Annotated in this window: 40 protein-coding genes and 1 tRNA gene; 19 read left to right on the top strand and 22 right to left on the bottom strand. The window is 50.2% G+C overall.

What is annotated here, in order from left to right:
- Positions 1-105: 105 nt before the first annotated feature.
- Both rlmD and cysM read right to left on the bottom strand, forming a co-directional pair.
- Positions 106-1443 (bottom strand): 23S rRNA (uracil(1939)-C(5))-methyltransferase RlmD, encoded by a 1338-nt coding sequence (gene rlmD, locus ACO6UY_RS07110; protein ID WP_422489477.1) that lies wholly within the window; start codon positions 1441-1443, stop codon positions 106-108.
- Between the two features lie 135 nt (positions 1444-1578).
- On the bottom strand, positions 1579-2469 hold the full coding sequence (gene cysM / locus ACO6UY_RS07105) for a cysteine synthase CysM (RefSeq protein WP_422489475.1): 891 nt from the start codon (positions 2467-2469) through the stop codon (positions 1579-1581).
- A 68-nt stretch (positions 2470-2537) separates the two neighbouring features.
- Here cysM and ACO6UY_RS07100 point away from each other — a divergent pair, with 68 nt between their 5' ends.
- Positions 2538-5336 (top strand): response regulator, encoded by a 2799-nt coding sequence (locus tag ACO6UY_RS07100; RefSeq protein WP_422489473.1) that lies wholly within the window; start codon positions 2538-2540, stop codon positions 5334-5336.
- Positions 5337-5403: 67 nt separating this feature from the next.
- Here ACO6UY_RS07100 and acpS read toward each other — a convergent pair whose 3' ends face one another.
- From acpS to rpoE, 13 genes are all read right to left on the bottom strand, one after another.
- A complete protein-coding gene (gene acpS / locus ACO6UY_RS07095; protein WP_422448348.1) occupies positions 5404-5778 on the bottom strand; it encodes a holo-ACP synthase in 375 nt (124 codons plus the stop codon).
- Positions 5779-6528 carry a pyridoxine 5'-phosphate synthase gene (pdxJ, locus tag ACO6UY_RS07090; RefSeq protein WP_422489471.1) on the bottom strand — a complete coding sequence of 250 codons (750 nt, stop codon included), beginning with the start codon at positions 6526-6528 and terminating at the stop codon, positions 5779-5781. It lies immediately after the preceding gene.
- 246 nt (positions 6529-6774) lie between these two features.
- A complete protein-coding gene (gene recO / locus ACO6UY_RS07085) occupies positions 6775-7530 on the bottom strand; it encodes a DNA repair protein RecO (RefSeq protein ID WP_422448352.1) in 756 nt (251 codons plus the stop codon).
- Positions 7527-8498, bottom strand: a complete 972-nt coding sequence (gene era / locus ACO6UY_RS07080; RefSeq protein ID WP_422489469.1) for a GTPase Era — start codon at positions 8496-8498, stop codon at positions 7527-7529. Before era ends, recO begins: the two co-directional genes overlap by 4 nt.
- A 15-nt stretch (positions 8499-8513) precedes the next feature.
- Positions 8514-9200 carry a ribonuclease III gene (gene rnc, locus ACO6UY_RS07075; RefSeq protein ID WP_269673921.1) on the bottom strand — a complete coding sequence of 229 codons (687 nt, stop codon included), beginning with the start codon at positions 9198-9200 and terminating at the stop codon, positions 8514-8516.
- Positions 9197-9571 (bottom strand): DUF4845 domain-containing protein, encoded by a 375-nt coding sequence (locus ACO6UY_RS07070; protein WP_422448358.1) that lies wholly within the window; start codon positions 9569-9571, stop codon positions 9197-9199. The genes rnc and ACO6UY_RS07070 overlap by 4 nt, the downstream gene beginning before the upstream one ends.
- A 21-nt stretch (positions 9572-9592) precedes the next feature.
- Positions 9593-10402: a signal peptidase I gene (gene lepB, locus ACO6UY_RS07065; RefSeq protein ID WP_422489467.1), complete on the bottom strand. Its 810-nt coding sequence runs from the start codon at positions 10400-10402 to the stop codon at positions 9593-9595.
- Positions 10403-10434: 32 nt separating this feature from the next.
- Positions 10435-12234 carry a translation elongation factor 4 gene (lepA, locus tag ACO6UY_RS07060; protein WP_422448362.1) on the bottom strand — a complete coding sequence of 600 codons (1800 nt, stop codon included), beginning with the start codon at positions 12232-12234 and terminating at the stop codon, positions 10435-10437.
- Between the two features lie 252 nt (positions 12235-12486).
- Positions 12487-13929, bottom strand: a complete 1443-nt coding sequence (locus ACO6UY_RS07055) for a DegQ family serine endoprotease (RefSeq protein WP_422489465.1) — start codon at positions 13927-13929, stop codon at positions 12487-12489.
- Positions 13930-14052: 123 nt separating this feature from the next.
- Entirely contained in the window at positions 14053-14541 is a 489-nt protein-coding gene (locus ACO6UY_RS07050; RefSeq protein ID WP_422465586.1) for a SoxR reducing system RseC family protein, read from the bottom strand.
- A gap of 86 nt (positions 14542-14627) precedes the next feature.
- Positions 14628-15629 carry a MucB/RseB C-terminal domain-containing protein gene (locus ACO6UY_RS07045; protein ID WP_422489463.1) on the bottom strand — a complete coding sequence of 334 codons (1002 nt, stop codon included), beginning with the start codon at positions 15627-15629 and terminating at the stop codon, positions 14628-14630.
- 4 nt (positions 15630-15633) lie between these two features.
- Positions 15634-16338, bottom strand: coding sequence for a sigma-E factor negative regulatory protein (locus ACO6UY_RS07040; RefSeq protein ID WP_422489461.1), 705 nt, complete (start codon positions 16336-16338; stop codon positions 15634-15636).
- Positions 16339-16397: 59 nt separating this feature from the next.
- Entirely contained in the window at positions 16398-16985 is a 588-nt protein-coding gene (rpoE, locus tag ACO6UY_RS07035) for an RNA polymerase sigma factor RpoE (protein ID WP_101746214.1), read from the bottom strand.
- Positions 16986-17566: 581 nt separating this feature from the next.
- Here rpoE and nadB point away from each other — a divergent pair.
- A complete protein-coding gene (nadB, locus tag ACO6UY_RS07030; protein WP_422465584.1) occupies positions 17567-19192 on the top strand; it encodes an L-aspartate oxidase in 1626 nt (541 codons plus the stop codon).
- A gap of 122 nt (positions 19193-19314) precedes the next feature.
- On the opposite strand, the gene ACO6UY_RS07025 is transcribed toward nadB, so the two are convergent.
- Together ACO6UY_RS07025 and ACO6UY_RS07020 are read right to left on the bottom strand one after the other, a co-directional pair.
- Positions 19315-19716, bottom strand: a complete 402-nt coding sequence (locus ACO6UY_RS07025; protein WP_422489459.1) for a hypothetical protein — start codon at positions 19714-19716, stop codon at positions 19315-19317.
- A 37-nt stretch (positions 19717-19753) separates the two neighbouring features.
- Entirely contained in the window at positions 19754-20020 is a 267-nt protein-coding gene (locus ACO6UY_RS07020) for a succinate dehydrogenase assembly factor 2 (protein WP_163370676.1), read from the bottom strand.
- 122 nt (positions 20021-20142) lie between these two features.
- Between ACO6UY_RS07020 and ACO6UY_RS07015 the strand changes: the two genes are divergently transcribed.
- Positions 20143-21189 (top strand): YgfZ/GcvT domain-containing protein, encoded by a 1047-nt coding sequence (locus ACO6UY_RS07015; protein WP_422460829.1) that lies wholly within the window; start codon positions 20143-20145, stop codon positions 21187-21189.
- A gap of 56 nt (positions 21190-21245) precedes the next feature.
- Here the strand turns inward: ACO6UY_RS07015 and ACO6UY_RS07010 are convergent, their stop codons facing one another.
- A complete protein-coding gene (locus ACO6UY_RS07010) occupies positions 21246-27053 on the bottom strand; it encodes a response regulator (RefSeq protein WP_422489458.1) in 5808 nt (1935 codons plus the stop codon).
- A 133-nt stretch (positions 27054-27186) separates the two neighbouring features.
- Here ACO6UY_RS07010 and ACO6UY_RS07005 point away from each other — a divergent pair, with 133 nt between their 5' ends.
- From ACO6UY_RS07005 to recD, 4 genes are all read left to right on the top strand, one after another.
- The gene (locus ACO6UY_RS07005) at positions 27187-27474 is read left to right on the top strand and encodes a hypothetical protein (RefSeq protein WP_422448382.1); all 288 of its coding nucleotides are present in this window, start codon (positions 27187-27189) and stop codon (positions 27472-27474) included.
- Between the two features lie 79 nt (positions 27475-27553).
- Positions 27554-30865, top strand: coding sequence for an exodeoxyribonuclease V subunit gamma (gene recC / locus ACO6UY_RS07000; RefSeq protein ID WP_422448384.1), 3312 nt, complete (start codon positions 27554-27556; stop codon positions 30863-30865).
- A complete protein-coding gene (gene recB / locus ACO6UY_RS06995) occupies positions 30862-34572 on the top strand; it encodes an exodeoxyribonuclease V subunit beta (RefSeq protein ID WP_422489456.1) in 3711 nt (1236 codons plus the stop codon). Before recC ends, recB begins: the two co-directional genes overlap by 4 nt.
- Positions 34566-36569, top strand: a complete 2004-nt coding sequence (gene recD, locus ACO6UY_RS06990; RefSeq protein ID WP_422448388.1) for an exodeoxyribonuclease V subunit alpha — start codon at positions 34566-34568, stop codon at positions 36567-36569. The genes recB and recD overlap by 7 nt, the downstream gene beginning before the upstream one ends.
- An 82-nt stretch (positions 36570-36651) precedes the next feature.
- Here recD and ACO6UY_RS06985 read toward each other — a convergent pair whose 3' ends face one another.
- Positions 36652-37881 carry a cation:dicarboxylate symporter family transporter gene (locus tag ACO6UY_RS06985; protein WP_422489454.1) on the bottom strand — a complete coding sequence of 410 codons (1230 nt, stop codon included), beginning with the start codon at positions 37879-37881 and terminating at the stop codon, positions 36652-36654.
- A gap of 281 nt (positions 37882-38162) precedes the next feature.
- On the opposite strand from ACO6UY_RS06985, the gene nhaC reads away from it, so the two are divergent.
- From nhaC to ACO6UY_RS06945, 8 genes are all read left to right on the top strand, one after another.
- On the top strand, positions 38163-39593 hold the full coding sequence (nhaC, locus tag ACO6UY_RS06980) for a Na+/H+ antiporter NhaC (protein WP_422448392.1): 1431 nt from the start codon (positions 38163-38165) through the stop codon (positions 39591-39593).
- 165 nt (positions 39594-39758) lie between these two features.
- Positions 39759-40772, top strand: a complete 1014-nt coding sequence (ansA, locus tag ACO6UY_RS06975; RefSeq protein WP_422448394.1) for an asparaginase — start codon at positions 39759-39761, stop codon at positions 40770-40772.
- A gap of 642 nt (positions 40773-41414) precedes the next feature.
- Complete coding sequence (locus tag ACO6UY_RS06970) at positions 41415-41585, top strand: hypothetical protein (RefSeq protein ID WP_422448396.1); 171 nt, start codon at positions 41415-41417, stop codon at positions 41583-41585.
- A 408-nt stretch (positions 41586-41993) separates the two neighbouring features.
- The gene (locus ACO6UY_RS06965) at positions 41994-42251 is read left to right on the top strand and encodes a hypothetical protein (RefSeq protein WP_422448398.1); all 258 of its coding nucleotides are present in this window, start codon (positions 41994-41996) and stop codon (positions 42249-42251) included.
- A gap of 91 nt (positions 42252-42342) precedes the next feature.
- Positions 42343-43647: a homoserine dehydrogenase gene (locus ACO6UY_RS06960; protein WP_422489452.1), complete on the top strand. Its 1305-nt coding sequence runs from the start codon at positions 42343-42345 to the stop codon at positions 43645-43647.
- A gap of 77 nt (positions 43648-43724) precedes the next feature.
- A complete protein-coding gene (thrC, locus tag ACO6UY_RS06955) occupies positions 43725-45113 on the top strand; it encodes a threonine synthase (RefSeq protein ID WP_422448402.1) in 1389 nt (462 codons plus the stop codon).
- A gap of 381 nt (positions 45114-45494) precedes the next feature.
- Positions 45495-47231, top strand: coding sequence for a single-stranded-DNA-specific exonuclease RecJ (gene recJ / locus ACO6UY_RS06950; protein WP_422448404.1), 1737 nt, complete (start codon positions 45495-45497; stop codon positions 47229-47231).
- A 130-nt stretch (positions 47232-47361) separates the two neighbouring features.
- Complete coding sequence (locus tag ACO6UY_RS06945) at positions 47362-47952, top strand: paraquat-inducible protein A (RefSeq protein ID WP_422489450.1); 591 nt, start codon at positions 47362-47364, stop codon at positions 47950-47952.
- Here ACO6UY_RS06945 and dinB read toward each other — a convergent pair.
- On the bottom strand, positions 47936-49063 hold the full coding sequence (gene dinB / locus ACO6UY_RS06940) for a DNA polymerase IV (protein ID WP_422448408.1): 1128 nt from the start codon (positions 49061-49063) through the stop codon (positions 47936-47938). The two genes, ACO6UY_RS06945 and dinB, sit on opposite strands and share 17 nt — an antisense overlap.
- Before the next feature lie 194 nt (positions 49064-49257).
- Between dinB and ACO6UY_RS06935 the strand changes: the two genes are divergently transcribed.
- Positions 49258-49905 carry a lysophospholipid acyltransferase family protein gene (locus tag ACO6UY_RS06935; RefSeq protein ID WP_422448410.1) on the top strand — a complete coding sequence of 216 codons (648 nt, stop codon included), beginning with the start codon at positions 49258-49260 and terminating at the stop codon, positions 49903-49905.
- A 103-nt stretch (positions 49906-50008) separates the two neighbouring features.
- Here the strand turns inward: ACO6UY_RS06935 and ACO6UY_RS06930 are convergent, their stop codons facing one another.
- On the bottom strand, positions 50009-50737 hold the full coding sequence (locus ACO6UY_RS06930) for a hypothetical protein (protein WP_422448412.1): 729 nt from the start codon (positions 50735-50737) through the stop codon (positions 50009-50011).
- A gap of 168 nt (positions 50738-50905) precedes the next feature.
- Between ACO6UY_RS06930 and ACO6UY_RS06925 the strand changes: the two genes are divergently transcribed.
- Complete coding sequence (locus tag ACO6UY_RS06925; protein WP_422489448.1) at positions 50906-51574, top strand: response regulator; 669 nt, start codon at positions 50906-50908, stop codon at positions 51572-51574.
- Here the strand turns inward: ACO6UY_RS06925 and ACO6UY_RS06920 are convergent.
- On the bottom strand, positions 51571-55074 hold the full coding sequence (locus ACO6UY_RS06920) for a PAS domain-containing hybrid sensor histidine kinase/response regulator (protein WP_422448416.1): 3504 nt from the start codon (positions 55072-55074) through the stop codon (positions 51571-51573). The genes ACO6UY_RS06925 and ACO6UY_RS06920 overlap by 4 nt on opposite strands.
- A gap of 334 nt (positions 55075-55408) precedes the next feature.
- On the opposite strand from ACO6UY_RS06920, the gene acs reads away from it, so the two are divergent.
- Complete coding sequence (gene acs, locus ACO6UY_RS06915; protein WP_422448418.1) at positions 55409-57358, top strand: acetate--CoA ligase; 1950 nt, start codon at positions 55409-55411, stop codon at positions 57356-57358.
- Between the two features lie 124 nt (positions 57359-57482).
- Positions 57483-57559, top strand: a tRNA-Met gene (locus ACO6UY_RS06910).
- Positions 57560-57671 lie beyond the last annotated feature (112 nt).

The raw sequence follows: 57671 nt of genomic DNA, 5'->3' as shown, positions 1-57671 counted from the left end.
ATCTCTTTATTTAAAAATGATGCCCTGTCAGGCGTCGGACAGGCTCCAAGACTACTACCCCAAAGCAGCCATTAACAGGCTACTTTCCAATAAATTACTTTTTGACTATGACCTGACAAAAAGCGCCATGGACTCAACATGAGAAGTTTGCGGAAACATATCCATTACACACAAACGCTCAAGCCTGAAACCATGGGAGACCAGACTGCCGGCATCCCTGGCAAGGGTCGCCGGATTGCAGGAAATATACAACAGTCGGTCAGGCAATAAGCAGGCCAGTTGCTCAATCATAAAATCCGCACCGGCCCTGGGGGGGTCGAGAACCACTATATCGTAATGCTCTTTTGCCCAGGGCTCAGTGGTGAAATCACTGGACAGGTCTGCGCAGTGAAAACTTACATTATTCAAACCATTCAGACCGGCATTTCTTGTCGCCTGGGCAACCGAACCCGGTGAACCCTCAACCCCCGTGACATGGCCTGACTTTTTCGCCAGTGGCAGAGAGAAATTACCCAGGCCACAGAACAGGTCAAGCACTTTATCGGATGCCTGCGGACCAAGCCACTGGATAGCCTGCCCAACCATCGCCTGATTAATCACCCGGTTGACCTGGGTAAAGTCCTGTGGCCGGAAGTACAGCTGCACCCCCGATTCAGGCAGCGAGTAATGTAATGCGACGGCGGCATCGTCGTCAGATCTGGCAGGATATAAAAGCCGGATGCTCTCTGGACTACCCTGCAGGTACAGCAACAGCTGATGGGCAGAAGCAAACGCTGTCAACAGGGTTTGGTCTTCTTGCGACAGAGGACGAATATGACGCAGCAGTAACCCGCGCCCCTGCTCTGCCAGAAAACACTCCACGTGGGAAATGGCTTCCCGGCCGGTTAACGTTGGCAAAAATGACTTCATCAGTACGGGCATCTCCTGCAAAGGCTCTGCCAGTATGGGGCATTCATTAATGTCACAGATGGCATTACTGCCCTTTTCCCGAAAACCAAGGCTCAGTCTGCCTTTATGCCAACGGATGGCAAAACGGCAACGATGACGATAGCCATATGGGGGAGAAACCAGTGGTTCTTCAATGTGCTCAGGCACAACCTGGGCAAATCGCCTTAACTGATCGAGAACGATGTGCTGCTTGCTGTCAAGCTGCCCTTCATGGGACCAGTACTGCAGGCTGCAGCCTCCGCACTGACGAAAATGGGCGCAGGCAGGCTCACGGCGCTCGGGTGATGCCGACAGCACTTCTGATACACGGGCATTGATAAAACGACGTTTGTCTTCCAGAATCCGGACACGAACGGTTTCGCCCGGCAGTGCACCGTCAATAAAGAGGGTCTTCCCATGGTAGCGGGCAATCCCGCGACCATCATGGGAAAGCCCGTCAATACGCACATCCTCATGAATAATAACAGGGGTTGAGGCAGCACGTTTAAAGCGCATAGAGTACTTCCAACATTCTCTTGAAACCATGGCCCATGGCCGTTTAAAAGCGTAATGTTACCTTGGATATTGAGTACAACAAACCCGGATTCATACCTGCATACATGGAAATTCAATCATGGGTGAACGGTTTTCCTATGGCAGAAATACGCCCGTGGAAAGATACCGATCACCACGGTCACAGATAATCGCCACAATGGTGGCCTGCTCTACGCTTTTTGACAGTCTCAGGGCAGCTGCAACGGCTCCCCCTGAAGAAACGCCGCAGAATATGCCTTCTTCCCGGGCCAGCCGCCTCATGCATTCTTCAGCTTCTGTCTGGCCAATATCCATCACCTCATCAACGGCGGAACGGTGAAAAATCGCAGGCAGGTATTCGGGACTCCAACGACGGATGCCTGGTATCTGAGCTCCCTGTTCCGGTTGCAGGCCAACGATCTGAATGGCAGGATTCTTCGCTTTCAGATAACGGGAGGTCCCCATTATCGTCCCGGTAGTACCCATGGAACTGATAAAATGTGTGACCGTACCCTGAGTCTGCTGCCAGATTTCAGGCCCGGTGGTCCCGTAATGCGCCAGGGGATTATCCGGATTGGCAAACTGGTTAAGTACCTTGCCCAGGCCCTGTTGCTGCATTTCCAGCGCTTTATCCCGGGCACCTTCCATGCCATTACTGACCAGAATCAGTTCTGCTCCATAAGCACTCATTGCTGCACGACGCTCGGCGCTCATATTGTCCGGCATAATAAGGATCATTCGATAACCGCGAACGGCTGCTGCCATGGCGAGCGCTATACCGGTATTGCCACTGGTGGCTTCAATTAATGTGTCCCCCGGGCTGATGGCATTGCGGCGTTCCGCCTCGGCGATCATGGACAGGGCTGGTCGATCTTTCACGGAACCGGCCGGATTTTGTCCTTCCAGTTTCAGTAGTATGGTATTTGAACTCTTCCCCTGCATGCGCTGCAGACGAACCAGCGGGGTGTTGCCAATAATCGACTCTATTGTCGGATATTCCATGGACATATAACTTACGTAGACTTTATTATTCCGGAATAATACAGAACAAAAGCCAAACAGGGAAAGGCAGTACCATGAAACAGCACCTTACGGCATTCCGCCAACGGATTCTTCTGCTCGCTTTTCTTCCCGGCATTATTGTTTCCCTGCTGATGGGCGCTGTCTATCTGGTTAAGCGGTATCAGGAACTGGACAACCAGCTCATGGCCAAGGCATTGACTCAGTCTGGACAGCAGGCAGCCGTTGCCTCACTGCTGCTGGATAACACCCGGCATAAAGAACTGCAAGCCCTGATCAGCATGCTGCTGGATGACAGGGATATTCGTGCGGTAAGCCTGGTCGATGAGCAAGGCCGGGAGACTCTTCATGCAGGCCCAAAGCTCACGGCCACCGGAAATTTAGCCTCACTGTTAGAACCTGGCCAGAGCTGGTTCCGGAACGACCAGGTCATCCAGGTTGCCGATCCAATCATCAGCCCGGATACGGCCAAAATTACTGGCTGGCTGATTACCGATTACGCCTATGCAGAAACGCATCTGACCCAATTTCGCTCTCTGTCGTTCAGCATTATTGTGGTCACTATGGGGTTATTGGTGGCATTGATCATTAGCCTGAAGCTGGGCCGCGGTGTTACCCGCCCCCTGGACCGTATGGCAAGGGTCATTGATCGCATCAAGGATGGCTTCTTCGATACCCGACTGCCGGACAACCGAAGCAGCCTGATGTATGAACTGGAATCGTCTATCAACGTTATGCTCAATGGCCTGCAGAGCAAACATCAGAAAATGACCAGTCATATTGCCCAGTACAATGATGAACTGCGGGAAACACTGGAAACCATTGAAATTCAAAATGTCGAGCTGGATCTCGCCAGAAAGGAAGCACTTGAAGCAAGCAGAAGCAAGAGCGAATTTCTGGCCAATATGAGCCACGAAATCAGAACACCGCTGAATGGCATTATTGGCTTTTCCAACCTGATGCTGAGTTCAAGGCTCACACCGCAACAATACGACTATGTCAGTACCATTGAGAAATCCTCTCAGGGATTGCTGACGATGTTGAATGACATTCTTGATTTTTCCCGTATGGAAGCCGGTAAGCTGGTGCTGGATCCCCAACCCGTCTGCCTGCGGGAGATCGTTGAGGGTGTTATGACGTTTATGGCACCTGCCGCTTATGGTAAATCGTTGGAAATTGTCCACTTTATCTACGACGATGTTCCTGAACATATCATCATTGATGGACTGCGGTTGAAGCAGATCCTCACCAACCTGATCAGCAACGCCATTAAATTCACCAGTTATGGTTCCGTTGCTGTGCGAGTGATGCTGGATCAGGAAGGCAAACCTGATCAGCAAGAAAGTAATGAACCCCTGACCCTGAGAGTTTCAGTGGCGGATACCGGCATTGGCCTTACCCGGGAGCAACATCACAAACTGTTCCAGGCTTTTGCCCAGGCAGACTCCGGCAGAACACGCAAGGCGGAGGGAACTGGGCTTGGCCTGTCGATTTGCAAAAATCTGGTTGAGCAAATGGGTGGAGAAATTGGCCTTGATTCCGATCTGGGTCAGGGGGCAACCTTCTGGTTTACCTTTAAAACAACCCTGAATAACAAAAATGGTGAACCGGCTGTTGCTGATGGTTGTGAGCAGCAAGAACTGGTACCGACACCGCTGCACGGCCAGAAAGTACTCCTTATCGAACCCCATGAGCTGACCCGGCTATCGATTTTTCACTTACTGGATAAACTGGGTGCAAATATCACCGCAGCAGCCAGCATCCAGCAGGGAATGTCAGCAAACAAGACAAATGTCTCCTACGACTATATTTTCATCAACCCTGATAATATCGAACCGGTTCAGGGAATCACGCAGTTAACAGCCTCTTACAGCAACGCCAGCATTATTGTACTCAGTTCATCAGGAATAACAGGGGCTATGGATCCTGTGCTTCCTGACGGTACTGATACGCTTCTGAAGCCCGTTGGACTGAACAGGCTGAAAGCACTGCTGACCCGTATAAACGGGAATCATGAAGGCAAAAAAATTCAACAACAGATCAACAAATCCCTGAGTATTCTGGTCGTTGATGACAACCCGGTTAACCTGAAATTGCTGAAAACCATTCTTGGCAACCTGGGGCAAGATTTGCAAACCGCAGAAAATGGTTTTGATGCCATTGAACTGTGCAGGCAGTTCACTTTCGACATTATTTTCATGGATGTTCAGATGCCGGTCATTGATGGACTCGAAGCCACAGGGCGAATTCGCAGTGAAATCCCGAACCACCAGCGCACCCCAATTATTGCAGTGACTGCCCATGCGCTGCCCGAGGAGAAAAAGACGCTGCTGCAAAGTGGCTTTGATGACTACCTGAGTAAACCGGTCAGTGAGAAACACGTCATCAGCATGATCAATCAGTGGGCAAAGATGCCTACCGAGACATTAGAGCATAGAGAATATTTTCCACCATCAAAGCCCGGCATCTCTTTACATCCGGCAATGGATCAATCGGAAAGTCCTGTAGATATCAACCTGGCGACGCAACTGGCTGCCGGAAACCGGGAACTGGCTCAGGAGATGCTGGTGATGATGAAAGAGGGACTTGATGACGATCTTGTAACTCTCAAAGATGGCTGGGCTGCCAATAATTATTCGGCTGTACTGGAACGGGTACACCGATTACACGGTGCCTGTCGTTATTGTGGAGTGCCGGAACTGGAGCGTATTTGCAACCGGCTGGAAACACGACTGAAGAAATACAACACCCTGGACCATAATCAAGTCACCGAAGACTTTCAATTATTGCTTCAGTCCATCACCCGTCTCAATCAGTGGGAAATGGAGAGTCTGGAAACGGCTGAGGAAGCATGATATCACGTTCAAAGCCGTTTATGTGGGTAGTGAATCGGGCGCTATTGTGATGAGAAAAAGAGCTGATTCAGCTCTCCAGTACTACAAAGGCAATCGCATTATCCTGCTCATCAGAAAGACTGAGGTGAAGCCGCTTAACCCCTCTTTGCTGCTGCAATTCAAGACCATAATCCGATAAAAACAACTCAGGAGCACCTGAGGCATTATTTCTTACCTCTATGTGCCGGAATGACAGTTTTCCGATTCCTGTACCAAACGCTTTGGCAACGGCCTCTTTCGCCGCAAAGCGCTTGGCCAGCCAGGCCGGTGAGGATGAACGCTGCTGCCATTGCAACAGCTCATGGTCCGTGAGAATCCTCCTGGCAAACGCCTCACCCAGCCGACTGAGTGAGCGCTCAATCCGATCAATACGGACAATATCTGTCCCTATTCCAACAATCACTTAAAACGCATTCCGTGCAGCTGCCAACATAAGGGCTTTCATCTCACGCACCGCTGGATTCAATCCCGTAAACAGGGCACGGGCAATGATCGAGTGCCCAATATTCAGTTCATTGATACCGGCGATCAACGCAACAGGCTCAACATTCTGATAATTAAGGCCATGGCCGGCATTGACGACCAGCCCCTGTTCCAGACCAAACACCACCGCATGTCTAAGACGGTCAAGCTCATCCTGCATGGCTTCAGCCGTCGAAGCTTCAGCGTAAGCACCGGTATGCAATTCAATGGCTGGCGCTCCGGCCCTGACAGCGGCCTCAATCTGCTCCAGGTCAGGATCAATAAACAGCGAGACTTCAATCCCCTGTTTTCCCAGGCGCTCACAGGCGGGAGCCACACTGTCAAACAGGCCTTTCACATCCAGTCCGCCTTCAGTGGTGACTTCTTCCCGCTTCTCCGGAACCAGGCAGACATGTTCAGGTTTGAGCTTTTCCGCAATGCCAACCATTTCATCGGTCACTGCCATCTCCAGATTCATTCTGGTCTGCAGAACGTCACGAATCCGGAATACATCATGGTCCTGAATATGTCGGCGGTCTTCACGCAGGTGCAATGTGATGCCATCTGCCCCGGCCTCTTCAGCTTCAATTGCCGCCTGAACAGGATCAGGATAACGAATCCCCCTGGCCTGCCGGATGGTTGCAATATGATCAATGTTGACACCCAGCAAAATACGCTGATGAGGAATCATAAATACACCTGTTGTAGAAAATGTAGAAAATGGCGCAGTGAATTGTGCGACCGTTATCGGGATTTGGAGAGTGCACCATTTTCTACTAATGGCCTCTCCGGTGGCGATTGAGATTTTCTGCTGGGAGGCTGACCGAGAATAGCGCCCGTCTAGGCGACCCCGTAGCGAGGATGGCAGAAAATTGAGGATAAAAAGTCGGAAATTTTTAGCGAATAGTGGTTCTATTTGCTAAAAATTTCCGGCTTTTTAGACCAATTTGCTGCCACCGCAGTAGGGCAGTCTATTCTCGGTCAGCCTCCTGGTAAACAGCATGCGGCTCTGCATCGGCCTGTCTCCGATAAGCGGTTTCATGGCCTGCCTGGTAAAACGCTTGAAACCAGGATAGAAATCAGCATTGGTGAAATCCCTGGCCGAGAGTGCTTGCAGCAACTCTGCGGTGTAGCAAAACGGTCTCTCATGGTAGCTGACTTGTCCATGGGTCGGTACCAGCCCATGCTCAGGTTCAAAGCGGTAAACCATGCCTTGTTTTAAAGGCGCGCCGCTGACCACGTCCCAGTCAAGCGGTGGAGCATAGCCGCAGAGTTCCAGCAAATCCAGTTCAAAGGAACGGAGCAATGGCTCAAGAGGCACGTTCTGATGAAGATGGGCCAATAGGTCCCGGTATAATTCCGTCACGCCATCCACCAGCTGCCCCGGAATCATTGATCGCATCAGCAACTCATTGGCATAGAACCCGCAATAAAGCCGTTCACCAGTCAGAAAGGTAAAGCGATCAAGCTCCAGATCAACCAGTGTTTTCAGCTCACTTCGCCCTTTCCAGCGCACCAGTACCTGATGAAAAGGCTGTAACAGCGAAGCCAGCCGGGACTTTGACTGCCTGACTCCCCGAACCACCATGGCCACACGGCCATGACCTTCCACTAAGAACTCAGCAATCACTGAGCGCTCTTTATAAGAGCGCCGATGCAGTAACCAGGCTTTATGGAATTCATTACCAATCACAGGTTGTGATCATACCCCAGACTTTTCAGGGCACGCTCATCGTCAGACCAGCCTGCCTTGACCTTAACCCAAAGGTTCAGCATGACTTTTGAGTCGAACATGTGCTCCATATCTTTGCGGGCCTCCTGTCCGATTTTTTTCAGTCGTGCTCCCCGGTCACCAATAACAATGGCTTTCTGGCCCGCTCTCTCCACAAGAATCAAGGCACTGATGGTCAACAGTGGACCTTTCGGCCGCAACTCATGCTTGAACTCTTCAATCTCCACCGTCACGTCATAAGGCAGCTCATCACCCAGCTGACGCATGACCTTCTCCCGCACCAGCTCAGCGGCAAGAAAACGGGAACTGCGGTCCGTCAGCTGATCTTCAGGAAAATGATGGACGCCTGCCGGAATCAGCCGGGTAATCATTTCATCCAGCTGTTTCAGATTATGGCCGTGCTGCGCAGAGATGGGCACCACCCCATGAAAATCCATTTTTGTTGACAGAGACTCAAGGTGCGGGATCAATTGCCCCTTATCCGTGATCTTGTCCACTTTATTAATCGCAAGAATAACCGGACAGCGGGCACCCTGTACCTTTTCAAGGACCATCTGATCCTCTTCATTCCAGGTCAGGCGGTCAACCACAAAAACAATGGCATCAATACCCGCCAGGGCACTGCTGGCCGCTTTATTCATATAGCGGTTGATCGCTTTTTTCTGCACCTTGTGCATGCCCGGCGTATCAACATAGACCGTTTGAACCCCCTGCTCCGTCTTGATACCCAGAACCTGATGGCGGGTAGTCTGGGGGCGGCGGGAGGTAATGGAAAGCTTCTGGCCGAGAAGGTGATTCAACAGGGTTGATTTGCCAACATTGGGTCTGCCAACAATGGCGACGTAGCCACAGCGGCTGTGTTCCGAAACGGTATCGGAAAGGCTAAGTTCATGAGCAGCTGGCTCTTCTCGATTTACATCAGATGTCATCTGTTTTCTGCGCTCTTAATGATCAACGCCAAGCAACTTCAATGCATTGCGAGCCGCCTGCTGTTCAGCACCACGACGACTCGACCCTTCCCCCTTCGACGGCTCATCCAGACATTCCAGTTCACAAATCACTGAAAAGTGCTGGTCATGAGCTTCCCCCTGAATATCTGTCACTTGATATTTTGGCAGTGACTGCTGCCGCGCCTGCAGATATTCCTGCAAGCGGGTCTTCGGATCTTTATTCTGCTCATCCGTCGTGGTCAGTTGATCCAGACGAGTGGTAAACCAGGTGCGAATTCGCTGGTGACAAACGGCCATACCGGCATCCAGGTAAATCGCACCAATAATGGCCTCAACCGCATCCGCAAGAATGGACTCCCGCCTGAAGCCACCACTTTTCAACTCACCGGAGCCAAGACGAAGAAAGTCGCCCAGTTCAAACTCCCGGCCAAGCTCGGCCAGGGTTACACCGCGCACCATTCGAGCCCGCAGGCGGCTCAACTGCCCTTCTTTGGCATCGGGAAAGCGCTCATAGAGGGCTTCAGCAATAACAAAGTTGACAATCGAGTCGCCAAGGAACTCCAATCGCTCATTGTTACGACTGCCAAAGCTGCGATGGGTGAGCGCCAGCGCCAACAGGCTCTGATTGGAAAATTCATGCCCTAACTTTTTCTGCAGTCGGGCAAGTTCAAGCGTTTTCACTGAGTTCCAGCTTTCCAGTTATGTTCAAACGTTAATACCAGATCAACGTTATGGAAAAAATGAATCCGTCGCTCGTAGTCAATATCGACAACGACAACACCGTTTTCGCGGGTGACCTTAACCTCATTGCGATCAAGCTTGATCAGGTTTAGCTGCAACCCTTTATTTATCCAGGTTCTCACCTGGGTAACGGATGCAGTGGCAGAGCCTGGCCGGTCAGTTAATGAAGATACCACCTGCTTCACAGAGTGATCATCCATATAAAAGGGCACAACCTTAACCGCAAAAGACAACAATAGTCCACCAATTAACAGGTAAAACAGCCAACTGACTGCACTACTGCCTCGTTGTCGGCTCTTCATACCATACATAAGATTCTCTCCTTGGACAGCTTACTCAATCACCCCGTTGTTCTTAAAGCCGGGAAGTTGAGTCCAGCTCGGCCAGTGCATCCAGATGTAAACCGCCTTACCAACAATATTCTGTTCAGGAACATAGCCCCAATACCGACTGTCATTGCTGCGGTCACGGTTATCCCCCATGACGAAGTACATGCCGTCAGGCACAACCCACTCACCTTCAGCCCGGAAATCATGACTGGTCAGCTCTTTACGAACCTGGTAGCGCTTACCTTCATCACCTTCGTTATAGAGACGATAAATGGATCGGGCATCACTGAGTTGTGCCACAAACTCTTCAGGAACCGCCTGGCCGTTCACCGTCAGCCGCTTGTCCATATATTGCACAACGTCGCCAGGCAAACCGATCACACGCTTGATAAAGTTGATATTTTCTTTCCCTGGCTGTTTAAACACCATCACATCACCACGATCAGGCTCACCGATGGCAAGCACCTTGGTACCTGACACGGGCAAACGCAAACCGTAACTGTATTTATTAACCAGAATAAAATCACCCACTTCCAGGGTCGGAATCATGGAGCCAGACGGAATTTGAAAAGGTTCGAACAAAAAGGATCGAATCACCAGAACAAACAGCAAAACCGGGAAGATAGACTTGGAGGTCTCAACCACGGCCGGCTCCCTGGCCAGCTTCTCAAGGGCGTCATCGTCTCCGCCCTCGGCACCGAGCCTGGCAACAGCAGCCTTTCGCCTTGGTAACAAAAAAAGTCGGTCAATCAGTGCGATGATACCTGTAACAACAACCGACAGTACCAATAGCAGTGGAAAGTTAAAATCCATGGCTGTTTTTCTCTTATGTAATCAATGGTGAATTATTTGTCGACCTTTAGAACTGCCAGGAAAGCCTCCTGAGGAATTTCCACACGCCCAACCTGCTTCATCCGTTTCTTACCAGCCTTCTGTTTTTCCAGCAGTTTACGCTTACGACTCACGTCACCACCATAGCATTTCGCAGTGACGTTCTTTCTGAGCGCTTTTACCGTGGTCCGGGCAATAATCTGCCCACCAATGGCCGCCTGAATGGCAACATCAAACATCTGGCGGTGAATGATCTCTTTCATTTTTTCCGTCAGAACCCGTCCGCGGGAAACGGCGTGATCCTTATGCACAATAACCGCCAGTGCATCGACTTTTTCACCATTGATCAGAATATCCACCCGAACCATTTTAGCGGTTTCAAAACGATCAAAAGAGTAGTCCAGGGAGGCAAAGCCCCTGCTCACCGATTTCAGTCGGTCAAAGAAATCCAGCACCACCTCGTTCATCGGAATATCGTAGGTCAGTGAGACCTGACCACCCGTGAACTGCATATCTTTCTGTACGCCGCGCTTTTCAACGCAGAGAGAAATCACATTACCGAGATATTCCTGGGGTACCAGAATATTGGCCCGGGAAATGGGTTCACGAATTTCGTCAATACCAGCAGGGTCAGGCAGTCTGGAAGGGTTATCAACTTCCACCACACTGCCGTTTTTCATATGACACTGATAGATTACCGTGGGAGCCGTGGTAATCAGATCCAGGTCATACTCCCGCTCAAGTCGCTCCTGGATGATCTCCATATGCAGCATGCCCAGGAAGCCACAACGGAAACCAAAGCCCAGCGCGTCACTGCTCTCCGGCTCGTAAAACAGGGAGGCATCATTGAGACTCAGTTTTTCCAGCGCATCACGAAAATCTTCAAAGTCATCCGCACTGACCGGGAACAAGCCGGCATAGACCTGCGGCTTAACATGTTTAAAGCCTGGCAGCGCTGCAACATCCTGGGTTTTCAGGTGAGTCAGGGTGTCACCAACGGGAGCACCTTGAATATCTTTGATACCGGCAACCACATAACCAACCTCACCGGCTTTAAGAACTCCGGTGGGCGTCCGCTTGGGCGTAAAGATACCGACATTATCCACAACATGAGACTGCTTGGTGGATTTAACGACGATCTTTTCTCCCTTGCGCAACGTACCGTTTTTCACCCGCACAAGAGACACGACACCCAGATAGTTATCGAACCAGGAATCGATGATCAGTGCCTGCAATGGCCCATTGATGTCACCTTCAGGGGCAGGAATAGTGGACACCAGTCGCTCAAGAACATCCTCAATGCCCAAACCACTCTTGGCAGAGCAGCGGACAGCATCGGTTGCGTCAATACCGATAATCTCTTCAATTTCCTGGGAGACCCGGTCTGGTTCTGCCTGGGGCAGATCCATTTTATTCAGCACGGGCATAACTTCCAGCCCCTGCTCTATGGCGGTGTAGCAGTTAGCAACGGATTGCGCCTCAACCCCCTGGGCCGCATCCACCACCAGAAGCGCACCTTCACAGGCCGCCAGGGAGCGTGAAACTTCATAGGAAAAGTCAACGTGCCCTGGTGTATCGATAAAATTCAGCTGATAGGTATTACCATCTTTGGCATGATAATCCAGCGTCACACTCTGGGCCTTGATGGTGATGCCACGCTCGCGCTCAAGCTCCATGGAATCAAGCACCTGGGCCTGCATTTCACGATCACTGAGCCCACCACAGGTTTGGATAAAACGGTCAGCCAGGGTTGATTTCCCATGATCAATATGGGCAATGATGGAAAAGTTCCTGATTAAGCTTAGGTCGCTCACGATAGTATCTACTGTAAAAACGTCACAAAAAGCGATCCCCGCAATCGCGGGGACCGTCTTGAATTAGGGAATTGGCCTGCGGATCAAACTGACTTACCGGCTGTTAAACAGCATGAATTGATTTTATTCATGCCTGTGGCTAAAGCTCCGGCAGCAATTAACACGTGTCTGACCTGCATAAATGATTCCATAATATTCTATAACATGTCAGCACACTACTCCATGGTCATATACCGTGCTATCCACATTTGATCACTCCTGTAACCGGAAGGTGATGTAGCCGGGATTCCCACCGCGAATAACCCGCATTGAAATTGAGCGGTTCCTGGGCAGTTTGGCGACCACTTTTTTGAATTCCGCTACCGTTGTCACACTGCTATTGTTCAGGTCCGTGATAACATCGCCCTGACGCAACCCAATGGAACGGCCAGCACCCCGGTTAACTCCAATCACCACCAGCCCCTGAACATCCTCATCCAGGCGCAGCTTACTGCGATAATTCTCATCAAGCTCAGCTACCTGAACACCCAGAGGGTTTTTATCAGAAGGCGTCTTATCTCCCCTATGTTCAGGGGCACCACTGTTTTCATCCGGCAGCTCACCCACTACAACATCCACAGTCTTGCGCTTGCCATTGCGGATATATTCAAGCCTGGCTTTTTCGCCGGGTTTTATCACTCCCACCGACATTGGCAATACGCCTGAGCTGCTGATGACTCTTTCATTAAATCTGACAATAATGTCGCCGGGATGAAGCCTTGCCTTATCAGCCGGACCACCGGGAACCACCTGACTGATCAGCGCCCCCATGGGTTTTTCCAGACCAAACGATTCGGCAAGATCCCGATCCACATCCTGAATGGCGACCCCCAGCCATCCCCGGGTGACATAACCCTTCTCTTTCAGTTGATCAACCGCCCACATAACATGATCAACCGGTATGGCGAATGCCAGCCCCATAAAACCGCCAGAGCGGGTAAAAATCTGGGAGTTAATTCCGATGACTTCGCCATTCATATTAAACAGCGGACCACCCGAGTTACCCGGATTGATAGGGACATCGGTTTGAATAAACGGGACATAGGAGTCGCTGGGCAGGCTTCTATTCAGAGCGCTGATAATGCCTTTGGTAATCGAGTATTCAAAATTAAACGGAGACCCAATTGCTGCTACCCATTGACCAGATTTAACACTCTCGGAATCACCAAGTTTAACGACGGGCAGACTGCGGTCATTGTTAATTTTTAACAGCGCCAGATCCGAACGCTTATCGGCACCGATAAGTTCTGCAGAACGCTCACTCCTGTCACTGAGTCTGACAATAATCTGATCAGCACCTTCGATAACATGGTTATTAGTCAGAATGTAACCGTCTGACGAGATAATAAAGCCAGAACCGAGTGACATCGGTTGAGAACGTCCGGAAGGGTTTTCATCAGGCAGCGGGATACCAAAGTAACGGCGGAAAATTTCAGGAATCTCCTCCCCGCCCGGCCCATATATTGACGGTCTCGCTTTTGGCGTGGCCAGAGTACTGATATTCACTACCGCTGGTGATGCCTGTTCAAACAATGCCGCAAAATCTGGCAGCCCGGAACCCCTGACTGAAGCATTTGCCAGTGTTGCGTAAAACAAAAGCAGGGAAAACCCAACGTTATAAAGTGACTTTTTGCAGAGAAAAAACACCCTACTCATATTATGTTTTCTCCAGTATTCGACTATTGAAAAAACTCACCGGAGCCATACGCTCCTGCGATATTATTTATAATTACGTGATAACAAGGCGACCCGGCAGCATCAGAAATAAAACAAGAAAACTCATTCCTGCCTGGAAGAAAGCGTTCGCCCAGAGGAGCTGCCTGATAACGACAAATTGTCAGAGGGTAATACCCTTACCACATCAACACGGCACATATCAGCTGACCTATTCCCAAATAACCTTACTGCACAAAAGCCACATGCCAGGAGCAAACCAGCTGAGACAAGCAGCAGCCAATCTGCTGCCCCCATTACAGAGGACAACCAGATGCCAGCCATCATAAGCAGAAGCGGGAAGAGATAAATCAGAAAAGAAGCCTTTAGCAAGGAGCCTTCCGGAATACCGACCACAACCATGTCACCCTCTTTCACTACCCAGGGACAAACCGCTTTGATATATGAAAAGGATGAGCCGACCCTGTACTTTTCAAAGAGATGCTGCCCACAACCATTTCGGGCACTACAGCTTGAACAACCGGACTGTCTGATTGTTTCAACCCAGACAAAATCACGCTCTACAGCCACAACTCGTCCCTGCTCTTCTATCATATTCCTGAAAACCTGATATAGATCGGTAACGAAATAATACAAAAAAAACCAGTCTTCAAGTCCAGCAAACTTACTTGATCATTACATCAAGGCTTTATTTTTACCGGACGAACAGATACAGCCACCCTCTCTGCCGTCCCCAGAGGAATATCACCAACAACCGTCACATGGAAGTACTGATTACCCTCTCTGTAAATCTTTGAAACCGCCGAAAGAGCACCGATTTGTTCAGAAGCCTGACTTAGCACCCTAGTATCATCCTGCTCAACAAAGACAGAGAAACTGGCAATTCCATCAGAAAAAATCAAAGCATCTACATCGTGCTTGCTGACCGGAGAAGGACGGACGGTGCTGTTTTCCAGCACAAAGCCATCAGGCAGCCAGCCCGTTTCCCATTCCGGGGGCACATCAGGTTTCTCTGAGTGTTCCGGGTTGCTTTTTAACTGAATAGTTTCATCGACACCGGAGGGCTTGCGGTCCAGAAGTGCCAGAACATCATCTGACAGCTGACCAATATTCAGGGAAGTGAACTGCAGTCGCTCAATTATTTTACCCTGATCATCAACCAGCACTGATTTCAACAACAGTGAGGATACTCGGTCAAGCCATAGCTGATAGCCATAACGGAAACGATCTTTCGGCAGCACAAGCAACAGCACGGCTTCTCGACCAGCAACGCGGTCAATACCTACAATTTTCAAGTCATAGAAACGCTCAGATACACCAGACTGGAACTTGCTTACTACCGGCATCAATGAACCATGCTGAAACCTGGTCACCCCTTCGTTATAACTGGAAAAGAAAAGTTCATTTCCGGAGCGTATAACTTCCCGGGGAGCACCATCCAGATAGAGAATGCGTTCTTTTTCCGATATATTCTCAGCTTCAGCCTGATGAACAACACTTAATGTCTGCAACTGTGCTCCCTGCTGATAAACAAACTCTCCCTGAAAGCTCAGACTTTTGGCGGAAGCAGCCATTCTTTCAAGCAGGTAACCTGCATCGGGTGATGTTTCCGCAGACACAAAGCCACTGACAAAAAAACATAGAACCAGTAACTTTCCGGTAATCCATTGCATCTGTTTCATAAATTTATTGGTTGTCAAAACTGGTCAATCTGGCAAATGACAAAATACTCTGGCCACTTCCCATTGCAGAAAGCTCTGCATGCTGAAGTGCATAGGCATGAAAACGCTCCCTGGTTGCCCTGTCAGCAAGACTCTGGGCATAAGCAAGTTGTTCAGGGGTAATACCGTCATGCTGCCTTGAGTTGTACCCGGCACGAATACCCAATGCACCGTAATCGTTATGACCCGATTGCGCCAGCTGCACTGGCTGAGTCAGGGTAACCGGTTCATTTTCAGCCAGAACCTGCAAATCAGGAGACGGATTACTGTTTCTGACCCCGACAACAATGGCAAAAGCCACCGAGGCTGCAACCGCAACCTTACCCAAAGAAGCCCATACATCCTCAAAAAAGCGACCGGGTACGGGACTGATCGCGGAAGAACCTTTTGTTTCAGAGACATTCTGCGCACCGGTAGTACCGGCCTCTTCCTGCTCTATGGCATTCATCACGCCCCTGGAAATATCGACATTGGCAAATTTGCTGCTATTACCACGGAGTGTCTCACCAATCAGCTGATAACGACCCGCAAGCGCCCGGAGGTCATCGTCCTTGCCGATGCTATCAATCACTCGACGCAATTCCAGCTCACTGGCCTGCCCATCCAGAGAAACCGATAAAGATTCTTTCAAATGTTCTCTGGCACTGTTTTGAGAACTCTTTTCACTCATAGACAAACCTCTGGTATTCATGCCGACCTTCACTCTGTCGCACATGAGTTAAACCCTGTTTAACCACTTTGCCCTAATAACGGTCTGATCTCACGATCAATGGCTTCACGAGCCCTGAAAATTCTGGACCGTACAGTACCTACCGGGCAATCCATAACATCGGCAATTTCTTCATAGCTGAGGCCATCAAACTCCCTCAACATTACTGCTGTTCTCAGTTCATCGGGTAAACGCTGAATGACATCATGGATAACCTGCTCGATTTCATTACAGTACAGGTTGCGCTCAGGGGTATCAACGACCCTCAAGGTAGTCGCTGTTTCCAGGAAGTCTGCATCATGAACATCGATATCAGACTCTGGCAATCTTCGCCCCTTGGATACCAGATGATTTTTGGCTGTATTGACAGCAATACGGTACAACCAGGTATAAAAAGAGCTGTCACCACGAAACTTATCCAGTGCACGGTACGCTTTTATAAAAGCCTCTTGCGTAACATCCTGAACTTCCTGAAAGTCACTGAGATAACCACCAACCAGCCCAAGAATACGGTGTTGATATTTAATAACCAACACATCATAAGCTCTCTTGTCACCCTGCTTTACACGATCAACCAACTGCTGATCAGTATCCGGACTATCAACCATTCAGGCATCTCCACCCATGCATGGCAGGAACACCATAAAAGGCACCATCGTGCAATAAAGGGTTTAGCTCAGCAGCAAGTATATAGACCATCAAAATGAAGAAAAGTTCCTGATATTTTCAATTTTTTACTTCAAAAGGTATCTGTCCACCACAACCCGGTTTATCCGGGTGTTGTAATTATATTGGAAAACCGACAGGTTATTTTTAGCACGTCAACGACACTACAGTAACTTCCAGACATTCTATATAATGCCCTGACAATGAACATTCCAGGTACCCGGCTGGCCCGGTGGAGAAAATACACAGGTCAGACAAGTTTACTCGGGCCTCTTGATTCAGGTCAGCAGCAATTTTAACATCGACCCGTAAAATAGCCTCTTTAGCCCGATGCACATAACCAGTAACTGTCATTAATCATACCGATAAATAGCTAAGCCACTCAATAAAGAACTCATCATGTTACTTATCCAGACATGTACAGTTCCACAGGCTAGCACATTAAAACCACACTGCATGCATTTTCCTGTGGATTATAGGAAGGATAAAAGATGTCGGAGTGACTTGATGACCGGGGAGCCTTATGCAACAGCCCTATAATTACGATGTAATCATCATTGGCTCTGGCGCAGCCGGACTGACCACGGCACTGCAGCTGCCTGATGATGCCAGAATAGCCATTTTCAGCAAAGACTCATTAAGCGCTGGCTCAACCTATTGGGCGCAGGGAGGCGTGGCGGCGGTATTGGACCAGACCGGTGACAATATCGACCAGCATGTGAAAGACACCCTGACCGCAGGCGCAGGCCTGTGTAACGAGTCGGCTGTTCGACATATCGTGGAGAATGGCAGAGAGAGTATTGAGTGGCTGATCAGCCAGGGCGTACCATTCACACCGGATCATACCGTTGACCGGCCCTTCGACTACCACCTGACACGGGAAGGTGGACACAGCTCCCGCAGAATCATTCACTCCGCAGATGCCACTGGCCGGGCTATTTCAGATACCTTACTGGAACAGGCAAGGTTAAAGCCGAACATAGACCTTTACGACCATCACCTGGCTGTAGACCTGATCACCACCAGCAAACTGGAACCTCAGATTCACCAGCATGAACCGCGCTGCGTTGGTGTCTATATACTCGACCTTCTATCAGACCAGGTGCATGCCTTCAAGAGCCGCTGTACCGTGCTTGCCTCCGGAGGTGCCAGTAAAACCTACCTTTATACCAGTAACACCGATGGTGCGTCCGGAGATGGCATTGCCATGGCCTGGCGGGCAGGCTGCCGGGTTGCCAATATGGAGTTTAATCAATTTCACCCGACCTGCCTCTACCACCCAAATGCCAAGTCGTTTCTGATTTCAGAAGCCGTTCGGGGCGAAGGCGGCCTGCTCAAACGAGCCGATGGCAGCCGGTTCATGCCAGACTACGACCACAGGGAAGAGCTGGCTCCCAGGGATATTGTGGCACGGGCCATTGACCATGAAATGAAGCGTTTGGGGTCAGACTGCCTTTACCTGGATATCAGCCATAAGCCGGCGGAGTTTATTCGCTCTCATTTTCCAACCATTTACGAGCGTTGCCTCAGCTACGATATCGACATCACCAAAGACCCAATCCCTATTGTTCCTGCTGCCCATTACACCTGTGGTGGAATACTGGTTGATAAAAACGGTCAAACCGACGTACAAGGCCTTTTTGCCGTTGGTGAGTGCAGTTTTACCGGCCTGCATGGTGCTAATCGGCTGGCCAGTAATTCACTGCTGGAGTGCTTTGTCACTGCCAAAAGCTGCGCCCGGATGATACGCGATACCATTGATCAATACCCACAACCACCCTCTCTGCCGAACTGGGATGAAAGCCAGGTAACAGATTCCGATGAAAATGTGGTTATCTCTCACAATTGGGATGAACTTCGCCGCTTTATGTGGGATTACGTGGGTATTGTCCGCACCACAAAACGTCTGCAAAGAGCAATGAATCGCGTTGAGCTGCTCCAATCGGAAATTCATGAGTTCTACAGCAATTTCAAAGTCAGCAATGACCTGATAGAGCTGCGCAACCTTGCCCAGGTATCTGAGCTGATTATTCGATGCGCCATGGCCAGAAAAGAGTCCCGCGGTTTACACTACACGCTGGATTACCTTCATACGAATCCTGTTCCTGAAGACACGATTCTGGTTCCAGAGAACTTCAGGGGCTGTTGACGTTTTGTGGATGTTCACCGAATCCGATCCTGAAGAATAACTTCAGGGATTACAGAGGCCTTAGTTGATAGAGACAGCAATGTCACAATGAAAACATTCAGGCCGAACACGATGGGCATGAACTATACGTGCCCCTCGCCCTTGCCACCAAACAGAGAGTGAGACTCAAGCATCAGCCTCAGCCTGAAACCATGCAGCTCAACCGGGTCAGCACTGTCTGGAAACAGAATCAGGCAGGAAGGGTGCCGCTTACCCTCAACTCTCAACTTAAAGCAAATCAATATTGAGGTGACAACAATTTCACCCTCAGGCCAGGCGCGATACCAGGCACCGCCAAGATTCACTCGCCACTGATCTTCCAGCAAACGAATTACAGAAATACTGGTCGGAAGACTCTGAGCAATAAATTGAAGGTAGCGTCGATAGAAATGCAAGGCGAGAACCATGGCCAGGGCAAATTTGACAACAGGCCAGACTGAACAAAGCCACAGTGCAACACAAGCTGCACCGTGGCTGATAAGCATCAAAACAAGGTGGTAACGGGAACTTCTTACATTAACTTCACAAAGACTCGCCTTTGTAGCGCCCACGCTCCAATACTCTGTCAACCATGCGGCTAAGAGCCTGATCTTCAGGCCTTGTACCACTCATAAACCAACTGAAGAGATCCGGATCTTCACACTCCAACAGGCGAACATAGGTTAGCTGATCAGCTTCACTGAGCTCAGACAGCGCCTCCCTGGTAAAAGGTTCCAAAAGCACGTCAAGCTCAAGCATCCCACGACGACTTCGCCACTGCAGGCATTTCAGCTCATTTTCACCCAGCATCTTAGAATAACTCCTATTATGGATTTTGCCGGTTATTATACCTTTAAATTCGCAGCAATAATCTTCTATTATGCCAGCAAGTATTAAATGCAATTGCGGCAACCAGATAACAAGGTAATCAGATGGCCACCGACTGGAAGACCTACTTAACAACTCAGGGCGCTGTTTATAAAGAAGAGCGGTTGACAGGCTTTGCCAAAACACCACAGGCACTGGATGAAAATTCTGTCTCAGTACTCTCTGGCCACAGCATTATCAAAATCGATGGCACCGATCGCCAGAAGTTTTTGCAGGGACAGATTTCAACACATATGCTTCAGCTGGCTGCTCATCAATACAGCACCGGGGTGGCATGCTCCCCTAAAGGACGGATGTATACCAGTTTCAAAATCATGGACAATGGTGAAGACTACCTGTTGACCATGAACTCAGGTCTGACTGAAACCACTCTCGACACTCTGAAAAAGTACGCGGTTTTCTTTAAGGTTAATCTCACCAGTCAACCTGAGCACGTGGTTCTCGGCCTGTCCGGAGCCAATATCGACACCCTGCTGAGCAAAATGTTCCCCGACTCATCACTTCCAGAGCAAAACGAAGTTATCAAAGTCTCCGGCAATGGCTACCTTATAAAAGCCGCTGGTGTCAGGACTCGCTATGAGCTTTGGCTTCATCAGGATGACCTTCCTCTTTTATGGCCAGAACTGACCAAAGAGCTTACACCTGCAACGGAAGATTTCTGGTCGTTACTGAATATTGAGTCAGTCATTCCAGAGCTTTGTCAGGAAACCATCGATAAATACATTCCCCAACACCTCAATCAACCCTCCCTTGGCGGGGTCAGCTTCAGAAAAGGGTGCTATACCGGGCAGGAAATTGTGACCCGAATGCAAAACCTTGGTCAGCAGAAAAGCCGGTGTTACTGGTTGAGTCTGGAAAGCGCCGAACAACCTGACATTAACACCCGACTTTACAGCAGTAATGGTAAACCGGTTGGTGAAGTCATCCAGCGTGCCTGCAATGTCGAAAACGGCAACATTGAATTACTGGCGGTTATTCGGATTGAAGCGGCTGAAGCCAACGATGTCTTTCTGGATACAGAAAAAAGCCATCAGCTGCAGGTTCATGAAATACCCTATGCAATAGATCCAAAGGCCGAACTGCAAAAATAGTCGCCCCAGCCAATGCCACTCACCCAGAGTCATGACTCTGGGTGAGTGGCAAGCTATCAGCTGATTTTCTTTTTGATTTCCACCAGCACCCCATAGGCTTCGTCAAAGTCGTAACTGATAACCGCATCCTGAAATAACGTCAGCTCTTTGTGGTCAATCTGATCATTCAGTCCATGAATAAGCGTTGGCAGCAGAGAAACCACATCCACATCGCCTTCACTGAGCTTTTGCTCCATCTCATCAAGCAGTTCATTCAGCTCACCAACGGCAATAGCCCCCTCCCCGGCGGGTTCCAAACCTTCTTTTACCGGAGGCAAATGTTCAAGGCCTTCCATCACCTGTTCAAAGGCCAGCACAAACGAGTCCATCAAGCTGTTGTCAGGCATTTCAAATTGTCTGCGTAAACTATGCTCAAGTTGAGCAGCCTGATCATGCAGGCTGCTTGCCCCTAAGTTACCGGCAACCCCTTTCAATGCATGCACCAACTGGCAAGCCTCATGCCATTTGCCGGTTTCCAGAAGCCCTTCTAATTGGATCAGATCTTCCCGCTGGCCATGATAGAAGTCTGTCAAAAGCTTTTCATAAAGCGCCCGGTTGCCCTGAAGCCTCTGCAAACCATCGTCTACATCTATTCCCGGCAGTTTCAGGCAGGACGTATTCTCTGATGCCTGAGGCAAAGCAACAGTCTGATGCACATCGGTTTCTCCTGCCTGCAACCAGTGACGCACCATCTGCTTGAGAGCAGCAGGACTTAATGGCTTGGAAATATGATCATTCATTCCAGCCTGCAAACAGCGCTCCCGATCACCGGTCATGGCGTGTGCAGTCATGGCAATAATTACCAGCTTATCCTTGCCAAGCTTTCGCCTGATCTTCCGTGTTGCCTGATACCCATCCATTTCAGGCATCTGAATGTCCATAAAGACCAGGTCAAAGTCTTCGTGCTTCACCCGCTCTACCGCTTCGGCACCGTTCGTGACCATGACGACCTCAAGCCCCATGCCCTGTAACAGCTCACGGGCAACCTGCCGGTTGATTTCATTATCCTCAGCCAGCAGTATGCGGCCTTTAGGCATAATCTCACAAAATCGAGCTTCTTCGATGATTTCAGTTTTCGGATTATTCTGACACTGCAACAGGCGCAAAATAGTCTCTATCAAAACGCTGTGATTGACCGGTTTAATCAGAAAAGCATCCACTGTACCTGAGGCTTTTGCCATCAGCTCTTCCCGGCCATAGGCCGAAACCATCATCAGTTTGGGTTCCGGGGCAAGATTGAGTTTATGAATGCGTTCTGCCAGTTCAATGCCATCCATATCCGGCATTCTCCAGTCAAGCAGCACCAGAGAAACGGCCTTATCAGCACCGGAATTCTTCTCTTTCAGCAACGCCAGCGCTTCGTCACCATGGTTACTTTCCAGGGTTTCGCACCCGGATGTTTGCAAATGACTGATCAGAAGTGCTCTTGCTGTCGGGTTATCATCCACCACAAGCACACGAACCCCGGCAAGTGACCGCTCCAGAACCTGAGTCTGATGGGCAACACCCAGTTCAACGGTAAAGCAAAAAGTACTGCCCTTGCCGGGCTCTGAGGCAACAGAGATATCCCCATTCATCATGTACACAAGGTTTTTACAGATAGCCAGCCCCAGCCCGGTACCACCAAACTTCCGGGTTGTTGACCCATCAACCTGAGAAAATGACTGAAACAACTTATTCTGCTGCTGTTTACTGATACCAATGCCCGTATCGGCCACCGAGAACTGAAGTCTGACCACATCCTGCCTGCTGCTGACCAGTCTGACAGACACATTGACTTCGCCTTCACTGGTAAACTTGAGGGCATTATGGGTCAGGTTGATCAGTATCTGCCCAAGCCGGAGCGGATCACCCCGCAGATGTCTGGGCACATCCGACTGAATATCGTAAGTCAGTGTCAGGCCCTTTTCCCTGGCCTTGATACTGCTGAGGTTATAGACGTTGTCAAAAACGCCCCCAAGGTCAAATTCAATATTTTCCATATTGAGTTTGCCTGCCTCAATTCTTGAGAAGTCAAGAATGTCGTTGATGATACCCAGAAGGTCATGGGCAGATGACTGAATTTTACTGATGTAATCCCGCTGCTGATAAGAAAGCCTGGTTTCCTGGACCAGATGACTCAAGCCAATAATGGCATTCATCGGCGTGCGGATCTCATGGCTCATATTGGCCAGAAAGTTACTTTTCGCCTGATTGGCCTGGTCAGCAACTTCTTTCGCCTTGCGCAACGCTTCTTCAGTCTGTTTTCGATCGGTGATATTGCGCCCGGAAGCAAAGAGGTACCCTTCTCCCTCATACTCCATATAGTTCGCAGTAATCTCCACTGGAAAAACAGTGCCATCGGATGTTTTTCGCAGCGTTTCATAGGTCATACCTTTTCTCAGCTCCAGCTGCTCCCAGAGCTTTTTCCAGGAACTCCGGGTAACCGCCGGGTTAATGTCCATGATGGACAGTTTCATCAACTCTTCCTGGGAAAATCCCAGGGCTTTACAGGCAGACTCATTGACATACTTGTGGTAACCATCCCTTCTGAACCAGTGAATATGATCACCGGCACTATCGAGGGAGAAACGGGCCATCGACAGCTCACGTTCCCGTTCAATCTGGCGAGTAATATCCACGGTTGTACCAATGACCCGAAGGGGTTTCCCCAGCTCATCCCTGAACACCACCTTCCCTTTGCTGCGAACATTACAATAACTGCCGTCTTTCCTGCGGATACGGTAAACAAACTGAAACGAGTTATCGGAAGTCTCCAGCTGTTGTTCAAAAAAATGAATGGTGGAAATTTTATCCTCTGGATGAAGCTGCTGTCGCCAGGTCCTGATATTGCCCAACAGTTCCCCGGGCTGGTAACCCAGCATGGTTTGATATCGGGGGCTTAAATACATGTTATCCCTGAGGACATCCCAGTCCCAGAGACCATCGGAAGCCGCATCCATTGCCAGCTGGTAACGTTCCTCACTGACTCTTAAGGCATCTTCCGCATGTTGACGATCACGGGCAACCGCCACCAGCTCACCCATTCGATGCAGCAAATCCATTTCATGGATATAGACCTGATATTTTTCCGGCGTATTGATCAATCCAATACCACCCACCACACGACCAAACAGCAACATAGGGGCATAGACCGCGATGGAAACCCCCAAATCATCCAGAATGGCAGCACCTTCAAGGTCCCCCTTCTGCAATATTTCATCACGAATAAGAATGTTGCCCTGATGTTTTTTCACCTCGCCATAAACACCGGAAAAGTCATGGTCAAACAGTGGCTCAAAAGCTGCGGGATCAGGATCAGGTCGGCATGACCAGTAATGCTCAATACGGGCCTTGGGCTCCCAGGAGAAGATGCAGACGGCTTCAGCGTTGAGATAGCGCCCAAGCCGACTCAGAAAATAGTCATTGGCCCGATGCACCGGCTGGTCCATGAAATGCCTGGAAATATCACTCAGCAGGCGGTCCAGTTCGGAACGAACCCGCAGCCCTTCTTCTGCTTTTTCACGGTCAGCAATCTCGATGGTTAAACGACGATTCCAGTAAACAATGAGAATCAATGTCACCAGAATCAATACCAGACCAATAAACAACTCTTTATTAGGCCGCCACATGCCTCCCTGAATCGACAGCCAGCTGCTTTCAAGAGCCTCCCGGTCTTCCGGAGTAATGGTATCCACCGCTTTTTCCAGGATAGAGGCCAGTTCAGGAGAGTTGTTTCTCGATGCCATACTGAAGTCATAGTTAAAACCCGCTTCAGCAACCACCTGCAAGTTGGTTATTTTCATGCGCTCTATTTCATAACTTGCAGAAGCCAGGTTGACCACTATGGCATCAAGAACTCCACTGGCAACCTGATTCAAGCCTGTGGCAATATCCGGCATCTTGACAAAATTGATACCCGGGTAGTTCTGTTGAAAGATTTCATAAGTGACATAACCTGGCGTAAAACCAACCCTTTTCCCATTTAAATGGCCCGGAGAACGGATGCTTTTATCGGAATCACGGGCGAGGATCACGGCCGGCACACTGACAAATGGTTTGGTAAAATTCAGATAACGGCTGCGCTCTTCCGTTTTCTGTAACATCGCAACGGCATCAACATCATGGCGATAAGCCTGAATCAAGGCATTGGTCCATACGGGGTCCTGATGAAGCTGAAAGGTGATGCCCAGCCTGTCTTCCAACAGCTTGAGATAAGCTATGGTCATTCCCTGCCATTGCCCTCTTCTATCAATATAAGAAAATGGCGGTTTATTATTATCAACCAGAACACTGATCACCGGATTTTCAGCTAACCAGCGGCGCTCGGAATCACTCAGTTCAACCACTGAGCCGCTGTGGCGAAAATAGCGATCTCGACTACTGATAATCCAACGGTTTTCAATGGCACGGTACTCATCCGGTGTGATGGCCCGAAATCCATTATTCAACTCCGGCAATAAGTCTGCCGACCTGTTCAGCAAAAGGCCGGCCCCAACCGCCTCATTCAGATTAAAGTACTCGCTGGAGTTCACCTCCCCCACCAGACCATGGCGATTCAGGGCAGACCGGACAATCACCGGTTCGCCAAGAAATGCATCTATTTCTCCGGAGAACAGGCTCTCAATCATCTGGGAGACAGTACCATGTTCAATGGGATAAGCATCCGGCAACCAGCGCCGGACGAATTCCTCAGGGCTTGAAGAACCGATCACACCCAGCTTTTTACCATTTAAATCCGCCCCGGGATCACCCAGGTTGCTGTCAGGGCGAAAGTAAATTCGGGTATTCAATCCATAGTAAGGATTTGACAGCGCCATCCACTGGCTTCGTTCCATCGTCGGAGACACGGCAGCAATAACGTCGACCTTACCTTTTTGCAAAGCAGCTATGTTTTCACCAATAAGACCCATTCTGAATTTAATCGGTGTTCCTGTTTTTTCTGACCATAAGTTCCAGATATCAACAAACAGGCCTGAGGGTTTACCCAGTGCATTGATAAAAGACAGCGGGGAAAGGTCGGTCTCCAGGGCAACGACCAGACTTTCAGGATGACAATGAGTAAACCTGAACAGCTCTTCAATAAGATCTGCTTTGTCCTGATCAGAAATTTTCGCCACCCCATGCTCAATAACACGCACAAGATCCGTTCGACCCGGGGCAACAATGGCCTTGACTTCAACGGGTGGCAAAGGCGTTGGCACCACCTGAAATTCATCTTTAACACCCAGATTATGCAAGTAGTAGCTCAAGCTTGAACGACCGCCAAGTATCGCGTCGATCTCACGTTTGGATACTGCTGTGGCCATAGATGAGCCTGAAGTGAAGGGCACGACAACAGCTTCTGCATTAAAGCTTTTGAGGCAGGGCTGACAGTTATAACCTTTGATGTAGCCAACCCGGAGTTTCGCAATTACCTCCTCAAAGCTGCTTATCTGACTGCTTTTTCTGACAAAGAGAACAGGAACAAACGAGTGAATCGGTACACTCTCCAGACCATTCTTGCGCAACTGATCCTGCATGCCCGGTGGCAGGTAAGCCAGAACATCAACTTCAGAACCCTTAAGCTCGGCCTCAATTTTTTCCGGAGAAGACACCACAAACTGGATATCAACGTTGCTTTTTTCCGACCACAGTTCCCAGAGGTCATGAAACACACCGTCGGCCTCTCCCTCGCTGTTGGTAAACATCCAGGGCGCATCATCGGTAAAATAAGCAATTCTGATCGGCTTTTTATTACCCTCTGCATAAAGCCCCGTGCTAATGGGCAATATCAGGAAAAACAGCAGGAGTGATATCAAAGTCCGGGAAATCGTTCGGGAATAACGGCTCAGTGCGAAGGGCATAGTAATTCGGGATAAGTCAGGGAACCGGAAAGCGGGCTTATCTTACCCTGTATCCAGACAATCAACTATCAAAGAAAAGGTAAATTCGGTTATTTGCTAAAATAAGCGTGAGAATAACTATCAGGTAAATACCATGGCAACCGAACAATTTTCCACCGAACAACTTGATGCCAGTAAAAAAGCCATTGCCCGGGCTAAATCATTGATGGATTCAATGAAAATGCTGAAGAAAAAACTGCACCTCAGTGAAGGCTGCGGGCAACGCTTCCTGCAAAAGACCAATCCTGACCTCGCGCTGTTACAAAAAGCCGAACAGGAAATTAATCAATCCTACAGCGGCAAACCGGGGAATAGTCGGCCGACCAGCTCAAAAAATAAAACGGGGTTGTTAAACAATATTCTCCGCAGGGGACAGGCCTGAGTTTCCACCAATCCGGTTGACAGCACGGTGGATAGCGCCGACAGTAGCCTTATCTATCGGTTAATGACGACGTTTCCCTGTGCTGACCATATACCATTCCAATCATCTGGATGTGCTTAAAGACCTTCTGGTCGAGCTTTTTCGCCAAACCCCTCCGAGCAACCCCCTGGAAGATGAACAGATTCTGGTACAAAGCCCCGGAATGGCCCAGTGGCTCAGACTGGAACTGGCGAAAGGGCTGGGTATAGCTGCCGGTGTCAATTTTCCTCTGCCGGCCAGTTTCCTCTGGCAAATGTATACCCGCATCCTGCCGGACGTTCCACGCCGATCCGCGTTCAATAAGGAGTCAATGACCTGGAAGCTGATGGATCTCCTTGACTCCCTGAAACACGACCCGGACTTCTATTCATTAACCCAATACCTGGCGAGTGATGATGACGACATTCGGAAATTTCAGTTGTCCGGAAAAATTGCTGATATTTTTGACCAATATCTTGTCTATCGCCCTGACTGGATTCTGGACTGGGAACAGGGGAATGACACCAGCACAATCACCTCTGACCAGCCCTGGCAGCCCAAACTATGGCGTGCCCTGGTCTCAAGAACAGCTGAACTGGAACAATCCCCCTGGCACAGGGCCAATATGCACCACCGCTTTCTTGAGGCTATGGCCAATAATGATTGCAGCTCACAGCTGCCACTGCGGTTGTTTGTCTTTGGTATTTCTGCCCTGCCCCCGCATTTTGTCGAATCCATCGAGGCAATGTCCAGCCAGTGCGATGTGCATTTAATGGTCGCTAACCCCTGCCAGCACTACTGGGGAGATGAACGGGACCCAAAATATCTGCGCAAGCTGGCAGCCCGTAAACTGCTGGATCAAAAGAAGCAGCAGGATAAAGGCTGGTTCAGTAAAGAGGGATTGTCTCTGGACAACCTGGACGCCATTGGCAATCCGCTGCTGGGCTCAATGGGCAAGCTTGGCAGAGACTACTTCCACCAGCTCCACGGCCTGGATGCGTTTGATATCGATGTCTTTGTCAGCGATCACAAGGATACCCTGCTGGGCAATCTGCAAAAGGACATCTTCGAGCTGCACGACCGGACAGCCCAGGGCCAGAAAACGGCGATGCCAAACGATCAGTCCCTGCAATTCCATAGCTGTCATAGTCCACTCAGAGAGGTGGAAATACTGTATGACCATCTGCTTGATATGTTTGAACAGAACCCGGAACTGACCCCCAAAGACATTGTCATCATGCTACCGGACATCGACAGCTATACCCCGTGGATTCAAGCCATATTTGGCAGCATGGATGACCAGCGTCGTATCCCATGGGCCATTTCAGATGTCAGTGCAAAAAACGAGCACCCTGTCCTGTCAGCACTCCTTAAACTGCTGGAGCTGGACAAAAGCCGCTGCTCCGCCCCGGAGCTTATGGAGCTGTTGGAAGTGCCCGCCATTCAATACCGTTTCAACCTGACCACCGGTGACCTGGACATTCTGAGACAATGGACCCATGAGTCAGGTATACGCTGGGGTTTAACCCCTGCCCACCAAACCCGGTTTGACCTGCCAGAGCTGCAGGCTAACTCCTGGTCATTCGGGCTCAGAAGGATGCTGCTGGGCTATGCCATGCCGGAAAATACCGGCGTCTATGATGATATTTTGCCGATGGATGCGGTTCAGGGCATGTCTGCAGTGCTGGCAGGCTATCTGGCCAGTTTTATTGATAGCAGTGAGCAATTACTCAATGAACTGGATAACACACGAACCATTGAACAATGGATCCAGTTCACTCATCAGCTGCTGGATCGCTTTTTCCTTACCCGCTCGGAAGAGGACGAAGCAGCGCTCACACTGGTCAGGAATACCCTGTCTCACCTCTATGAACAGCTGCAGGAGGCAGGGTACCAGCAAACATTATCACGCAGAGTCTTTATCAGTTATCTGACCGAACGTTTGACTCAGGAGCGCAGCAGTCAGCGCTTCCTCGCTGGCCAGGTCAATTTCTGCACATTAATGCCCATGCGCTCCATCCCGTTCAGGGTTGTCTGCCTGCTGGGTATGAATGACGGTGCCTATCCCCGCAGTATTGCCCCCGCCGGATTTGACCTGATCGCCCGCCATGGCAGGCGTGGTGACCGCTCACGTCGGGTAGACGACCGTTACCTGTTCCTGGAGGCTCTGCTGTCTGCCCAGGATACCTTATACATCAGCTATGTTGGCCGACGGATACAGGATAACAGTGAGCGCATACCTTCCGTACTGGTCACCGAACTGCTCAACTACTGCGAACAGGGTTTTGACCTGAAATCAGAGCAGCTGGTTATCGAACACCCTCTGCAGCCGTTCAGCCACAGAAACTTCTTGAATCAGCCTGAGTCAGGCCAGCGAGGGCACACTTTTCACAGTTACATTAAAGAGTGGTTACCGGCAGCCAGTCGCACTGAAGAAAGGCCAGGCCAGTTTATTCAGACGCGCCTGCCGGATGAAGAGGGAGTTAACCTCAATGACGTTGAGCTTGCCGAGCTGTTGAGATTTTACAGCAACCCCAGTCGCTACTTTTTTAATCGCCGCCTGAAAGTCTATTTCTCCGTTCAGGACCAAGCCCTGGAGGAGACCGAAACATTCGCCATGGAGCCGCTGGAGAATTACCAGCTGAAAGCCGGGATTCTTGACAGTCTGATTAACGAAGAAGCCCCTGAACGTCTTCTCAGCCGACTGCACTCTTCCGGCAAGCTGCCACACTCCGCTTTTGGCCAGATTCTGCTGGATGAGCAGATAAAAGACCTTACCCCAATGGCTGACCGATTAAGCCTACAGTTGGAAGATAGTGCTGACGACCGGGAAGTGAACCTGCAGCTCCCCCACCTCGAACGCCAGCACCCTCCGGTGCATCTGACCGGCTGGCTGAAAGGCTTCTCTGCGTCCGGTATGCTTCGCTACCGCCCCGCCAGTTTTAAAGGTAAAGATCTGATCAGAAGCTGGATTGAGCACCTGTGTCAGTGCACGACCGAAAATCCAACCGTGACCCGGATTCATGACCCGGAGAAGGAGCGCCTGTTGCCGGTCATCCCAAAACAGGAAGCAGAACAACACCTGTCCACACTGATCCATTACTTCCAGATGGGTCAGAACCTGCCGCTGCCCTGGTTCCCGGAAACGGCCTATAGCTGGTTAAAGGCCGATCCGGATGATAACCCGGACAAGGCAGAAAAAGCCGCCGAAAAAGCCTTTGCCGGGGATGATTTCCATGTGCGGGGAGAGTGCAGTGATGACTATATACAGCGGGTCTACCCTGAGCTGACGCCGGTATTTACTGAAATGACCAGCCTTACCAGAGAGATTATGGCTCCTGCGTTTGACTGTTTGCAGGAGGAACAGCCATGAGCCAGTCAACAGCCACTGACCAGAACCACCTGGTTCCGGAAACACTAAACCCACACGCCCTGCCACTGCACGGCGTCCGCCTGATCGAAGCCAGTGCCGGCACGGGCAAAACCTATACCATTGCCAATCTCTATCTGCGCATACTGCTGGGCCATGGCAGCGATAAAACACAACATGAAACCCCGTTAACCGTTGATCAGATACTGGTGGTTACCTTTACCGAAGCGGCCACCGGCGAATTGCGGGATCGTATCCGGGCCAGAATTCACCAGACCCGCGATGACTTTATTGCGGGAACATCCAGCGACCCGTTTATTCAGCAGCTGATTGAGGATATGGATCAGCCAGAACAGTGTCAGGCACTGCTGCTGGCGGCAGAACAACAGATGGATGAGGCGGCGATTTTCACCATCCACGGCTTCTGTCAGCGCATGTTGAAACAGCATGCGTTTGAAAGTGGCACACTGTTCTCCAGTGAGCTGATTACGAATACCGAGCCCATGTTGCAGCTGAGTGCTGCGGACTACTGGCGCCGGCATTTCTATCCCCTGGAAAAACCGCTGGTGAAACTGATCCGCAACCTCTGGAAAACACCCAACGACCTGCTGAGTCATTTGCGCAGCTGGCTGCCCCTGTCAGATCTGAAACTGGCCGGAGACCAGGTGCCGGAATCCATGGAGGAGTTCAACAGGGTCTATCTGTCATCCGCCAGTGAGTTGAAGACACTCTGGCAAAACGATCAGGACACCATCGCCGACCTGTTGCGTAACTGTGGCCTGCGCAAAGACCGCAAACCGCTGAAGCGTCTTGGCCAAATGAACAGTTTTCTTGCCTCTGACGATCTGATTCCCAATCTGGAAAAAGACAGTTGGGAGATCTACGGCACCGAAGTGTTACAAAAGAGCCTGTTAAAAACCGGCAAGCTGCCCGAGCACCCGATTTTCCGGAAAATTGATGAATTCCTGGATTTGCCACTCTCTCTCAAGGAGGCGCTTCAGGGCCTGATTACCCGGGATGCACTGCAACATATCAAACACCAGCTGACACAATTGAAAGCCAGCCGCTATCAACTCTCCTTTGATGACCTGCTGACCAACCTGGCCAATGCGCTGTTTCCTGAAGGCAATCTTGAAGGCAATTGCGAAGAGAAGGCCGGTGACGGCGAACTGCTGGCCCAGGCGATTCGCAGCCAGTATCGCATTGCCATGATTGATGAGTTTCAGGATACCGACCCTCTCCAGTATCGCATTTTCAACAAGATCTACATGGAAGGCGGTGACCCCGGCGTCGGCCTGTTTATGATCGGCGATCCCAAACAGGCCATCTATGCCTTCCGTGGTGCCGATATCTTCACCTATATGCAGGCCAGGGAACAGGTACACAGCCATTACACGCTGGCTACCAACTGGCGTTCAAGCGATGCCATGGTGTCTGCGGTGAATACGGTATTCCAGCATTCACCGTCCCCCTTTATCTACAACGACAGCATCCCTTTTGAACCCGTTCACCCATCACCGGGTGCCGCACAGAAGCGCCTTTATCATGAGGGAGAAGCACTACCGGCAATGACCCTGTGGCTGCAGCAGCCCGTTGATGGCCCCACCATCAATGCCGAGCGCTATCTGGATACCATGAGCCAGGCAACCGCCACCGAGATCAACCGCCTGCTCACCGCCGCAGACCGGGGAAACTGCCAGATTCACAACGGCGACCGGCAAACACCTCTTCAGCCCGGTGATATTGCCGTACTGGTTCGCAGTGGCCGCCATGGCCAGAAGATTCGTGAGGCCATGGCCGCACAGAATATCGCCAGTATCTACCTGAGCAACCAGGACTCAGTATTTGCTGCACGGGAAGCGTCTGACCTGGAAAAAGTCCTTCAGGCCTGCCTGCAACCCACCAGCGAACGGGTGTTGAAAGCGGCGCTGGCCACCACGCTTTTCCATCTTGATGCCCGGGCCATGGATGCACTTAATGTGGATGAACAAGCCTGGGAAAGCGCGGTGGAAGAGTTCACTCACTATGGCGAACTCTGGCAGAAAAAAGGCATCCTGCCCATGTTACGCCAGCTTGTCTTCCAACGGAAAATCGCCGAACGACTGCTCTCATTCCAGGATGGGGAACGGCGTTTGACCGACCTGCTGCACCTTGGCGAGTTGCTGGCGGCCGCCAGCCTGGAACAGCAGGGATCATCCGCCCTGGCTCGCTGGTTTTCCGAACAGGTCATCAGACCTGATCAAAACGCCGATGATCAGCAGCTGCATCTGGAGAGCGAGCGGAACCTGGTCAAGATCATTACCATTCATAAATCCAAAGGGCTGGAATACAAGGTGGTCTTTATCCCCTTTCCATGCCATCTGCGTAAAGCGGAATCCCCCCTGTACCATGACCCGCAAACCAGTGAAACCTGGCTGGCATTAACCCCCTCGGAACAAGCCTCAGCCCTGTCAGAAAAAGAGCGTTTGGCGGAAGACCTGCGCCTGCTCTATGTTGCCCTGACCCGCTCGGTGTACTGCTGTTACCTGGGCATGGCACCCTACAAATCGGGAAAAGCCGGTAAAGAGGGTAAAACTGACCTGCATCAGAGCGCGATTGGTTATTTGCTCAACCAGGGCTCAGAGATCATCAGTCAGGATCTGAACCTGTCGCTGGAGCAAGTGGCCGGGCAATGTGATCATCAACAGATCATGGTTTCTGCACCACCAGCCGACACTCTCCCACCCTATGCTCCAGTGAATACACAAGAAGCGTCGTTAAGCGCACGGAATTTCACAGGAAATATTGAAAGAAACTGGTGGACCACCAGCTACTCGGCACTTTCACGGCATGCATCACATCGCGCTGAGACACCGGCCGTTGCCAGTAATGAATCGCCAGGGTTTGATACTGATGCCATCAATGAACAACATACGGCCCCGGATAACCCGCAGTCTGAAGCCAACCCTTTAAGCCTGTTCAACTTTCCTAAAGGGGCTCAACCGGGAACGTTTATGCACAGCCTGTTTGAAGAGCTGGATATGAACGCATTGCGCTGTGCAGACAATGACGCCTATCTCGACAGCTTTCTGGTCGATAGCCACGCCCGGGCCGGTTATGGCGAAGAGTGGCTGCCCGCTACCAAAGGTATGTTGTTAACTTGCCTCAACGCGCCGCTGGATAAAGACAATCTTCGCCTTATAAATCTGCCAGATTCCGCTCGACGGGTTGAAATGGAGTTTTACCTCCCCATCGAACAGCTTAATCCCCAGAGCCTTAACCAGCTGATTGCTCAACACGATTCACTGAGCGCCAGGGCCGGAGAGCTGCAGTTCCACCGTATGAAAGGCATGCTGAAAGGCTTTATTGACCTGACCTTTGAATATCAGGGGCGCTGGTATGTGCTCGATTACAAATCAAACTGGCTGGGAAATAACATCAGTGATTATTCCAGGGAAGCCATGGAGAAAGTCATGATAGAGCATCGTTACGATCTGCAATACCAGCTGTACTCTCTGGCATTGCACCGACTGCTCAAACAACGTGTACCGGATTATGACTATGACCGGCATTTCGGTGGCGTTATCTATCTGTTTCTGCGCGGCGTGCAGATGAATGATCCTGAGCAACACGGCATATTCAGCCACAAGCCCTCCTTCCAACTCATTAATGGTCTGGATCAGCTGTTCCGTGGTAAAGATAATCAAAAAGAGGAGCTGATAAGATGTTAAATCAGCTGCAGATACTGGAACAACAGGGGATTATTCGAGCCCTGGATTACCAGTTCGCCAAACTGATCCACTCCTTGAATCCCGATCCATTGCTGACTCTGGCCGCCGCCAATGTCAGCTTTGAACTGGGCCAGGGCAATGTCTGCATGTCTCTGGCATCGGACTTCAGCCTTTTTGGTCTGGATGGGCAGGAATGTTCCGAACTGATGGATACCGTTGCCATTCCAAAAGACCAGTGGCTAACCCGCCTCAAACGGACTCAGGTTGTGGGTGAAGGCAGTGAACCAACACCCCTGGTTCTGGATGATGGGCGTCTCTACCTTTATCGGTACTGGCAATACGAACGCAGTGTCGCCGGTTTTCTCAACAGCAGAAGCACCGAAACACTGGATACCGATGAAGCCCTGTCGATTTTGCAGAGACTCTTTAACAGGGATTACCACTTTGTTCTCCAACAGTGTAAAGGGAAGTCCGAAGCCGCTCAGAAAGCTGAGCTTATCAAGTGGCTGGATATTGAGTCCGTTGATACGCTTGACTGGCAAGCCATTCTAAACTCGGTTAATCATTGCGCTGATACCGATACCCTTGATTCATTGATTCCCGAGTCGGCGTGCCTGAACTGGCAGAAAATTGCTGCGGCACTGGCCGCCAGTCGCTCGTTTTCCGTGATCAGTGGAGGCCCGGGAACCGGCAAAACCACAACCGTTACCCGACTGCTTGCCTTGCTTACAGAGCTGGGCCTGAAACGCCAATCCCCTCCGGACATCAAACTGGTTGCCCCAACGGGTAAGGCAGCAGCTCGTTTAACCGAGTCCATTGGCGGCGCACTGGCAAAAATAAACTGCAGTGACACGGTAAGAGAAAAGATCCCGACTCAAGCCGGAACACTGCACCGTTTACTGGGCGTCATTCCCGGAAAAACCGGTTTCATCCACAATAGAAACAATCGGTTGCACCTGGATATTCTGGTAGTAGATGAAGCTTCCATGATTGACCTGCCACTGATGAGCCACCTGCTGGAAGCACTGCCAGATCATGCCCGGTTAATTCTGTTAGGTGACCGTGATCAGCTTTCGTCAGTGGAAGCTGGCAGTGTCCTCGGTGATATCTGTGCAGCCGCCAGCTTTGGTTACTCAAATGAACAACGCAATCTGCTGGAAAAGTTAACCGGACATGATCTTGCTAAAATGGAGCCTGCACAAACCAGGACAAATCTTGCCGTTTCCGACAGCCTTTGCCTGCTGCGCAAAAGCTACCGCTTTGATGCCCATTCCGGTATAGGGAGTCTGGCCAAAGCCGTAAACAACAATGACCTGCGATCTCTGAAGTCGGTATTTACCTCAGGCTTTGACGATATTGAGCGCTTTTCCATCGCCGGGGACTCTGATTATCAGCAATTGATACAGCAGTCCGTTGAATCCTACCGACACTACCTGGAACTCATTCAACTGACATCAGCACCTCACCATATTCTTGATGCCTTTAACCGGTTTCAGGTGTTATGTGCCTTGCGGGAAGGCCCCTACGGTATTTCAGGGCTGAACGAAGCAATACAAAAAGCCCTGCAAGAAAAAGGCCTGATCGACGTGACTGGACAATGGTATGAAGGCCGCCCCGTTTTGATCACCCGCAATGATCACGGGCTTGGCCTGTACAATGGTGATATCGGGATTACCATCAGAGGCCCTGATGGCCAGCTCCGGATCGCTTTTCAGTTGCCCGATAAACAGGTCCGGCAGTTTCTACCCAGCCGACTTCCTGAGCATGAAACCGTGTTCGCCATGACCATTCACAAAAGCCAGGGTTCTGAGTTTGCGGATGTTGTCATGGTGTTACCGGATAAAGACAGCCCGATCATCACCCGTGAGCTTGTCTATACGGGGATTACCCGGGCCAAATCCAGACTTACGCTCTTCGCCGAAATGGATATCCTGATCAAAGCTGCAAAGTCGCCCACCAAGAGGCAGTCGGGCCTTTATCAGCGGCTGGTTCAATAACAACCAAAACCACAGAGATCACAAAACCCGAAAAGCAAGAGACAAGCTTTTCACAATGTGCTTCATGATCTCTGCGGCTCCATCAAGCCACACTACTTTCAGGCTCCTGCTTACCATCCTCATTGCCATCATCACCGTTAAGGCCAAGCCTCTGGCACAGCCTTGAAAATATAATGGCGAAAGCTCCATTTCCACTGACATTCATGGCAGTACCAAAGGGATCAAATATCATATAGACAGCGGTAATTAACCCCAGCATTTCATCTGAAAAGCCCATCAAACTCTGTAAGATTGGCCCTACCACAAGAATGACGCCCCCGGGCACAGCCGCTACCGAAAATTTGGCCAATGCATAATAAAAACCAAAGATGGCAAAACCCGCCAGATCGGGCATTGGCATATGGAATGTATTCAGGGTCACCAGCGCCAGAATGGTCAAACCGATCGCACTGCCAATGGTATGAATATTGACTGTGGCAGGCACGATGGTTCTTGCCATGATGGGATTACCGATATTTTTTTCGGTACTGTCGATTAACACCGGCATCGTGGCGGCGCTGGAGACCGTGCTTAAACCCGTTAACCATGCAGGAAATACGTTGCCAACGTAGGTAATAAAAGTCCGAAATGAACACTTTGCTGCCACAAAAAAGTAGATAAAGAGGTAAGCCAGCTGCGAAACAATAACCAGCAGCAAAATCCTGCCATAAGCCGAGATAGCCTGGCTCAAAATTCCATCCGCATGGAGTTTGTAGGCAAATCCGAGGATAAAAAAAGGCAGTATCGGAATAAAAAAATGTTTCAGGAACCCGCTGGAAACATCACCGGCTCTGAAACAAAGCGCCCTTAGCGGTTGCATATCCAGCAGGTTCACCAGCAGGCCTGCAATGAATCCCACAATCAAGGCATTCATATTTGTGAATAGAGGGGGTAATTCAAACACCCACATGGTCGCCAGACCACTGCCATCAAGAGCATCAAGGGTGATAGGCATGGATATCAGCGGCACCATGACACTGCCAATAGTATATCCGGTGAAAATGGCCGTGATATTGGAAGCAAATACCATCATGATCAACAACAGGGCAAACAGCAGAGCATTCTTACCCATTCTGGCGAGACAGGAGACCACAAAGCTGAACACAATAAATGGCAGGACAAAAACCAACAGTGACTTAATGGTCAGGCTCAGGGTGAAAAAAAATGACTTAACGTCATAGCTCATCCAGGGATCTGTCAGAAAAGGGATCAACAACACCAACAGAAGTGTGGTCGGCAGTTTAATGTTGGCAAGATGCTCAATAATTTTCACGAATCTCCTCTTTCCCGGTAATAAAACTGACTGTGATGAAAACATAGACTTTTTTTCTGCATCGTCAAAATGTGACCGCTCTCTCAGCCTGAAAACTCACAATTTCGAACATATGTTCCAAGAAAAAATTGTCCCAGCTCATTATTTTTCGCTTTTCCGAGGGGACTGTAAGGATTCGCTGTCATTTTCTGACACAGATCAAAAAATATACTTGCCAAATCATTAGGATATGCGCGTTCGATAGCGCATTGATTAAATTAATAACCCCTCGGAGTTCATTCATGGAGCAGAAGATCACGTTACCTTCTATGGGACAGGTGTCCCTGGTATTAGGTACCTTTCTGGTTCTCGCTTTTGCGTTTACCGCCAAACTGAACCTTCCTATTCAATTGGCGCTCTGCATCGGCTGGTTCCTGGCCATGGGACTGGGTGTCAAACTGGGCCACCAGTACAAAGATCTTGAAGCGGCTGCCGCAGAAGGTATCTTCAAAGGCACCGGTGCGATCCTGATTCTGATTGCCGTAGGCGCACTGGTGGGCACCTGGATTGCCGGAGGTATTGTTCCATCGATCATTTACTACGGCCTGAAAACTATCCATCCTTCCATCTTCCTGCTGGCCACCATGGTGATCTGTTCCATGACCGCCCTGGCAACCGGTACCTCATGGGGTGCAGCCGGTACTGCGGGTATCGCCATGATGGGAATTGGTCAGGGTCTCGGCGTTCCTGCCCCGGTTACTGCCGGTGCCATCCTGTCCGGTGTTTACTTCGGTGATAAACTCTCTCCCCTGTCGGACAGTGTTATCCTGGCTTCCTCAATGTCCGAGGTTGAAATTGTTGACCACATCAAGGGCATGCTGCCCATCAGCCTGACTGCTTATGTCCTGACGGCCATCGCTTTCACCGTGTACGGTTTCCAGTTTGGCGGCAGTGCTGATATGGCCCAGGTGCAGGAAGTTATGAACCTGATGGATGAGAACTTCAGCATCTCTTTCATGGCTTTTGTTCCGGTAGTTATCATTCTTTTCCTGCTGGCCAAAAAGTTCCCGTCCTACCCGGTTATCATGCTGGGTGCTGGCCTGGGTGTGGTCTGGGCAGTTCTGTTCCAGGACCGCACGCCCATCGACGCTGTGAACGCCCTGTGGGCACCGTTGACGGTTGATTCCGGCAACGCTTTTCTGGACAACATCCTGAACCGGGGCGGTATGGTGAACATGCTGGGTTCCGTTGCGGTTGTTATCTTCGGCCTGGGCTTTGGTGGCCTGCTGGATAAGGTGGGCATCCTGGAAACCATCGCCCGCACCTTTGAAAACCGTATCACCAATGAAGGCAACCTGACTGCCTACACTGTGGCTACTGCATTCCTGGCCAACGTATTCGGTTCTGCCATGTACGTATCACTGATCCTGACCCCCAAGATCATGTCCGGAAACTACGACCGTATGGGTGTTGACCGTCGTATGCTCTCCCGCAGCTCGGAATTTGGCGGTACTCTGACTTCAGGTATGGTGCCATGGTCTGACAACGGTATCTTTATGGCGGGCCTGCTGGGGGTATCTACTTTCGCCTACGTGCCTTACATGTGGATGAGCTTCATCAGTATCGGCCTGGTTGTTGCTTTTGCTTACCTGGGTAAATTCCGCCCGGTGGATAACAAGTATGTGAAACAAGTGGAAGATCATTCAGTCCACGGCCAGATGGCTACTGCCTGATTACTCTCTTCATCATTCATTCCCAGTGCCGCCCGGGTTGTTATCAACAGGGCGGCGTTTTTTTTCAGCCTCTGCCATGCATTGAAGTGATAGACTTGATCAAAGCCCATCACCCAATGACAATCGCCGTTTATACTGTGAGGCTGATCTTAATCAGGAACATTCATGAGCAAGAAAATCTACGTTGCCTACACCGGTGGAACCATTGGTATGCGCCATTCAGATTCCGGCTATGCGCCCGGGGATAACCTGATGGGGCTGCTGGAAGAGAAACTTTCTCCTGATGTGATGGCCAGCCTGCCAGCATTCGAACTGTTTGAATACCCTCAGCTGATCGATTCCAGCAATATCCGCCCGGGTAACTGGCAGCAAATCGCCGCTGATATCGCCAGCCGCTATGAGCAGTTTGATGGTTTTGTCGTTCTGCACGGTACCGATACCATGGCTTATTCCTGCAGCATGATCTCTTTTATGCTGCAAAACCTGCAGAAGCCGGTCATCTTTACCGGCTCCCAGATTCCTCTGTGTGAAGCCCGCACCGATGGTCTGGAAAATCTGGTTGGTGCCCTGACCGTGGCGACTGATGACCGAATCAAAGAGGTTTGCCTGTATTTCAACGGCCGCCTGTTGCGCGGCAACCGTGCTCGTAAACTGAACGCCTACCTCTTTGATGCCTTTGACAGCCCCAACTACCCTTGGCTTGGCCGGGCAGATATCCATGTAGAACTCAATGAAACGCTCCTGTGGCGGCCAAAGGAAGCTGAAAAGTTTCAGCTTGATTGCGACGGTGAAACCCATGTTGGCATTCTGCAGCTGTTCCCTGGCATTACTGCCAGGTGGATGGAGTCTGCGCTGAATCAACCCATGGATGCCTTTATTCTGCGCACTTATGGTACAGGCAATGGCCCTGATGCTGACCACGCCCTGCTGGACACCTTTGCCAGGGCAACCGCTTCAGGAAAATTGATTGTTAACCTGACCCAGTGTCACCGGGGCACCGTTCACCAGGGTAGCTATGCAGCAGGCTCAGCACTGGCCAAAGCAGGTATTGTGGGAGGCCTGGATACCACTACCGAAGCCATGTTCTGTAAACTTCATCACCTTTACTCTCTGGGTCTCGGCACCGACGCGGTTAAAGCCATGCTCAGTGTCAGTCTGGCTGGTGAAGTCTCTATCTGATTGCCATTTCTTCTTGTGATAAGGGTGTCCAGACCACCCTTATTCTTTCCTGCCTTTTCAGCTATCTCCTTCTCCTCAAAAATATCAGTGAACTCTTGCCAAAAAATTCTGTCTACATGGACATTAAATTCAGAATTGCGATGAGGAAACAGGATAATGCTGACAGCACCTACTCCACAAACTATCAGCAGACAAATGACCGAGCCAAAAGTCTGTGTCTATGGAGGTTTCCAATGCGGAGCTGCTGCGGGCTTAGGTTCCGGTATTTTCACAGGGGTCAAAGTCACATCCTGTACTTGCACAAACTTTCTCAAAGACTGTTGCTGCTGTCTCGGAAATATAGATCAGGCAGACCGCTGTCTTAAATTAGGTCTAATGACGGGCAAAGTATGCGCTACCTTTGGCATATGCTCGGGAATGACAGTCGCCGGGGGTCTGGTTGGGGTATTGACTATGGGCTCTTTGGGGTATGCGTGTGCAAATAAGGAACAGCGATCTCGCTACTGTGCCAGTGCTAGCGGCCTTCCCAGTGCATGCTCCACGCTAGCCAAATTTCTGTGTTGTTATCTAGGCCCTTTCTCTGACAGTCGCTGTAGTCATCCGGAACAGCAGGAGCAATCAGCACCGGGTAAGGATTCTGCTGTGATTGATGTTGAGCCCCTGCTGCACGATACCCATTTGCCTGCACCTGCGGGCTCAATGGCTCCGCCACCCTACAACACCCTGAACTATCCCCCCAATCATGCCCCCCCCAATTATGAAGAAACCATTAACTCGCTGGCCGATGGTGTCCAATCCAATAACCCTGACTGACAGCGCTTACATTGCCTGTTGTTTTTAAAACCGTTAAACGGAGTAAATCGCAAAATGCTTAATGCACCCATACCACAAACCATCACCAGATACGTCACCAGATCTATCACCGACCCGAAAGCCAACTGTCATAATTGCACAGGCTGCGGGGCCACTGCTGGCCTTGTCGCTGGTAGTTTCCTGGGGACCAAAGTCACCGATTGTAGCGGTGCACAATGCATGCACTGCCTGCTACGTGGAAATACAATTGATTGCCAAAAATGTATTACAGCAACAGGCTTCTGTTCTCTAACCACTGTGGCAATAACAATTGTCACTGGGTTGGCTTTCGGTGGTGTAGGATATTTGTGCGCGAAACATCTGCAGGGATCATCATGTCTTGCTAATAATGACTCCGAGGAAGACAATTTGCCACCTGATCAGGACGATACACCTGCCAGAGACATTACCGGCACAACAGACCAGGAAACAACACAACCGGTAACAACAGCCCCGGTTACGGCCACTGGAATGATTGACAAGAAGTCCCTGCCTGACAAGGCTGGTTGTGCATCTTCGGACTCAATGGATCCCCTTAACGTTCCACCATCCTACAAAGACCTGTTCCCGGATCCCCCCAATTATGAAGAAGCCATGAAATTACTGCGAGACAGTGCCCGCGAATGACACCGCCCATATCGCATCAAAAAACTGTTTAAGGTTATAATCCCCACCGGTATTACCGGGAATGATCATAACAATGAATATGGGGAACACCTTGAAACCGGTCAAAGTAGGTATCTGTGGACTTGGTACTGTTGGTGGTGGCACCTTCAATGTACTTAAGCGTAACGCCAGAATTATTACTGCCCGGGTCGGCCGTCCTGTGATTATTGAGCAGGTTGGTGCCCGCCGGGATAATTCTGACTGCGACACCGGGGACATCAACGTCACCCGGGATATTTTTGCAGTGGCTCACAACCCTGAGATTGATATTCTGGTAGAAACCATTGGTGGCTATGATGTCGCCAAAGAGCTGATTCTGACGGCAATCGACCAGGGAAAACATGTGGTCACTGCCAATAAGGCCCTGATTGCCGAACATGGTAACGAGATCTTTCAGGCTGCCCGTGATAAAAATGTCATTGTCGCCTATGAGGCAGCGGTTGCCGGTGGCATTCCCATCATCAAGTGTCTGAGGGAAGGGCTGTCGGCAAACAGCATCAGCTGGCTGGCGGGTATTATTAACGGTACCGGCAACTATATCCTGACGGAAATGGGTGACCATAACCGTCCGTTTGCCGATGTTCTGAAAGAAGCACAGGCACTGGGCTACGCTGAAGCAGACCCAACCTTTGATGTCGAAGGTATTGATGCCTGTCACAAGCTGACTATTATGGCGTCCATCGCTTTTGGTATTCCTCTGCAATTCACCAAAGCCTATACCGAAGGCATCAGCAAAATCACGCCCAGTGACATTCAGTATGCCGCTTCCCTTGGCTTTAGAATCAAACACCTTGGTGTTGCCCGCAAGGCAGCCAATGGCATTGAACTGCGGGTTCACCCGACCCTGATTCCTTCTGATCGTCCACTGGCCAACATCAATGGTGTGATGAACTCGGTTGTGATTCAGGGAGATGGGATTGGCCAGACCATGTACAGTGGCCCCGGGGCTGGTGCTGAGCCCACGGCATCTTCCGTAATCGCCGATATCGTCGATATTGCCAGAACCATTGACGCTCCAGACGCTGCTGTTCATGCCCTGGGTTTCTCAGCGGAAAGTCTGAGCGATACCCTGCAGGTACTGCCGATTACCGAGACAGTGTGCAGTTTTTATCTGCGCATCCATGCCGACGATCACCCCGGAGTAATGAATGCCGTTACCCGGGTGCTGAGCAACCACGGCATTAATATCGATGCCATTACCCAGAAAGTCACTCGTGAAGATGATGGTTGTGCGGATATCGTTATCCTTACCCACCGTACTCTTGAAGGCACCATGGACAAAGCTATCTCTGAACTCGAGGCGTTGGAGGATATTAAATCCCCCATCACCCGAATTCGTGTTGAAACCATGGCCTGAAGCTATTTGCCCACCCGCTTACTCTTTGCTGGGTAAGCGGTGCTGTCAGAGTAATAAACAGATATACGGAATTCCCAGTGAAATACATCAGTACCCGAGGACAGGGACACACCAAAGATTTTCAGGATGTTCTGCTGGCCGGGCTGGCGGATGATGGTGGTCTTTACGTACCAGAAACCCTGCCACAGTTCAGCGCTGAGACCATTCGGTCACTGAAGGGACTCCCCTACCATCAGCTTGCCTTTGAAATCATCCAGCCTTTTGTCGGCGGAACCATCCCGGATGATAAACTCAGGCAGATGATTGATGACAGTTACGCCGGGTTCAGCCATCAGGCTGTCGCACCACTTCAGCAACTGGGTGCCAATCAGTGGGTTATGGAACTTTTCCACGGCCCAACCCTGGCCTTCAAAGACTTTGCACTGCAACTGCTTGGTCGCCTTCTGGACCACACACTGACAGATCGTAATGAAAAGGCCATAGTACTGGGTGCAACGTCTGGTGATACCGGATCGGCAGCCATCGAAGGCTGTCGCCATAGCGATCATCTGGATATATTTATTCTTCATCCTTATCAACGGGTATCAGAAGTTCAGCGTCGCCAGATGACGACGGTTCTGGACAGCAATGTTCACAACATTGCCATACAGGGCAATTTTGATGACTGCCAGGATATGGTGAAAAGATGTTTCGCCGACCAGTCGTTCCTGCCGGAGAACACCCGGCTCGTTGCCGTTAACTCCATCAACTGGGCCAGAATCATGGCCCAGATTGTCTATTATTTTCACGCGGCCCTGGCCCTTGGTGCGCCGGATCAGCCTGTCAGCTTTGCAGTGCCTACCGGCAACTTTGGCGATATCTTTGCAGGCTATATCGCCCGGGGAATGGGCCTGCCCATAGAGAAACTGATTGTTGCCACCAATCACAATGACATTCTCCACCGTTTCTTCCAGAACAATGACTACCGCAAGGAAGCACTGCAGCAGACACTGTCGCCCAGTATGGACATCATGGTTTCCAGTAACTTTGAACGCCTGCTGTTTGATATGCATAACCGTAATGGCGACACCCTGACGGAATTGATGTCTGGTTTCAGGGAAACAGGAAATATCCGTGTTGATAATGATGTGTGGCAGGCCATCAGAGCACTGTTTGATAGCAGCCGTTCTGATGATCAGCAGGTCTGCGATACGATCAGTGCCCTGTATAATAACACCGGGTATCTTGCGGACCCCCATACAGCAACCGGTATCCGGGCAACGGAAGAAGTTGGGTTGGCCAGAGAAACGCCAGTGGTAACCCTGGCAACCGCCCACCCGGTGAAATTCCCTGACGCGATCGTCAAAGCGGGCCTGGATGCACCCGCACTGCCAGCTTATATGGCTGATTTGTTTGAGCGGGAGGAGCGTTACGATATTCTTGACAACGAACTTTCATCTCTCAAGTCTTTCATCCAAAGCACCTGACGTTCAAAACCATCACACCTGCAAAGTGCATGCTGGTGTCGCCTTCAAGCAGTTGTGATTCTGCCGATCCAGAACAGGGAGTGTTCTGGAAACTGTCACCAATGAAACCCGATTTGGCTATAAGCGATGGCATAAACGCCTGGCTCCAACCATCCTTGGTCGACGGGCCATAATTCACGCTCATAAGGCCACGGGAAAAAATACATTGTATGGCCGTCATAGTCGGTCACATGTGCATTATATGGCTGAACTGAGACGGAAGATAAACGCGTTAAAGTAATCCATTACGGTACTTTGCAGGCTCTCTATTTATCGCCCCCGCTAAACGGAAACTGTGTTACCCTGACACTTCCTTTCGCTTCATCGCCTGTTGTTTCATTTATGCCTGTGAATATAATCCGCCGCACCTACGACCTTTCAACCTGTTGCTTCACGCCCGAGATGGATCCTCTGCTGGCCAGAATATACAGTGCCCGGGGCGTTAAAACTCAGGATGAACTGCCACGTCAGCTGCAACAGTTAAGCGACTACCGGCAACTCAGGGATATCGATAAAGCCGCTGACATTCTGGCTGAGGCTATTATCAACCAGCAGCGCATGCTCATTGTTGGCGACTTCGACTGTGATGGTGCCACCAGCAGTGCTCTCGCGGTTCTGGCGTTGAGAAGCATGGGTGGCCATGCTGATTTTCTGGTGCCCAACCGCTTTGACTATGGTTATGGCCTGACCCCTGAAATTGTTGAAGCCGCCCTGCCCTTTCAACCGGATGTATTAATCACCGTTGATAATGGCATCTCCAGCCTTACCGGTGTCCTGGCAGCAAAAAACAAAGGTATGAAAGTGGTGGTTACCGACCACCATCTGGCTGGTCGCGAACTGCCCGAAGCCGATGCGATTGTTAACCCTAATCAGCCAGACTGTCCGTTTCCCGGCAAAAATACCGCCGGGGTAGGCGTTATTTTCTACCTGATGTGTGCCTTGCGAACTCTGTTGCGGTCACGGGAGTATTTTCAGGGGAGCACAGAGCCCAATCTGGCCGAACTTCTCGACCTTGTTGCCCTCGGCACAGTGGCTGATGTGGTCAAGCTGGACAGCAATAACCGCATACTGGTTTTCCAGGGACTTGCCCGTATCCGCTCCGGCCGCTGCCGACCGGGTATTACAGCGCTGATTGAGGTATCCGGTAGAAATGCTGAAAAACTGGTCGCGTCTGACCTGGGCTTTGCCCTGGGTCCAAGACTTAATGCGGCTGGACGTCTGGATGATATGTCGATTGGTATCGAACTGCTCCTTTGCGACGATATAAACCGGGCAAGGGAGTTGGCCGTTGAGCTGGATGGTCTTAACCGTGACCGAAAAGCCATTGAGGGCAGCATGCACAGCCAGGCCATGGCAGAGTTGGAGAAAATCCGCTTTAACCAGCAAACAGACCTGCCATGGGGCGTCAGCTTGTTTCAGGAAAGCTGGCACCAGGGCGTGGTTGGCATTCTGGCGTCCCGGGTAAAAGAGAAACTGAACCGTCCGGTGATTGCTTTTGCTGAAGCCGATAATCCTGTGGGAGAGCCAGAACTGAAAGGCTCTGCCAGGTCGATTCAGGGACTGCACATGCGTGATGCACTGGACAGTATTGCCAGGGATAACCCCGGACTTATTATTAAATTTGGTGGTCACGCCATGGCCGCGGGGCTGTCCATACCAAAAGCAAAATTCAACGAATTTCAAACGGCTTTTGACCTTGAGGTCAGAAAACAACTGACCGCTGAAGACCTTCAGGCAGAAATGCACACTGACGGTGAACTGATGCCCGGTCAGGTAACCATGGCAACCGCCTATACCCTTCGCGAGGGCGGGCCATGGGGACAAAGTTTTCCTGAGCCCTGCTTTGATGGTCAATTCCAAATCATTCAGCAGAAACTGGTGGGAGAGAAGCACCTCAAAATGGTACTCAAGATACCCGGCAGCGAACTCTGGCTGGATGCCATTGCCTTTAATATTGACAACAGAGTGTGGCCTGATCCCAATATTCGTCAGATCAAGGCTGTCTATAAACTCGATATCAATGAATTCCGTGGTCAGCACAACTTACAACTGATGGTTGAACATTTTGAACCAGCATGAAATAGACCCATCATGATTAGCAAGCTGACAAACGTCGCTCCTTAGACCAAACTGAGCTATCAGAATCTATTCCTTATTAAGAAGAACAATGAGGTCGTTGATGACAGCTTCCAGGTGGCTACTCACGCTGATGATAATCACCTCCCTTTGCCTGCTGATTCCGGGAGTGACTCAACCCATGATGACCATCAAGGCCGATCTTGATCGTCAGGCAATGCTGAATGAGGCAAGGCATATCGTTCAGCAGCAGAACCTTCATCCTGCCATGGCGGGTCTGGCTACCCAGTTCCTTGATCGTCTGGAAGTTAAAGGGACATCCACTGTTTATGAAAAGAAGCGTTCCATTCTTGGTACCGCTGAAGACCTCTGGAGCAGTGGCTATTATTTTGTGGCAGTACTGATTGTCACCTTCAGCCTGGTGATACCGGTGATAAAACTGGGCTTCCTGTTGCTGGCTAATTTTGTCAGGGAAAACCAAATACTGCTCAGGCTGAACAGTTTACTGGGCAAATGGTCCATGGCTGATGTGTTTGCTATTGGAGTACTTATCGCCTTTCTGGCGGCCAATGCCACTGCGGCTGGACATGACGATTCCAGGCAGATTGTGCAATTTGATGCAGCATTGCACTCTGGCTTTTATTGGTTCGTGGCTTATTGTCTGGTCAGCAATATGATTGGACAGCTGGCAGAAAAAAAACGGGAGCCTAAGCCAGCCCCATAATTTTCTTTTCAAAAAGCTCCAGCTGCTCAAGCGCTCTTTCTTCACGGAGATCCACAAGCCTGACCCCTAAGCCAAGAAGCCTGACCGGACGACCTCCCCGTTCCCAGGCTCTTACCAGCAACTGAGTAAAATGCTCCTTAACACTTTCACCGGTTGTCGGCAGACTCTCCTCAAGGGTGGTCTGGGTAAAATCAGCAAACTTTACCTTAACAAAGTGCTTATGCACCTCGTATTCCTTTTCAATACGCTGGTAGCGTTCCTGAAGTTCTTCAAGCAACGGGATAACCTGTGCAGTAATATCCGCAAGCCCCGCCAGGTCTTTATCATAAGTATGCTCAACAGAAAGGGACTTCCTGCGCCGACTGGTCTGCACCTCACGATCATCCCGCCCCCGGGAAAGCTCCCACAACCGTTCACCAAAACTGCCAAACCAGCGACTTAACTCAAGAATGGAGTACTGGCGTAATTGCCCGCAGGTATTGATGCCTTTTTTATGCAGTTTCCCGGCGGTAACCCGACCTACCCCATGAATTTTTTTCACAGGCAGATCGAAAATAAAATCATCCGCCTGTTCCGGAGTGATCACAAAAAGGCCATTGGGTTTATTCCAGTCACTGGCAATCTTCGCCAGAAACTTATTGGTGGCAACGCCGGCAGAGACGGTGACATGCAATTGTTGAAAAATTTTCTGCCGGATTTCCTCGGCAATCAAGGTGGCACTGCCTCGGCAAAGATGAGTTCCGGTGACATCGAGATAGGCCTCATCCAGGGACAAAGGTTCAATTAAATCAGTATATTGGCGAAAAATGGCATGAGCTTCAGAAGACGCGGCACGATAAACAGAAAAGCGGGGAGGAATGATCTTCAGCTCCGGGCAGAGCCGCATCGCCTGGGCTGAAGACATGGCTGAATGCACACCAAATCGACGCGCCTCATAGTTACAAGTGGCAATCACCCCTCTACGATCCGGAGCCCCCCCGACAGCAACCGCCTTTCCTGACAACCTCGGATTATCACGTATTTCAATACTGGCAAAGAAGGCGTCAAAATCGATATGTATGATTTTTCTCTGGACCACCTTTTGCTCAAGAATGGCATTACTTTCCATCATGTTCCAATTAGCTCCGGGATAAGCACTGTATATACATACAGAATGCTTTTGGCAAGCAATTCCTTGCCTGTTAACCAGTCGTTAAGGCTGCATACATTCATTTTCTGTTATGAAGCTGTGCTCAAAGCGATCGCTCTTTTGATAGCTTTCAACACCGCTTCCTGTAAACGGGATAGCAAGGCACCCTCTGAACTATGCAAATCACAATTTTCAATACACCCATTGTCAGCCAGACCCTTTCTATATTCGCAAAACTGTTTCTCAAAGTGATGGGCTGGAGGATTCAGGGCAGAGCCCCACGCCTGGCCAGGTACGTGCTTGTTGGTGCTCCCCATACCAGTAACTGGGACTTTGTCTATGGCATGGCGATTGGCCTTGCTACCGGTGTACAGTGTTACTGGGTGGGCAAACACACCCTGTTCTGGGGGCCGTTCAACTGGGTTATGCGCTGGATGGGAGGGATTCCACTGGATCGGAATGGCAGATGCAGAAGAGGCAGCCTGGTAGAACAGGCGGTCTGTACTTTCAAGCAACACAGAAAGCTGGGCCTGGTGATATGCCCTGAAGGTACCCGGGCACTCGGCGAGCGGTGGCACACAGGCTTCTACCATATGGCAAAAAATGCCGGCATCCCCATTGTACTTGCCTTTCTTGATTTCAAGGACAGAACCGGAGGATTTGGTCCTGTTATCGAGCCAGGGGAGGACATCGAAAAAGACCTTTCGGAAATACAGGCATTTTACTCAGACATTTATGGCAAACATCCGGAATGCTTTAGTCCGGTATCACCAAAATGCACAAAGCAAAGCCTTCATGGGCCATACCAGGCACCGACTTCATAATGCCTGTGATTAATTTTCGCCCTGCTGAGAATGGGTGTAGTGCTTTGCAACAGGCGTTATTGAGCGCCTGTAAAGCAGTCGGGGAAATGAATGCCCTTTATCATCAGCCAACCAGATCAGCCAATTCCTTGATAGAAACCTGCTCGGCAACCACTTTAGCTGCAATTCGATCATGAAGAGCTAAAGGGGTTCTTTTAATGCCCGCAGCCCAATCATCAAATTTTTGCCATAAATAGTGTTGTGCACTGAGCTTGACTGAAAAATTTCCCGGACCATCGATGAAATGCTCGACATTATTGGATTTATTATGTTTAAAGTCATTGTAAATCAGTGGGGACAATAAAGTGCCTGCTGCCAGACCGCCGAGGATGATATTCACAGGTTCCACAACCGCAACCATAAGCCCGAAACCCACAACATATCGACAGGCAAGGTCGGTAACCCGGTTATAGATAAAATTACTCAGTATGTTTGCTGGAGTAATCGTATATTCCAGGAACGACTTGGTGTTTTCTCTCCCCGAAAGATGATCCACAGCCTTCATAAAGGGCGCATAAACACAAAAGCCGAAAACCCCACCCACCAAGGCAGATGGGAGCGCAAAGACAGTATGGCCAAAAATGCTACCAACCAGTTGTCCGAGCTGGGAAACTGCCGCAAGGGAAGAAACCGCAACCGTCTTGACTGTATTCCATCCAGGACTCTTTTCCCGGTCCTCTTTTAATTCAGCCAGGCTTTGAGCCTTTGATTCATAATCTTCAAAATATTCCTTAGTGTATTTACCCTGATCAACAGCAACTGGAACTGAAGAAAAATTGACCGAACCAACCATTTAGTGCCCTTATTTCAGTAGATATCCACTAATTATGACCGCCCCAACAGAGAATAGTTCCATCATATGAAATCGATTTACTTATACTTTAATAAACCTCTGAGTCTTTGAAGGGTTCACAGAGGTTATTTAATTGACCGATCAAACAGATAATGGCAACCTCAAAAAATGGACTACACAATAATAATTGCCGATGACCACCCCTTATTCCGGACTGCTCTCAAGTCCTCTGTTGGTCTCGCACTCAAGGAACCTGTGATCCACGAAGCTGGTTCAATCGCTGAACTGCAAATGCTTCTGGACAACAATGCCTCACCGGATCTCATCTTGCTGGATCTGCACATGCCGGGAGCGCACGGGCTGTCCGGGTTGATATTTCTCAGAGGGCAATATCCGGATGTTCCTGTTGTCATTGTTTCAGCTTCTGATGACCAGCAGATCATACAGAAAACCAAAAACCATGGAGCCAGTGGCTTCATTCCAAAGTCTACGCCGCTGGATGTCCTGAAAGTCGCCATTATCAAAGTTCTGGATGGAGAAAACTGGTGGCCTGATAATTTCCAACCTGTCGAATCCCGGCAAAGCAGTGATATGGAAGCCAGACTGGCAACCCTGACACCACAGCAGTTCAGGGTTCTGGGCATGATCAGTGAAGGCCTGTTGAATAAGCAGATTGCCTATGACCTGAATGTTTCGGAAGCGACGATCAAGGCCCATGTGACCGCCATTTTCAAAAAACTGGGGGTCAGAAGCAGGACCCAGGCGGTGATCGCCATCAAAGCGCTGGAAATTGAGATGCCCGGGCAGGATCCGGAAGATCATAAAACCGAAGACTAAACCGTTTCTAACGGGTGTTTTTCAACGTCATAACGGTTCAGAATGGCCCTCATGGAGGCTGGCTTGACGGGCTTTTTCAAATAGCTGATATTCAGCTCCCGGCATCGTTGCCGCAGTTCATCCTGTTGATTCGCGGTGACCAGAACAGCACCTGTTTGATAACCTGACCTTTTACGGATACGTTCTATCAACTCAATACCGCTGGCCTGATCGCCCATCTGGTAATCCACCATCAATAAATCAGGCGTCATGACCTCAAGCGAATGAATCGCTTCATGATGACTTTGTGCAGTCTCCACCCGACACCCCCAACGAGTTAACAGACTGGCCATACCTTTGATAATGTCCGGTTCATCATCCACACACAGAACCTTCAACCCCATGCTCCCCTGATCAGGATCACAAGGTACCACTGCGGGATCCACAATACTTCCAGAGACCAAAGGAACCACAACGGAAAAAACAGCCCCCTCTCCCGGCGACGATGACAAGGAAATTTTTGCCTCAAGGATCTGAGCTATACCTTTAGCAATGGAGAGCCCAAGCCCCAGCCCATTCACGGCTGTCGATAACCGCTCAAATTCTGCAAAAATCAGTGCCTGCTTGTCTTGGGGTATGCCCTGCCCATTATCCCTTACCTCAAGTCTCAGCTGTTGATTGTTGATAAAACGACATCCCAGCAGCACTTTTCCTGTTTTATGGGTGCTGGCAACATAACGAAACGCATTGGTCAGGAAATTTTGTAATATTCTTCTCAGGAGCACCGGATCGGTTTTAATGCGCCGATCAGAACTGACCACCCTGAACATCAGCCCATTCTCTTTCGACAACAGCGAAAACTCGGACCTCAGGGGCTCTAACACCTCCATTACAGGAACATCCCGAAGATTCACCGCCACCTTACCCGCTTCGATTCGCGACATATCCAGCAAATCTGTCAACAAATGCTCCGCAGACCTTAATGAGTTGCTGATATTTTGCGCCAGTTCTTCATGCACGGTGCCTTTTGCTTCCAGTTCCATGGAGGCAGTAAATAGTCGAGCCGCATTCATTGGCTGCATAAGGTCATGGCTGATTGCCGCAAAAAAACGTGAACGCAAGTGGTTCGCTTTCTCTGCCTGTGACTTTGCCCCTAAAAGTTGCACATTTAACAATGACAGCTCTTTTGTCCGCTCCTGCACCCGATGCTCCAGGCTTTCATTTGCTTCTTTCAGGGCCTGCTCAACCTGACGGAACCCGGTGATATCGGTGAAAGCCATAACAAATCCACCACCGGGCATGGGATTCCCCTGAATCTGAATCACCCTGCCATCCTGTCGCCGCCTTTCTGAGCGATGGGCCGTCCCATTCCTCATATATGACAGTCGTTTATTGACGTGATGGTCTACATCACCGACTCCGCAAAGTCCATTCAGGGCATTATGCCGAATAACATCTGCAATGGGACGACCCACCTTAATCAGGTCATTCGGGTAGTCAAACAACTGCAGATATTGCTGATTCCAGGCAACTAACTCCAGGTTACGATCAACCACACTGATCCCCATGCTGATATGCTCAATCGCTCCCTGCAGCAGTTCCCGGTTGAACTGAAAGACTTCCGAGGCCTCATCCACCATAGCCTGAACTTCTTCAAGCGCGACATTCCCATGTGCCAGAGACTTCATCACAATACGGGCCGATGACGCCCCCAGCGTTCCTGCAAGCAACCGTTCAATCGCGGCCACCAGTTCTGGCCCTGCCTGCTTATGACCATTCAGCGCTCCGAATAGCAGCCCTCTATCCCCGGACTCAAAGCGTTGAATAACACCCTGCACCCGGTTTTTACTGACAAAGCGGCTGGCCAGCTGTTCAAGCTCTTCTACCGTAATGGCTGCATTCGGGAAAACACCATCTTCAGACAGGACCGCATCAACAAACTTCCGGGACTGCCTTCTCTCTTCAATACCCGGCCTCAGGTAAAGACAGCCACAAAGATAGACAAAGGTATTCAGCGACAGCGCAACCAGTGTTGCTCCGGTGACCGTACCGGTAATACCCAGACCAAAAAGATTATCCGGCTTAAGCCACTCATAACCAAAAACACCTTGCTGAACAACACTGGTACCCAGCCATGAAACATCAACCAGCACAGGTACTATCAGGCAGAAAAGCCAGACCATAAAACCCACTAACAGGCCACCGGCGGCTGCCCGGGCATTGCTTTCCCTGATGTAGAGACTACCCAGCAACACCGGGGCGAGTTGAGCAACGGCCGAAAATGACATCTGACCGATAGCAGCCAGAGAACCAGCGCCTTCCAGCAGTCGATAAACAACCCATGACAACATCAATAAAATGACAATCGTCGTACGTCTTACCGTCAGCAACAGGCCACTGAACCGGTAAAAGTCATTACTGTCGCGGTAACTGTGATTATTTCTGCGCAGCAGTAATGGCATTAAAATTTCGTTGGATACCATGGTGGTCAAAGCCAGTGTTGCCACAATCACCATGCTGATGGCAGCAGACACGCCCCCCAGAAAAGCCAGCACAGCCATGGGTAAGTTGCCCATCAGTTTTGGCAGTTCAATCAAATAGGCATCACCGGGCACAGTGCTGCCCAATAGCTGATTGCCAGCCAGCGCCAGGGGTATCACAAACAGAGCCAGTAACAACAAATAGGCAGGAAACAGCCATCGAGCCTTATGGAAATCATCAATGCTGCTGTTTTCTACCACCGTGACATGAAATTGTCGGGGCAGACACAGTATGGCTGCCATGGCCATTACCGTAGGCATGATAATACTATCAAACCAGCTGACCCCGGCATTCCCGTCACCCGGCTGGATGATGGCATCAAGACTAATATGATCCACAGCAGCCCACGAAACCCAGATTCCCACCAGCAGGAAAACCGAGAGCTTAACCAGAGACTCAAAGGCAATAGCCGTCATAATGCCATTCTGGTGCTCGGTAGCATCCAGCTTTCGGGTACCAAACATAATGACAAAAACACTCAGGGTTAAGGTGATGGCTAATGCCAGATCTTCCCGAGACCATCGGCCAGACTCTGGACTGTCATCCGTCAGCTGAGCAAAGCCCATCACAATAGCTTTTAGCTGCAGCGCTATATAGGGAAGCACACCAATGACCAGAATGAGGGTCACCAGAATCGCCATAAAGTGGGAACGACCATGGCGGGAAGCGATAAAGTCGGCAATTGACGTAATGTTCTCCTGTTTACTGACAGTAATCAGCTTGACCAGAAGCTTCCAGAAAAGAACAAAAACCAGGATGGGACCAAGATAGATGGGAAGAAATGACCACAGGTTTTCACTGGCCTGCCCCACAGCACCGAAAAAAGTCCAGGAAGTGCAGTAAACAGCCAGAGAAAGACTGTAAATCAAGGGCTGCCAGCGTTTTCTGAAAGCAGCCCCCCGATAATCACCAAACCAGGCGGCAACAAAAAGACAGGCGACGTACACTGTGGCAATAAGGGCCAGTATCCATCCAGACATAGCTATTATTCTTATAAGTCATCCTCAGCGAAATATACACCGGTGCCCGTGGAATGTCGCCCTTGATCGTACGTTAGTCAGAAGGCTGATACTTTCGATATCAGTCAAAATAGTGATAGGGTTATTAAATGCACAAAACCGGGACCAGATACTTTATCTGATAGAAGTTAAGACCAAAGTCTAATACCAGAAATCCCTGCAAATCCTAAACTGAGAACACTTCAATAAATACGTTCACAGTCGTTTTATTGAGCAATCACTCAACCTCAACAAAATAACAACCGCCCTGAGTCATTTTGAACTAAATAATAATAACAACACTAAGGGAAGTGATATGTCTGACACCTCCGTTTATCCAGTTAAACCTGCTGCTCTTGAGAACACACTGGTTAACAACGACCAGTATCTGGAAATGTATCAGCAATCCATCATTAACCCTGAAGGCTTCTGGCGCGAACACGGTCAACGCATCCACTGGTTCCAGCCTTTCTCCAAAGTGAGAAAAGTCTCTTTTGACGACCACTTCGTCAGTATCAACTGGTTTTATGATGGTACCACCAATGCGTCCTACAACTGCCTTGACCGGCACCTGGAAGAGCGAGGTGACCAACTGGCCATTATCTGGGAGCCGGATGATGAAGGTGAAGCCAGAAAGGTGACCTACCGGGAACTGCATGAACTGGTATGCCGCTTCGCCAATGCATTGAAGAGTCAGGGTGTTCGCAAAGGTGATGTGGTAGCGATCTATATGCCCATGGTCATCGAAGCCACCGTCGCCATGCTGGCCTGCAGCCGTATCGGGGCCATTCATTCCGTGGTGTTTGGCGGATTCTCACCGGAGGCTCTGGCAGGAAGAATCATTGACTCAAAAGCAAAGATTGTCGTGACTGCCGATGAAGGTGTTCGAGGCGGGCGCACAGTCCCTCTGAAAAGCAACGTCGATGAAGCACTGACACACCCCGACACACACACCATTGAGAAGGTCATTGTTCTCAAGCACACAGGCGCTGATATTGCCTGGCATCGTCACCGTGACGTCTGGTGGCAGGAGCTAACCGCACTCACTTCGCCACACTGCGAAGCCAGGGAGATGAATGCCGAGGATCCACTCTTTATCCTCTATACCTCAGGCTCTACCGGAAAGCCAAAGGGTGTCATGCATACCACAGGTGGCTACCTGGTATACGCTTCCATGACCCATCAATATGTATTTGACTATCAACCCGGCGAAGTCTTCTGGTGCAATGCTGACGTTGGCTGGATTACCGGACACTCATACGTCACCTATGGCCCTCTGTTGAATGGCGCAACCATTGTGATGCATGAGGGAGTGCCTAATTATCCTGAAACCAATCGCATCAGCAAAATCATCGATAAACACGCTGTGAATATTCTTTATATTGCACCAACAGCTATCCGCTCATTAATGGCAGAAGGCGATGCAGTGGTCAAAGACACTCATCGAAACTCACTGAGATTGCTGGGCTCTGTCGGGGAACCCATTAACCCGGAGGCCTGGAGCTGGTACTACTCAACCATTGGTGAAGAGCGCTGCCCTATTGTCGACACCTGGTGGCAGACCGAAACAGGCGCTGCAATGCTGACTCCACTTCCGGGAGCCACTGACCTTAAGCCGGGTTCAGCCACACGACCATTCTTTGGTGTACAGCCTGCCCTGGTAGATAACATGGGTCGTCTGATCCATGGCCCCGGAGAAGGCAATCTTGTTATCCTGGATAGCTGGCCCGGACAAGCGAGAACCGTCTATGGAGATCATGAACGGTTTGTTCAAACCTACTTCTCATCGTTTAAAGGTATGTATACAACAGGTGACGGAGCCCGAAGGGATGAAGATGGCTATTACTGGATCACCGGTCGTGTGGATGATGTCATTAATGTTTCCGGCCACCGTATGGGAACGGCAGAAATAGAATCGGCAATGGTAGCCCATCAGCAGGTGGCGGAAGCTGCGGTTGTCGGTTTCCCACACCATATCAAGGGCCAGGGGATCTATGTTTATGTCACGCTCAATAGCGGGACAGACAGCAGTGAAGACCTGAAAAAGAACCTGAAGGAATGGGTAAGGAAAGAAATAGGGCCAATTGCTACCCCGGATATTATTCAGTGGGCCCCGGGACTTCCCAAGACCCGGTCTGGAAAAATCATGAGGCGGATTCTTCGGAAAATAGCTGCTGACGAGTTCGAAAACCTTGGCGACACATCAACGCTGGCAGATCCTGAAGTCGTGAACCAGTTGATCGCGAATAAAGCGGTGGCCAGCTAATAATTGTCAATTGTCGTGCGGTATCCGTGCATAACCAATACCGCACTCACTTTCACCCTCTCCTTTTGCCGCAGGTAATCCTTGACATTATAACCAGCGTCCCTATAATTCGCCTCTCTTTCGACGCGGGATGGAGCAGTCTGGTAGCTCGTCGGGCTCATAACCCGAAGGTCGTTGGTTCGAATCCAGCTCCCGCAACCACTTTTGTAAAGCAGTTGATGTTTTTTAAAGAATCAGCTGAACAGTTTTGTCGCGGGATGGAGCAGTCTGGTAGCTCGTCGGGCTCATAACCCGAAGGTCGTTGGTTCGAATC

This window comes from Endozoicomonas sp. ALE010 (assembly GCF_049310165.1).
In the GTDB taxonomy this organism is placed as follows: Bacteria; Pseudomonadota; Gammaproteobacteria; order Pseudomonadales; family Endozoicomonadaceae; genus Endozoicomonas.
This window is presented reverse-complemented; position numbering and strand designations above follow the sequence as displayed.

Bases quoted from the DNA above. Each gene is read 5' to 3' on its own strand.
- rlmD (WP_422489477.1), bottom strand. From the start codon at position 1,443: ATGCGCTTTAAACGTGCTGCCTCAACCCCTGTTATTATTCATGAGGAT.
- cysM (WP_422489475.1), bottom strand. From the start codon at position 2,469: ATGTCCATGGAATATCCGACAATAGAGTCGATTATTGGCAACACCCCG.
- ACO6UY_RS07100 (WP_422489473.1), top strand. From the start codon at position 2,538: ATGAAACAGCACCTTACGGCATTCCGCCAACGGATTCTTCTGCTCGCT.
- pdxJ (WP_422489471.1), bottom strand. From the start codon at position 6,528: ATGATTCCTCATCAGCGTATTTTGCTGGGTGTCAACATTGATCATATT.
- era (WP_422489469.1), bottom strand. From the start codon at position 8,498: ATGACATCTGATGTAAATCGAGAAGAGCCAGCTGCTCATGAACTTAGC.
- ACO6UY_RS07070 (WP_422448358.1), bottom strand. From the start codon at position 9,571: ATGTATGGTATGAAGAGCCGACAACGAGGCAGTAGTGCAGTCAGTTGG.
- lepB (WP_422489467.1), bottom strand. From the start codon at position 10,402: ATGGATTTTAACTTTCCACTGCTATTGGTACTGTCGGTTGTTGTTACA.
- ACO6UY_RS07055 (WP_422489465.1), bottom strand. From the start codon at position 13,929: ATGAGTAGGGTGTTTTTTCTCTGCAAAAAGTCACTTTATAACGTTGGG.
- ACO6UY_RS07050 (WP_422465586.1), bottom strand. From the start codon at position 14,541: ATGATAGAAGAGCAGGGACGAGTTGTGGCTGTAGAGCGTGATTTTGTC.
- ACO6UY_RS07045 (WP_422489463.1), bottom strand. From the start codon at position 15,629: ATGAAACAGATGCAATGGATTACCGGAAAGTTACTGGTTCTATGTTTT.
- ACO6UY_RS07040 (WP_422489461.1), bottom strand. From the start codon at position 16,338: ATGAGTGAAAAGAGTTCTCAAAACAGTGCCAGAGAACATTTGAAAGAA.
- rpoE (WP_101746214.1), bottom strand. From the start codon at position 16,985: ATGGTTGATAGTCCGGATACTGATCAGCAGTTGGTTGATCGTGTAAAG.
- nadB (WP_422465584.1), top strand. From the start codon at position 17,567: ATGCAACAGCCCTATAATTACGATGTAATCATCATTGGCTCTGGCGCA.
- ACO6UY_RS07025 (WP_422489459.1), bottom strand. From the start codon at position 19,716: ATGCTTATCAGCCACGGTGCAGCTTGTGTTGCACTGTGGCTTTGTTCA.
- ACO6UY_RS07020 (WP_163370676.1), bottom strand. From the start codon at position 20,020: ATGCTGGGTGAAAATGAGCTGAAATGCCTGCAGTGGCGAAGTCGTCGT.
- ACO6UY_RS07015 (WP_422460829.1), top strand. From the start codon at position 20,143: ATGGCCACCGACTGGAAGACCTACTTAACAACTCAGGGCGCTGTTTAT.
- ACO6UY_RS07010 (WP_422489458.1), bottom strand. From the start codon at position 27,053: ATGCCCTTCGCACTGAGCCGTTATTCCCGAACGATTTCCCGGACTTTG.
- ACO6UY_RS07005 (WP_422448382.1), top strand. From the start codon at position 27,187: ATGGCAACCGAACAATTTTCCACCGAACAACTTGATGCCAGTAAAAAA.
- recB (WP_422489456.1), top strand. From the start codon at position 30,862: ATGAGCCAGTCAACAGCCACTGACCAGAACCACCTGGTTCCGGAAACA.
- recD (WP_422448388.1), top strand. From the start codon at position 34,566: ATGTTAAATCAGCTGCAGATACTGGAACAACAGGGGATTATTCGAGCC.
- nhaC (WP_422448392.1), top strand. From the start codon at position 38,163: ATGGAGCAGAAGATCACGTTACCTTCTATGGGACAGGTGTCCCTGGTA.
- ansA (WP_422448394.1), top strand. From the start codon at position 39,759: ATGAGCAAGAAAATCTACGTTGCCTACACCGGTGGAACCATTGGTATG.
- recJ (WP_422448404.1), top strand. From the start codon at position 45,495: ATGCCTGTGAATATAATCCGCCGCACCTACGACCTTTCAACCTGTTGC.
- ACO6UY_RS06945 (WP_422489450.1), top strand. From the start codon at position 47,362: ATGATAATCACCTCCCTTTGCCTGCTGATTCCGGGAGTGACTCAACCC.
- dinB (WP_422448408.1), bottom strand. From the start codon at position 49,063: ATGATGGAAAGTAATGCCATTCTTGAGCAAAAGGTGGTCCAGAGAAAA.
- ACO6UY_RS06935 (WP_422448410.1), top strand. From the start codon at position 49,258: ATGCAAATCACAATTTTCAATACACCCATTGTCAGCCAGACCCTTTCT.
- ACO6UY_RS06930 (WP_422448412.1), bottom strand. From the start codon at position 50,737: ATGGTTGGTTCGGTCAATTTTTCTTCAGTTCCAGTTGCTGTTGATCAG.
- ACO6UY_RS06925 (WP_422489448.1), top strand. From the start codon at position 50,906: ATGGACTACACAATAATAATTGCCGATGACCACCCCTTATTCCGGACT.
- ACO6UY_RS06920 (WP_422448416.1), bottom strand. From the start codon at position 55,074: ATGTCTGGATGGATACTGGCCCTTATTGCCACAGTGTACGTCGCCTGT.
- acs (WP_422448418.1), top strand. From the start codon at position 55,409: ATGTCTGACACCTCCGTTTATCCAGTTAAACCTGCTGCTCTTGAGAAC.